Genomic DNA, 57,671 nt, shown 5'->3' on the forward strand with positions numbered 1-57,671 from the left:
GGACCTGGGTAAATGGATAAATGATATTATTGAGAGGAATAAACTTAAATCAATTATATTTATTTGGGATGAATTTACTGAATATTTTACCCAGAATAAAAACTCTATTACTGGGTTTCAAACACTTGCAGAATTAAGTGCGACTATACCTTTTCATTTCATTATCGTAACACACAAAAGTGGTGGTCTATTTAACGATAAGGACAATGATAGAAAAATAGTAGATAGATTCATTACTTGTAATATTACTCTGCCTGAAAATATGGCATTTAAACTTATGGGCAATGCAATGAAGAAAAAGGAAATAGCTAAAAATGATTGGAAAAACATTGCTGATGATTTATATGAGGGGGTGCCATCTTCTAGTAACATGGTAATTAAATCAGCTAAAATTGATGAAGATGATTTGAAAGGAATTCTACCTATTCATCCATACACAGCAATTATTCTAAAGCACTTATCTTCAATGTTTGGATCTAATCAGAGAAGTATGTTCGACTTTATCAAAAATAGAAAAGACGACGAAACAGATAGGAGTTTCCAATGGTTTATAGAAAATTATGGGCCAGATTCTGATCCTAATTTATTAACAATAGATATGCTTTGGGAGTACTTCTATGAAAATGGTAAAGTCAATTTGGAGTCGGCTATAAAAAATTTGCTTTCTGTATTTGAAATGGGTGGTAACAATGACCAGTTAAATGATGATCGAAAAAGAGTACTTAAAACAGTTTTGCTTTTACAAGGTATTTCAGAAAAAACTGGTGATAAGGTAGGTCTCTTTAGACCAATTGCTAAAAATATAGGTAATGCTTATGAAGGTACTGATATAGGAAGTTTGAATGCTGTGCAAATTGCAGAGCGCCTTGTAAAAGAAGGAAGGCTGTTTAAACAGCAAATTGGTAATAATGAGTATCAATTTGTAGCAATGCGATCAGGAAGTAATGAAGTTGATGTAAGTAAGAAAATTGAAAAGTTAAGGGAGACAAAGAAATTAAAAGATATTATTGAAAATTATAATGTTGCAGAATTTATGGGTTTTAATGGAGCATTAAAACTTAGATTTGAGACCAACCTTGCTACTATTGAAAATATAAGTCAAATATCAGGGAAAATAAGAAATAAGTATTATCAAAACACAATACCAGTGGTTATTGTGTTTGCTAAAGATGATACGGAGAGTGCTGCAGTTATCGGAAGGATTAGGGAACTTGTAAAATCTAACGAGCAAGAGATAATTTTTATAGATAATTCCTTGTGTGATTTGACAGATGAAAAATTTGAAGAGTATATAAAGAACGTTGCAGAATGTGATTATTGGATGGGTCCTGATAAGGGTCAAGCAAAGAAATATGATGAAATGGCAAAAGAAGTTATTGAAAGATGGAAAGAAAGCTTACTCACTGCGGAAATAAGAGTAATTACTAAAAACCAAGAGCAAAAGGCATTTGGTGTAACAGAAGTTTTTAATAAATTGAGAGAAATAAATACTGAAAGATTTCCGGATTGTATTGAAAACTTTAGTGTCGTGGGAACAATGTTTGATGCCAATGCATTTAAGTCAGGTTCGATTTGCGGGATAACACAAACAGTGAAGTTTCAGTATCGTTCTTCTAACGAAGCTACAAAACTTGAAAATGTCCTTAAGGGAGTGTGGCTTGTAGATGATTATGTCAATAAAAACAAGCATCATCTAATTTCAAGAATAAAAAACAATTTAGAAGGCTTTATGGCTGACTCATTTGACAAGAAAGGGAAAGTATCGATTAAATCAATATATGACCATTTTAAAATTACACCTTGGGGATTTTTGCCTTGCAATTTAACTGCATTTATTTTAGGCTTTTTACTTAAAGAGTATGCAAATGATACTTATAGTTGGAGTAATGAACAAGTAAGCGAAGTTATGTCGGTGGATAAGATGGCAGAGATGATTGATGAAATAATAAAACTGCAGACCACACCAAGTAACAGATATCTTGATAAATATATAGTAAAAATGTCAAGTGAGGAAAAAGCATTTTTAAAGGGTACAGCCACTATTTTTAAGATAAGTGAAAGTGCATGTGCGACAATAGATAAAACGAGGAACGAAATACGTGCAAAGATTAAAACCTTAGGTTTTCCTCTTTGGGCGATAGGATTACAATTGGATGTATTGCAACCAATTGGCTATGTTGATATGAAAGAAATAGTGGAGTCTTATTGTGATTTTACCAATAACGGGAAATCTGGGAAAAGAGACGTAGATATAGTGACTTATATTGGTAAAACATTTACACAAAATGATCAGATTGTTATTTATTTGAAAGAACTTGTAACCTTTGAAAACTGCAGAATGGGAATGGTTCTGTACCTTGACAAGTATAACAGTGGAGAGCTAAAGGAACTCGCAGATAAGATTAATGATGGGGGATACTATATTAACGCATTGAAAAGTAAAATGAATGATGCATCTTCATGGCTCTGGCATGTTGATACAATAAATGCAGAGATAGATAAACTCATATTAGAATACAAGATTGTTGATATTAGTAATAAATATATAACAAGGACTACGAGTTATAAAGAGATGGTCGATGCTTGGGTTGATAAGATGCAGTTTTTTAAGTTGCCTTTTGATGGTGTTAAAAATGATTTAGGAAACCTAAAAGAACTTTTTGAGTGCTTATATGAAATTAAAATCAGCGGAGATATTAGTGACTTTAACAAACTTAAGTTTCTTTGTTCACTTCAAAATTACGGTGATGATTTTGCTGTCTTTTTTAATAATCAAGTAACTTTGTTTAAGAAAAAATGTGAATTTGAACTTTTCAATTTATCTGATGAAGCTATTGCAAAGATATTTAATGAGATTTCATTGGGTTCATTTACTAAATCTAACTCTGAATATAAAACTTCAGCTGGTAAGATTATAGATCATTATAATAAAAGTTTGAAAATAAATGAATTACACAAACTATGGATTTCTAAAACTGGAAGCTCTTCCCCAATTGAATGGTCTAAAAAGAATAGAACTCCAATTTTATGTCTTGCGGATAAAGATTTTGAAATAGTTAAGAGAACTTTTGATACTTTGAATAGGAAAGCATCAACTGATGCAGAAATTAAGTCAGCATTAGAATATCTAAATTCATCAGATATTTTTGAACGACTAAACGACGAAAAATTGAGGAATGAAGCATTCAAAAATAAAATTCTTGGTGAGAATGTAATCTTGATTAGTGATATAGAACAAGCAAAAAATATACTTAGTGAGCGAATGATGTGTGAGGAATATGAATGGTATCCAAATCCAAGAGCCATTGAATTTTTAAATCAATATGCAGAAAAACTGTATTTAACAACAGAATTTGAAAAAGCACTTACTAAGATTGAGGCGATGGATGATGCAACTCTAAAGAATTATTTAAAGATATTAGTTCGTGAAAACGTTAAAGTGGGAATGGAAATAATGAAAGATAAATAGGGGGGGATAAGCATGATAGTGAAATCTGCAAGTGAAGCAATCTTAAAAATTAGACAACATATGTCTAGTGAGGTATGTCTCAAAATGATGTTGATTGTGAACGTAAATAATCAACATGATTATATGATAATAAAAAATAGCATTGCAGATGAAATTACATGTATAAAATTATCTAGATATGCTACTTCAAAAGATGGAATGCCTGATGTCGAAAATTGTATTTCAGACATCAGAACAGCCACACAAAACAGTTTAGTGCTGGGATTAAGCCAACATTGGAAACTATTGGGAGAGAATACACTTAGCATGGGTATAAGTAATATTTTATCTATAAGGGGGTCAAAGGCTAAGATAATAGTTTTGTGCTATAAACTGGAACATAAATTGAAGCAGTATCTTTGTGAAGACAAAAGACTTGATTCATCAATATGTTTAACTAGAGGTGTTAATGATGAACTTAGCAAATTGTATTTTGTTCAGAATGATATAAGTTTTTTAAAAAAGGGAAATCTAGTTTATGGATATGCTAGCTATTTAGATAGATTTGAAAATTTTTGTGAAAGCAATTTAATAGTATCCTCGTCATTGTACAAAAGTGATTTTGCAAAATCACTTTTTGATGTAAAAGCAATAGAAGGTGGATTTGATTTATTAGGATCAATTTGTGAACTGCCATCTCACTTAATTATATCCATGGGGAATGATGATTATTGGACAAAGTTATGTGATGATATAGGACAAGTTAATATTTATAATTATCTTGAAAATGAATTTGGTGATTTGAATAATTTGCATAATATGTTTTATCTATGGGGTGAATGGAATGATTATCAAAAATGGAAGTTTTATATTGGACTACAGATAGGTACAATTAAAAACACCTATTTATCATATGTAATTGAAAATTCACCTAACTATGAGAATTTTTCCGAAAATATTTTCTCTAAATTACTAGATTTAGATATCGAAAATAAAGATTACAGATCTATGTATGATCAACGCAAACAGATTTTGAGATATATAGTTGATTTAGATGCCATTAATAATTTTGTTAAAAAAGTTAAGATTAAAGGAAATAAAAAAATATTTTACTTAACAGATTTGACTTCTGTTGAAAGGGAAGAAATAATTGAGTGGTTGTCAAATCAGAGTGTTATAGATGATAACATTAAAAAGATCATTTATATAGTTTATGAAGATTTAAGCGCTTATATGAAGTTCTTTGATTTGAAAAATGAGGGCTTAAATAACTATTTTAGTATATATAAACTCCAGAAAATTAATAATAAAATCTATGATGGGTTTATTGATATTGTAAATACATATGCAAAAACTAGGGAGTATAACAAGCTGATCCCTACCCGTAATGAGGTTTTTGAAAAAATAGACAAAACTGATTCCACAATATTCTTTGTCGATGCTTTAGGTGTAGAATTTTTAGGATTTATTAGTGTTTGGTCTAAAAAGATAGGCTTGAATATTGATGTTACAATAGCAAAGGCAAACATTCCAACAACAACGTATAATAACAAAGGATTTTTGGATGAATATAAAAACATTCTTGTTGATATTCCAGATTTAGATAAACTTAAGCACAGTGGCGAAAGTACTTTTAATTATCAAAAAACAAAGTTACCGATTCATATACCTGTTGAACTAGAACTTATAAAAGATATTCTGACAAAAATCAAGTCTGAATTATCAAGAAAGGCTAAGGTTATTCTTGTATCTGATCATGGAGCAAGTAGGCTAGTAGTTATCAATAATAAGAAAATAAGTTTTAATGTTGAATCTAATGGAACAAAGGGTGGACGTTGTTGCAAATTTGTTGAAGGAATGCAAATACCAGAATTTGCTACAATTGAAAATGGGCAACTTACACTCGCAAATTATGAAAGATTTAGTTGTTATGCAAGGGTTGAAACGCATGGCGGAGCTACCTTAGAAGAACTTATTGTTCCAATAATTATACTAACAAATTCAAATGATAAGGTTTCAGTTACACTGATAGAGAATGTTATCGAGTCAAGCTTTAGAAATAAAGCTGAGCTCAAGGTATTTGTTACCCAAAAGAGTGATAGTATACGTATACGAATTAACAATAAAGATTATCATTCCACCAAATTTGATGGCGACTTTTTTATTGTACCTATTCATGACATTACTAAAATTGGAAAGTATTTAGGAGAAGTTTATATAGGTGACAACTATGTTGATAATATCTTTTTTTCTATTAAAAAATCAGAAACTAAGGAACGTGATTTAGGAATATAAGGGGTGAATACAGTGGATAATGATCTTCGAGAATATTTTGATGACATGATAGTTTATAAAAATTTAAGAAAAAGCAATTTTTTCTCAGCACTTAGTTTACCATCATTTTTAAGGGATTGGCTACTAAAACGTTTTGCAGATGATAATGGAGAATTTAATATAGAAGAATTGAGTGAATACATAAAACGGGTTATTCCTAAAAAAGATGATTGGATTAGTATAAAAGATAGAATTATTATTGACCAAGAAAAGGTTAAATTTTTAGCTAAGGTAAGTGTGGATATTGATATAAAAACTTCTATAGTTTCTTTTTCGTTGCCTGATTTTGGGTTAACAAAAAAACAAACAATTATTGAGCAGCATGTCTGGGATAGTTGTAAAGAAGAATTAATCGGTGGTAAAGAAACGTGGGGTATAGTCGAGTTAGGATATCGTCCGTATGAAAGCAATATTGAACCTGGGAAAATAAAATTGACAGACTTTCAAACCTTTTGTCCATATCAGATTGATATTGAATATTATAAGGATGTTAGGAAGAACTTTACAACGAAGGAATGGATAGATGTTTTACTCGGTGCAATAGATTATAATGCAGATGGGTATGAAAGGGAAATAGAAAAAATAACAATGCTTACACGATTATTGCCTTTTATTGAGAAAAGACTGAATCTAATTGAGCTTGCACCAAAAGGAACAGGAAAATCTTATATTTTTGGAAGAGTAAGTAAGTATGGTTGGCTTTCTTCAGGGGGGGTAATGTCTAGAGCTAAGATGTTTTATGACCAGACAAAAAAAGAACAAGGCTTAGTTTGTGGGAACGATTTTGTAGCTCTTGATGAAGTCCAGACAATATCATTTACAAATGTTGATGAAATGAGAGCGGCACTCAAGGGATACATGGAAACAGGAGTATTTACTGTAGGAAGTTACGAAGGTACAGCTGATTCAGGTGTGGTTTTATTAGGAAATATTAAAGAAGAAAATATGAGCGAATATGATAACATGTTGGGTGAACTCCCAAAAATCTTTCAGGAGAGTGCTCTAATTGATAGATTTCATGGATTTATAAAAGGGTGGGACATACCCAGAATGCATGATGATCTAAAAGTGAATGGCTGGGCATTGAATTCGGAGTATTTTTCAGAAATTATGCATTTGCTTAGAGACGATATTAGCTACCGAGCAATAGTCGATGAGCTTGTTATTGTTCCGCCAAAAGCAGACACTAGAGATACTGAAGCTGTGAAGCGAATATGTACTGCATATGTAAAATTACTATTTCCTAATATTAGAAATACGTCTGAAGTTGACTTGGGTGAGTTTAAAAAGTATTGCCTAAGACCTTCTATTACAATGAGAAGTATAATAAAGAATCAACTTGGGATTTTGGACATTGAATTTAGAGGTAAAAATATGCCTCGTTTTGAAATAAAGGGGTTAAATATATAATGAAAACTCAATTAAAAAAATGTTTTGCATGTAATTCAATTATTGTGAAAGATATAGTGGCCTTGAATAAAAAGGTACTTGGACGAAATATTGAGAAGTTTTTTTGCCTTGCCTGTTTGGCTGATTATTTAGAAATAACTCCTGATGAATTGTTGGAAAGTATACAACAATTTAAAGAACAAGGATGTAGCTTGTTTAAATGATTAATGCTTTTTAAAAATCTAATTTATTCATGTTTATTTGTTGGTTGTCAAACTTTCGATTATACAATGTAAGTATCAAAATGTATACAATTCGATACACTATTAGCATTACCATACATCAACACATTTGAAGTGTCATAATGTATGTATATAACATTTAATACGTATCACTAAAAAGTGCTTACATTAAGGAACATATATGATACAATATACTTAGTTAATTATTTAAAGAGAGGTATTAATGATATGAGAGTATATGGTTATCATAGAACATCCACACAAGAACAACATTTAGATAGAGGTATAAATGCAATTAAAGAATACTGTATTATAAACAACATGGAACTAGAATACACATTTACCGACCAAGCTACAGGAAAGAATTTTGATAGACCAGATTATATTCAACTTAAGAAACAAGCTAAGAAAAATGATATTATAATTATAAGTGAAGTTGATAGATTGGGTAGAAATAAACAAAGCACATTAGATGAATTAAGATACTTTAAGGATAATGGCATAAGAATTATGATATTAGAGCTTCCTACTACATTAGTTAATTATAGTATTATGAAAAATGATATGGCTGAAATGATGATGGAAACAATTAATAATATGCTAATAGAAATGTATGCATCATTTGCACACGCTGAAATGATGAAAAGACAAAAGAGACAAACAGAAGGTATTCAAGCCATGAAGGATAGAGGGGAATGGGATAATTACGGTAGACCAACTACAATTAAGATAAACGATAACTTCAAGATTATATATAAACAATGGAAAGATGGAGAAATAACAGCAGTTAAATCAATGGAATTGAACAATATGTCTAAAGCTACATTCTATAGGAAGGTTAAAGAGTATGAAGGTAGATAGGGTATAGTCAAGTTGTGCCTTTTATATTCTTAAAATACATGTTATTTGATGTGCTAATTACAATAATAAACAGGAACGAAACAGTTATAAATTTAGAAAGTATCCCTTGGGTACTTTTTTATTTTGAATTTTACTACAGTTTAGAAAATTCAACATTAGTTGCATAGTCATTATATGTAGAATTAGATTTGATAATATTTATATGACTGCCATTAGCAAATCTAATGAAGTCACCTGCTTTCAATTTTAAATCTGTAAGCAATGCTTCATTAACACCATTTTAAAATATATTGAAACTAATGCGATGACGAAGAGAAAACTATTAAAATTGCATCTGACAAGTTGGATGGTACAAATAATATGGCAAGAGAGGTTACTATTATAAACGAAAGCGAACTGTACAATGAAGTATTATTTATACTAAAAGAAATAAAGTAAGATATGCAATCGCAAAAGGACTTTAAAAGATGAATTACTGTAATACCTGATATAAGGGCCGGTGGTATGTTTGTATCAGGAGTACTTAGTAATTTAATGTAAATAAATAGAAGATGCGTTATAACAAGATAATAGTTTTGCTGTAATTTTTAAATTCAAGAAAATAGTGTACTAATTAAAACAAATAAAGTATATAACAAAAAATTTACATGTCAATACTTCTAAATAGAGGTGGTGGACAGGTTTTTTATAGAACAGTTACAAAAATCAAAAAATAGGATTATATAGAAGAAGTTAATTGCGATATATATTAAATGTAACATATATTATATTTACATTATATTTAGTTAACATAGGTATGTTCTCAGAAATGAATGTTGTTATGCTAAAGACCTAAAAACTGATAAGTTAAGGCATAGTTAATGAAGCTCTGGGGTAATCTCAGAGCTTCATTTTTACCTAATTTTACAAATATTGCAGGAATAGATAGATTTATGTTGAATTAATATGTTTAAGTACGCAATAGAATGTACTATAAGCAAGAAAATAATATACTGCTGATAATGTCTATAATGCACAGTTGAGATTGTTTATGAAAAAAAATTATTACTTAAGGTAAAAAATTATTATGAAGTAATTTTTAGGAGGAATATAATAATGAGATTAGTGGATATACTTGATCACCCCGATATACAGTTGCCAATAATAAAACAAAATACAAATGAGTATTTTCCAAGTTATGTTTCAGATATTTTGAGTTTGAAAATCAATTAATAAATTTTGATATAAACCCCAATATTGTTGGGACGATATCAAATTTTAGAGAACATATTTTGCTAGCTCTTGAAAGCTACTTTTCAGGTGACCAGAGTACTGCATATAATTCGTTTAAGGAAGCAATGTTAGTGATTGATCCTGAGTTAAAGAATTTAGTTTTAGAATTTGAGGAAACTGAATTTTTCAGGGCAAGAGTAAATAATGAAAGTGCTGAAGATTTTAGTAAAGAGCAAATGTTTCATATTCCATTTCAGCTAAGAACTAAAGTTACAACACAAAGGTATAGTTTTCCAGGGCTACCTTGCTTGTATTTAGGTGCATCACCTTATGTATGCTGGTTGGAAATGAATAGACCATCATATGATAGTCTTAATGTTGCAAGGATAGAGAAAGTTAGTAATAAAAATATTAAAGTTCTTGATTTAAATCGCACACCAACAAGTATAAAAGCTGAATATACAAATAACTCCAATGATGAATTTATCATTAATTATTTAAAAATATGGCCACTAATTGCTGTTTGTTCAATTTGTGTTTTCGACGAAGTTGGTTCTTTTAAACCAGAATATATTATACCTCAAATGCTTCTTCAGTGGTTAATAACAGAGGACAACACAAGTAGGATGTCATACAATGTACGTGGTATAAAATATTTTTCAGTAAAGTCTAATAGTGAAGGGAGAACTACTAATCAATTAAGATTGAATTATCCTAGAATGTATACTAATTATGTATTTCCTATTAAAAAAAGTAAAAGATCAGGGTTATGTTCAGATCTGCAAAATTTATTTAATATATCAAGTTCAATTTCTGGACGGACATTACAATTAGTTATTCCTCAACGTGGTATTGGCTTGTTTACTGGAACTAAGCAGCCAGAAGAAAATATGGACTTGGAAAAAATAGTTCTACATGATGGTAGGACAACTTTATATTCTCAATCAGCTTTTTATTGGTTTGAAAAAGTTCTTAGAGAACCATCTCAAATCACAGTGATGGATGGAGATGTCTTTCTTAAATATACATAAAGTTGCAAGCTATCTATTTATCATAAACCGTGGAAAGCTATAGCTGAAAATTAGGTTAATAATAGGAAGTTGATATAGTTACATAATGAACCTAAATATGGAAAATTTAAATATAGAGGCAATGCTATGCTATAGTATTACGTCTATTTCTATGTGACTAAAACAAATAAAGGATAAAAGAACTAAATGTAATCATTTTTTTACTCTTTAGGAAATTATAATGCAGTTAAAGCTAAGGATAATTTTTAAAAGTAGCAAAACACACAGTCTTCAAGGCAGATTTTAATATGGATAAATAATGGCAAGTTTAGTGATATAGGTATCATTAGTAAGAACAAGGTAACAGTTAAAGAAATAATAAAAGATAAATACATTAAATTTAGATATTTTTATATAGAGTATAAAATAGGAAATATTCAAATGAATAGTGTATACTATAATTGAAATATAGAAAAGTTAGAGGAAGTGATAATATGTCTTTAAAGGAAATAATTGCTTATAATGTAGGTTATGGAGATTGTATATTATTACATTTTGAAAATGAATCACATATTAATGAAAAATATTACCTACTAGTGGATTTTGGTATTCGAAAAAATACTTCGAATCAACAGATTTCCAGTATATTAACATCCCACAGGGAAAGTAAAAATGGTGATAAACAAGATTTGATAGAAATAGTTGGGAATCAAATAGCCAGAATTGTAAATGGCAGTAATATGGATATTCTTGTAACTCATTTTCATGAAGATCATTATAATGGAATTAATAGAGCAAGCGCTTTTGAAAATCTAAATATTAAAAAAATATTTGTATCAAGGAAAGATATACCAAATGACTTGATACAATTTATTAATTTTCGAAAGATTACTATAGATTACTTGGAGAAAAAAGATGATTACACAATTTATCAATATCCTAATGGACAATGTGAAAAAATAAATATTCTTTGGCCAAATAAAGTTTTTGATAAGTTATCAAACAAACAAAATTTTTTGGATATACAATTTCCAAATTGGCATCAAATTAATGAAGTTCCTCCATCACCTGGTCTGATTGGTGAACATGATACATGCTTAGTGTTCGAAGTGAAAGGGATAAACGATAAATGGTGTCTTTTTGCTGGGGATGCTAGTGATAAGTTTAATGCTTATATAACTAATTCAATCCTAGTCGATGAGCCCGGATCTTGCTGTGAGTTATTTCCCTTATTATCAAGCAAATATCTCTTTATTAAAGCTCCACATCATGGAACAGAAAGCTGGCCACTAAAGGCAGCGGCGAGTAATTGTGAAGTCCTAATTACGATGGCTGATACTGGCGATAAATCTACAATATCTCCTGAATATTTTAGTAATACATCTATTACTAAAATATATATGATGAATTGTATGAATTGTAATGGAAAAGGAATTAATGGAGCCTGTTCCAAATGCACAGTATCACCTAACCAAGTAAACTTGAGCCAAATAATTAATTTATAAAGCGATTCTTATGTAGGAAGCCTTAGATTTGACCTTAATGAACTTCCTATTATGATTATTACCAGATATGGTTTGCTGAGTTGCAAACACCCATTATCAATATAACATACAGAATTCCCTATAATTTAGAGTTGAAGGAATGACATCTTTTACAATAGGAGGTATATAATGTCGAAAATATTTATAGATACCAATATTTTTCTTGATTTTTATCGAGCTAATAAGGAAACATTAAAAGTTCTAGATGAATTAAAAAAATATGCAAAGCATATAGTTTTTCCTCTGCAAGTATATGGTGAATATAATAGAAATAGGGTTGAGGAACTAGAGAAAATTTTACTTAATTTAAAAAGAATTATGAAAGTTGGATCATACTCAACTTCAATAATAAACGATTTGGATGAATTTAAAGAGTTACAAAAAACAAAAAGATTATATGAAGATAACTTAAAAGCACTTATAGGTAAAGTACAGGAAATGATAGACGACCCAAGTAAAGATTTAATATTTAATAAAGTAAAAGATATATTTGAATCAGATGGAATTATGATAATTAGTGCAGATAACAGCATTATTGAAAAGGCAAAGATTAGACAGTTATTAGGCAATCCACCTGGAAGTAATAAATTTTGTATTGGCGATGAAGTGATATGGGAATGTATATTATTTGGTGTCAAAAGTGATCTTGTTATAATTTCTAGAGATTCTACATATTCCCAAAATGCTTATATTATTAATGAGGAATATAAACAAGTTACAGGTAGAAAGATATTGAAAATTACAGAAAGCATAACAGATGCATTAAAATCAATTGGTGAGCAACCAAATGAGGAGATTGTTAAAATAGAAAAAGAACAAATGGATGCAAGTAAAGTTAATACTATGGGTTCTAAATTATGCGTACCGGATTACTGGAATATCAAGAAAATTGATGGGAATATCGCATTCGTTACTGATGGAAAAAGAGCGGGTTATACAAGTTCTCAACAAAATCCAGATATATCTTTTATGTGTCCATACTGTGGTAATTATGGTCCATGGAATGGAGTTATGTGCCTATCATGTGGGCAAAGATCGGAGCCAGACTAAAAAGCTATATCTCTTATAGATAATAGATGTGTTGCTAACTTTTTAAAAAAACACTAGGAAAACATTAAAACTAACTTCCCATTATTCTTAGCGAATTATACGAAGTTAGGCGCGAAAAAAACTCAAACCCTAGATAAGAGTCTGAGTCTAGTAAAAATATAGAAGTATGCCTAACTTAGGATAATTAAAATAGAACGAAACCGCGGGGCTATAATTAGAATCTATGGGGATTCAATAACCGACCTTTCCCACATTTGATTGATACGATGAAGGAATATTTAAATTCGTAGTGAAAAACATATAAAAATTATATTAGTTATAGTAATATAGGCATAGTTTCCCCTTCCCCATAATCTGATTGTTTTAATACTATGCAGTTTGTAAAGTGGTATGGGGGGATTTAGGAAATAAAGTACAGCGGTTAAGTTTGTTGGAACCGCAGTTTGGGCACTTGGAAAAATCTCTTCCAGTAATCTTTTGGATTAACTGGAGTGTTGATATTTTCTCTTCAAGTAAAATAGGTGTATGTGGATAACTTCTTGAACACCTTGTTATTTTTTGATATTATTATATGAGAGAATAATAAATATTGTATAATATGTATGATAATATAAATACAAAGGAGTTAAAATGACTGAGCTAATAAAAGTAACAAAAATAATGAAGACAACACCAATTCCCATCAGTTCAAAAATATTCACTAAAAAAGATTTGAAAAGAATCAGTAAGATATTTATAGATGAACATAAAAAATGCTGTGATAATGATAACCAAAGGGCAGTTCTTAACTTTAGTTGGACATTAGAAGATGGTAGTTTATTACAGACTGAATCAACAGAAATATTAGAAGAAAATAATGAAACTTTAGATAATGAAAAAACTACAAGATTACGTTTCTCTTTTTATGACCTTAAGGAAAATAGAGATATAACCCTCTCACTTATACAAGCGAGATTTAATGCAAGCGAAATACTAATAAGTAGTGATAATAAAGAATGGTCTTGCTCTATTATTCACTCATTTCATGAAGCTTTAAAATATGTAAAAACACAGAATAACTTCTTTTATAAATACAAATCATCAATTTCTAATATTTTACTTGTAATCAATTCCATTATTAGCTTTTTAATAACTGCCTATTTAGGTATATTAAAGCCTAATGTCCCATTCTATTTGTCTATAATAACACTTTTTACAGTAACCTATTTAGGATATTTATTCATTGTAAAACCAATAAACAACTTATTGTTGTACAAGTTGTGGTCATCTATAGAATTTGATTTTGGACCTGAAGATAAGAAAGTAGAAAAATGTAAAAGAAAAAAAACATTATGGTGGTTAAAATGGATTGGAGGTACATTAATCGGAGGCTCAATCATTGGGGCAATAGGTTCACTTATAGCATGGAAACTAACAAAATAATTTAAATTCAATTAATATGACAATATTTAGTAGTGCTAATACACTATTGTGGTCATCTTCATTGGGTAAATAGGCTCACTTGTTACTATTATGAAATTCTTTAGTATGAAGATACAGTTTGCAGCTAGTAAACCTATATCCTACGAATATATTTCTCACCATGAGAAATCAATTTTAAGCCACTTTTCCTATGTTCTTCATGCAATTGTACCTAAATTGATTTTCAGATTAATTTCATGAGCTTACAAAGTAATTTAATGCCTAAATGTATACTTCTTTTAAAGATAGATAAGTGAATATAATTTTCAAAATTGTCTATAATTTAAATATCCTTTTATTATTTTTCATAGTGAACTGTGAACTAAAGAAAACCATACTGTACTGGATTCCTCCGGTGCAGTATTTTTATTTCTATTTTTTATAATTTACAATCTATTTGTTACTTATCAAGGTTTACAAATTTTGCAAGCAGTGTATCCTTGACTTACTGCGCTGCTTTTCTTAATTGCAATACTACTCTTTTTTAAATATCGACAACCTTTCTTGTGGTATTTCCCCCCTGTATTTGTAATGTATACAGTGTAGCTCTTAGTAGCTTTTGTTGAATAAGAAGACTTGTAGTTTGTTGTATTTACGGTTGCGTTAACCTCTGAAGTTTGTAACCCTGTACCAATTAAGACAAATAATGCAGTTAAAAATGATATGAGTTTAATCTTAAAACCTTTCATTATCCTCACCCCCCCCAATAATTTTAATACACCTAGTAACTTCAACGTAAACCTTATATTTCCTTATCTTCAAAAAAATAAAACTCTGGTCTCCCAGAGCTCCTAACTATTAGTTAAATCTATTATAGATAATCTAAGTTCTAAATCTTAAATAAAATCCACCTACAAGTAGCCAACTCATATAGCTTATCTCATTGAGTAATGTATTGTTATTTTTATTGTTTTCTAAATCAAAAGTTTGAACTAATGTAGAGTCCTTCTCATATCCACAATTCTTAAACTCTCTCTATTTTATTAACAACACTAGTTACTTGTTCTTTTTTAGACATTCCAAACATTAATAATTCCCCCCTTATATTTAAACTCTCTCTAAAAAAATTCTCCTACTAATCTTCTTCTCCAACTCTATTATTATTGTTATACTGTACTATAAAATTTAATCCACTTCCTACCACATTATGTCTTACTGTACAATGATCCACAGAATCCATGCATGTACTTCTATTTGCTCTCTCAAATGCACTAAGTCCATCAATACCATTAGCATCCTTTATAGCTCCACTAAACACACTATCATAATCTATAGAAAAATTCTCATCTCTTGCTAATATAGAAGCTTTTATTTTATCTATTAATCCATAATAAGAATCATTAGGATAACCGTCTCCACCTTCTTGATGTGCTACTTTAAGTCTTAACGCTTCTGTTTTATCTATTACATTCCAATACAAATATGGTCCACTTACCATTGCTCTTGCTGATACAATATCTGTTAAATCTAACTCTTCTATCAACTGTTTTGAAATCGTTTCTGTACCTTGTTGAGTTAAAAATATTTCATTTGGTGTATTTATGTTACGATATTGAACAACAAAATCTACACAACCGTCCTTGAAATAAGGTCTAATCTTTTCCTTCATTGCTTCAAACGATGTGTCTATGTGTATAGGTTTAGGTGCCGTAAGTCCACCCAGCTTTCCCTCATAAGGCTGATATTTTGCACGTACCTGTGCATCAGTAAGAACTATCTTAACTACAGGTTTTGGTCCTATTTTAATATATTGAACACTTACATAAGCAGGTTTATTTAAATAGGTTATTTTATAAAAACTGCCTATCTTTCCTGCAATAACTACATTAGTTCCTTTATTCAGTTTACCAACTATTTTAGATGAAATACTTGCTGTACTTCTTAAAACTAAGTTTGCTATGGTTGTTTTTCCATATTGTATCTTATAAGCTGTAGCCAATACATTTATATTTTTAGTTTGTCCTACACTAATTTGATTGTCTCTAATAAATGGCATACCTACAACCATTCCTGCCAATACTAAACAAGTAACTTTATTTCTCAACTTATTCATTGATAAATCCCCCTTTAATTTTAAACTAATAATAAATCATAGCTAACCCTTTGTTTCGGTAGCTTAACAGTTCCTTGATTTTACTTATTCAACTACCCAAAGAATCTAAATAATTTTAACAATCTTAAGTTCTATGTATAATCAAATCATATAAGTGACTTAAGTTTACTTCTACATATTCTGAAATCGTATAAATAGTAAGTATATTCTTTCATAATTCTTTCTCGGTTTCATAATATTATTACCAATATTTTTCTTTTAATATATTATTAGTAATTCAAATAAATAAATCCTCCCTATATTACTCCATATAACTTACTATAATATAAATAAGTCTCATTATATTGTTATACTAAGTCTCATCCGCAAATCATTAAGTATTATTGCGGTGGACTACATTTAGAGCATGGGCTATAACCACCACTTTTAGCTTCTTCTAATGTAATTTGCCTAGCATTATCTGGGTTCATTCGACCACAATTATTTATTGAATGATATTTAGTTCCTGTGGCAGATAACCACACCATTACACTACTATTTGTTTGCTTAGGTTTTACACTTGGTTTAGGAGTTGGCTTTACAACCGTTTTAGGCACAACGACGACTACACTTTTACTAACTACTGTTGCTTCATTTTTAACAGCAACTTTTTCTTCAAATCCATTATAACTAGCAGGCTTTACATTAAAACTAATATCTTCACCATTTGATGTAGCAATTACAGTACCATTTTCATCTGTTCTATATACTTCTATATTTTTAGCCTTAAGTCTATCCATTACTAACTGTGTTGGGTGTCCATAACTATTCCCTTTTCCTACACTTATTACTGCATACTTTGGATTAACTGCATCTAAGAATTCTTGTGTTGTTGATGTATCACTTCCGTGATGACCTATTTTTATTACATCTGCTGAAATATCTAATTGTTTAGCAAGTATTTGCCCTTCTGATATGTCTTCAGCATCTCCCATAAATATAAAACTTTTATTTCCAAACTTGAGTTTAGTAATTATAGAATAATTATTATCATTACCGTATGTTAACGCATTAGGTGCTATTATTGTACATTCTGAATTTCCTATTTTAAATATTTCTCCTACTTTCGGTACAGATATTTTCATATTTTTAGCCTTAATTGCTAATATTACATCTTTGAATGTATCAGTTGTTGACACTGCTTTAGGCATATAAATTTTACCTATATCAAATGTTTTAATTACAGTGTCAAGTCCACCTATGTGGTCTTCATCTGTGTGAGTCCCTATTAGTACGTCAATCTTTTTAACACCTTGTTTATTTAGATAATCCACTACTAATTTATCATCAGCATTATTTCCCGCATCTATAAGCATGTTTTGAGTGCCTTGTTGAACCAATATTGAATCGGCTTGACCAACATCAATATAATGTACTTTTAGCTCTCCTAATGCTAATGTGGCTTCTTTTTTAACTGTAGTAGGTTTCGCTACCACTGGAAGTATAGCTGCTTTCTTTTCTTCAACTTTTGAAGCTACTTGTTTATTTGTAGTATTTACCGTTTTATCATTCCCACCATCTAAAAAAGCAAAAGTACAAAACATTATAAATGTTAAGGGTAAAGCAACATACAATTTTTTATTTCGTAGCTTCGGTCTAAAAATAGATTTAATACTCATTCCTGTAAATACTAAAAATGCCAATACAGAGATAATTCCTAAAAACATAAACATTTCGAAACATCCTTTCATTATCTTCCTTGATTATTTATATTAATTTACTTTCTAAAACTATAATGATTTTATAGTATGTAATATATAATTGGTCTTGCTAGTAATGCTAAAGAGTCTAATACTATTCCCATACCTAATATATTGCTATTAAAATCCATTCATATTATCTTATAGTCCCATTTCAATCATTATATCTGATATTTTACCTTGTATATCCAATAATTGTTCATCTGAACCATTCATCTGACTTTTAATATCTTCTAATTGTTCACTTAAGTTATCGAAATTAAGTTTTAATGATGCCTTCCCTGTATCCTCTGTATCATCCTTTATTTCTAACTCTTCTTTATGAAAAACAAAGTTCCCATATTTTTTATAATAAACATTTTCATCCTCTCTAATCAAACTTTCTTGTGGTAATTTTACATTATAGCTATAATTATTTTTTAATTTAAAACATCTAACAGTATGGTCATTGCGACACTCTACAACAACAGAAGGTGTTGTACCAACATTAGTTATTTTTAGAATTGTATAAATTTTATCTTCAATTAATTTATTTTTATTGTAATTTAATAAAAACACTAGAACTATTAAAATAGAAGTAATAAATCCAATACTTATTATAATTATTTTCTTACTCTTCACAATATTTCTCCCCTCTTACATTATGGCTTACATACCTTACATGGTTGATATCCTTTGCTATCAGCATCTTCCTTGCTTGTAAATTCAACTAAATTACTTGATTTAATCTTTTCAGCCCATGTGCAAGATGGTAAATGATATTTGTCCGACTTCGAAGACCCAACATATATATAAGATGTTGATGTATTAGTGGTGTTTGTTGTTGAAGTTGATGGTATTGATGTAGAATTATCATTATTTGTACTACCACAAGCAATTAAACCAATAGATATAATAGCTAAAATAAACAATATTAATAATTTAGATTTAATAATCTTTTTCATTGTACGCCTTCCCCTTTATATATAGATTAATTTAAACTCAATATTATTTGTTCAAGAAATTAAATGGTTTTACTTTCTCATTTAAATATTGTAATTCAACTTCTTTTTTATCAATATTATATTGGAGAGTACTTGCCCTATCCTTGTCTATTATTTTTGCATCAATCATTTCAAGATGTTCTTGTTTTAATGTATTCTCAAGCACTTCAATCTTGTTATAGTCACTACTATAACTAATTCTATTGATACCTATATATATTGGCATCATCAGTATTAATGTAAGTATCAGTGCCAATAATATTTTTAAATAATTATCTATTGTTATTGTTATCTTTCTCATTGCGTCCCTCCTATATCTTATATATATTCCATATTCTACATATTCTAATTAAATCCTTCCATTAACTTATAAATATTACACATTGACTTTTTGACATAACAAAATAATAATATTTTCGCTTATACTCTAATATAATTATTTTTAATACACATAATAAGCACCTATAAATACTAAAATAGGTGCTTTACAATATATATTATAATTCCTTTAAAAGTTGTTAAAACATTAGATAAACGTTAGCTGTGTATTTATAACAATGATTAGCATGATATGATGCTGGCATATTAAACTTCAACTGAACATTACTATTTTTTAAAACTTATAACTTTATGAAGCTTATCAATTTATAAAGGAATTTATTTTTTAATATAGAATATGTATTATATAAATTTAAATGGAGGTATATTATGGATATAAGCAATTTAGATATTATTAATTTTAATAAAATAAGCCCGAAGATAGAAAACTACTTTAATATTGATTTAAAAGTAAAAACCTCTTTAAAATACTTAAAGGATAGGGACGTTTTCTTTTGGGATTGCATTAATTCATTATATCTAATTAGTGATTTAGCTTCTGATTCCACAAAAGATTCACTACAATCCCCTATTACCATTCTACGCAATAAATATATAAACTGTGTTGTTTCTAGTTATAATCTACTATGCGCTAATATGCAAAGTGAATTTGTACTTTATATAGACAAAGTTATGAGATTATATGGCTACTAAACTATTTCAAGAAAAATTCAAGTGAAATTGTACCATGGTTAACTGGCAAAAAAAATAAAGACTTTATTCCTGTAAGCAAAACACGATACGCAATGGACCATAATCAAGATTCAGGTACATTATATTCAATGCTAAGTGGCTATACGCATCTTAAAACAAAATCAATTTCACAGAGTGATTTAGGTGGACTTTTCTTACCTGAATTTACTGATGAAGCCTTTTTAAAGCTTGTTATATCTATAATTGACATGACAAACGTGTTATACGAAATTATATCTATGCCATTCCTCGTTAAATATAGAGATTTTTGCTGAAGAAGGAGTAGCTACTAGCGAATTTGAAAAAAAGCTTAAAATATCTTTAAAAATGAATGAATTTATTAATACAAATATAGTTATTTTGTCATATCAACAAAATCCTGAAATGATTTTACAATCTTTGAAAGAATATGGAAATACAGAATATATAGAGTTTTTAAAAAATGTTGTTCCGAACTAAATCTCTTTCCTTTCTTGTTATATTTAAGTTCATTTTTCTTCAAAAATATTAAAGACCTGAAGCTATATTTATTAGCCTCAGGTCTAAAAATATTATGATACATTTGACATTCTACATCTTTATGCTTTATTTATTTTCAGTCTAATCTTTAAATTCTTTTTATTCAGCACATCCAAAGGATTTCATGCCTTTCATTGCAACTAGAACCTCATTTGGGTTTGCAAACTTTTGCTCATTAATATAATCTCTTAAAATATTCTTAGAAATTTCCGACATAAAAATACTCCTTACAATTTTGGGATAAATAGCTCATCTCAATTATTGCCAAGAAAGAGTACTTCTTATTCTGTTTACACAAAATTATTTACAGGCTCCAGTTTTCATAAGATGCTTATTAACCCAAGAACCAAAGAGCCAATTGGCTCTTTGGTGGGGGTTATTTATCGTAAAAATCATATTCACCATCAAATTCAATTTTTTCAGTATGACAACTAGGGTACTCGTTTATATCTTCTATTTGATTTTCCAAATTAGTAATCTTATCCGCCATATTTACGTTGATGTTGATATTATTAGCAAGCTTATCTTTTAAATAATCAATTTCGTTTGTTTGACTATCTATAAGAGCTAGCATTTCTGAAAGTCCATATATAGCATCATTCGAAAACTCTTTAGCTTCTTTCTTATCCATAATAGCCACTCCTTATAATTTTACGATACATTCCTTAGGGGCTTTATCATTTCTCAAACCTTTGAATATTGGTTGTCGCAAACCACCGCTAGCTGTTTTCATCATAAATTTTACCACACATACAAGACTAAGCTCTATCCACGCAGCAGTATCATTTCCTGTAGGTAAATCATTAAAAGGATGGGAATTTAATTTAGGGGTTGATTCAATTACTTGAAAATCTTCTGATGATATTCCCATAGTAACATGTCCTTTGTATATTAGTTGATTACCCGAATATTGTCCAAGGACAATGCTAATTACACCTTTTCCTTTAAGGATATATCCACATACCACAAAATCATCATCCAATAAATATTTAATTTTTATCCAGTCTTTAGTTTTCTTGTCCTGATAATATTTACTATCCTTTTGTTTAGCAACTATTCCTTCTAGATCATTTTGTTTAGCGAGTTGATAAAATTGTATTCCCTGTTCCTCTATATATCTAGAAATAGCAATACGTTCATTTTCTTTAATAACCTTTTCAAGTAACTTTTTACGTTGCATTAATGGTAAATCCATAACTTGATGATCGTCATAGTAGAGAATATCAAAGGCCGTGAAAGTGGCTGGAAGTTTAGCTGCAGCAAGTTGAATTTTAAATGTATTTGCCAATACAGACCTCCTTTGAATCTCAAAAAAATCTGGTTTTCCATCCTTAATGACTATTAATTCACCATCTAAAATACAACGTTTTTTAACTTGTTTATGTATATTGGACAGTTCTGGAACCTTAGAAATCATTTTAACATCTCGTTTGTTACGTATATCTGTCGAATCATTATTAAGATAAGCAATACATCTGTGACCGTCTAATTTTAGCTCATAGATATAACTAGGGCTATCAAATGCGTCTTGCATTTCACCGATTAACATTGGCTTAATTCCTTTAATATCGAACATATCCATTATGCGCCTTTTGGAACTTTACGTTTTGTCTTAGACTTTGGTGTCTTAGGTATTTCTTTAGCTTTATTTTGTTCAATGCTAGCCTTTAATGCATCCATAAGGTTAATAATATTATCTGGAGTTTCAGATTTAGAAGCAACAATTTCTTTACCAGCTATTTTTGTTTCAAGTAGTTCACGCAGCTTTATCTGGTATTCATCCTTGTATGTTGCTGGCTCAAAAGGAGTTATCATAGAGTTAACTAGAGCTTTTGCCATCGTAAGTTCAGCATCTACTATAGCTGGTTTATTATAAGATTTTACAACATCTTTTATTTCGTCTTCGTAATACATAGTAGAAATTAATATCCCGTCTTCACGTGGAATTATAGCAAGTAAAGTCTCTTTTGTTCCCATAACAGTTTTACCTATTGCAATTTTTTGTTCGGACATAAGTGCAGCACGTAGAAGCTCAAATGCTTTATCTCCACCAGCTTCAGGAGTAGCCTGATATGTTTTATCATAATAAATAGGTGATATTTGATTTAGTTGTGCAAAGTGCAGTATTTGTATAGATCTTTCTTTTTCAGTTTTAATTTTATCTAAGTCCTCATCTGTTACGACAACATAATGATTTTTATCATATTCATATCCTTTAATAATATCTTTTGTTGTAATTTCCTGTCCGCAATGACTACAAGATTTTTTGTATTTTATTCTCGAATTATCTTCCTTGTGTAGTTGATTAAAATGTATGTCGTTATCTTGAGTAGCGGTATACATTGATATTGGAATAGCAACAAGACCAAATGATATTACCGTTTTATGAGCTACAGCCATTTAAAAACACCTCACTTTTTTAGTTAGTATAACCATAGTGTCACCTTTTTAATATTAATCATTTAATTGTTGTTAAATTTATGAAAGTGCTAAAATAATGTCCTAATTTGGCAAATGAAAATACTTCTAAAAATTAAGAAAGTAGTATATAATAAATACGAACTGATGTTCTAATAATTATAATGAGCTGCAAAAAGGAGGATGCTTATGAGCAGACTGATATTTCATATAGATGCAAATAGTGCTTACCTCTCATGGGAAGCATCATATAGACTTCAACAAGGAGAGAAATTGGATCTTAGAACGGTACCTTCTGTAATAGGTGGAGATGAAGAGAGTAGACATGGTATTGTATTAACTAAATCAATACCTGCTAAAAAATTTAATATTAAAACGGGAGAAACTTTATATAATGCTAGGGCAAAGTGTCCAGGGCTAGTAGTAGTACCACCAAGGTATTGGCTGTATATGAAATGCAGTTCAGCTATGAATAAAATATTTCAGGAATATACTCCACAGATTCAAAGATTTAGTGTAGATGAAAGTTTTTTAGACTTTTCAAATATGGAGCATTTATATCCTGACTATATGGTACTCGCTGAAACTATAAGCGAAAGAATAAAAAAGGAACTTGGATTTACAGTAAATATAGGGATTTCAAATAATAAGTTGCTTGCTAAAATAGCATCAGATTTTAAGAAACCGGATAAGATTCACACCTTATTTCCACATGAAATAAAAAAAAAGATGTGGCCACTTCCTGTGGAGGATTTATTTATGGTAGGTAGAGCTACAGCTCCCAAACTACATAATTTAAACATTAATACTATTGGTGATTTAGCAAACTATGATTTAGAAACTTTAAAATATAAATTAAAAAGTCATGGTCAAGTAATTTGGAATTTCGCCAATGGGATAGAATTTTCAGAAGTGCGAAAAAGTAATTATATTCAAATGAAGGGTATAGGTAATTCAACAACTATAAGATTTGATGTTGAAGATAAAGATACAGCTCATAAAGTGTTACTCTCCCTATGTGAAACTGTAGCTATGCGTTTAAGAGATTCACAGAACTGTTGTACAGTAGTGAGCATAAGTGTTAGAGGCAGTGACTTAATCTTTTATTCTCGCCAAAAGAAATTAGAAGTAGCAACTGATTCTACTCGTAGAATATACGAAATAGCATGTTATCTATTTGACAATGTGTGGAAGGGTAATGCAATAAGGCAACTAGGTATACACATAACAGGGTTTTGTGGGAATGATTTTTATCAGTGTTCTTTACTTGATACATTTAATTATGAGAAAGATAGAGAAATTAATAAAACTATAGATGAGTTAAGAGTTAAATTCGGTTCAGCAATTATAGTTAAGTCATGTTTTCTACATTCAGGGCTAAGTGCAATGTGTGGTGGAATGGCAGATGGAGAAGATGATTACCCATTAATGAGTGCCATGCTATAGAGGAAGGAGATATTAATAGTAGATGAAGGTTATAGCATTACCAATAGAAATGGTTTCTTATACAGATAACAAAGGAAATATAAAACCTATAAGGTTTAGAATGCAAGTAGGCGAGGAGCCTATGCAAGTTATAAAAATAGATAAAGTAATAGTAAAAGAGACTGAAAGACTTGCAGGTAACATTATGCTTGTGTATAAGTGTCAAAGCTTAATTGAAAATACAACAAAACTATTTGAGATTAAGTATGAGTTAGGTACCTGTAGGTGGATATTATTTAAAATCTGATAGGATGAGGGATATATGATGAAATTAATGTGTAAGTGTGGGAATATAGAAGATATTAAAACTGACATAAATGTTGAAAAGTTTATATTTAGAAGCAGTGAAGGTGGTATTTTAGTAATGGCCTGTAAGAAATGTAATGAAGAAGTATCTATCGTGTTAAAGAATAATTAGGAGTTCCAGGAGACTGGAGCTTTATTTTTATGTTTAGCAGGAAATGGAATATTTATGTAGAAATTATTAGGTGCATTAATGAGTAAAAAGGGGGGTGAACATATGAGGAATAAGCTAAAAGACTTGAGTGTCGTTTTAATTTGTATCTTCTCATTTTATTTATTAACCAATTTTGCAGTACCAGTAGAAGCAACTACATCCAAACAAGTACAGGCTGCTGTAAAAGTTACTGCAAGTGTAAATAACAAGACACCTAAACAAAATTCAACAGTTAATGTTACAGTAAATGGCCCTGCAAAAGGTTCTGTTAAAATAGTTTGCCATTATAAGTCTACCAATACTACATATAATGCAACTATAGGTACGAATGGTAAAGCAATAATACCAGTTAAGATAAGCCGGGCCACTAAGGGATATGCAGTAGTTACTAATGTATCTGTAACTTACAAAGGCAAGGTATATACTACTAAAACCTCATTTACACCTAAATAAGTATAGCAAAGATTGAAGTTGAAAAAATCTAACTTCAAATTTTTTATTTTGTATAATATATAAGCTTATTGATAGGTCATACGTGTACATTATCTATTGAAGGTTGCTCATGTTAGGTAAGTAATTTGCTAGGTTTAAAATATTGAGACATTGCCAATACTTCTAAATAGAGGTGATGGACATGTCTTTTATTATTGCTGTATTAAAAACAAGAGATTTAGGTTCAATAAAGAGAAAATTAATTACTATGTACATATTAAATGTAACAGATATTATATTTACGATTTTACTAGTCAACACAGGTATGTTCTTAGAAGTTAATGCTGTTATGGCGCCATTTGTAAACAATAGGCAATTATTAAGTATAATACTTAAGGTAGTAATTCCATTTGTATTATTGCTGGGGGTATACAAAAGAATCAAAGAAGCTACAGAAAAACAACTATACCAATCAAGCATTATTGTTAATGGGTGTTTAATATTTTATGGACTTATAAATGTATTCCATATTGTTTGGAGCATATTGTATATTGTGATGAAAATTTAGAAAAGGTAAGGGTAAGGGTAAAATTTCATTATGAATCAATAAATCGAAGCGACATAAGATAAAATTTTTTTTAGCTTGAATATTTATAAGGAAAGTGGACAAATTATTTAATATATTTAACCAATTAATTATATATCTTCCCTTAAGAGCCTATTGATACAAGGCTCTTTATTTTTTTGTTTTTAATACTGATTGATATTTAAAAGGTTTGTCAATAATTTAGAAAGTTAAGGGGGTTATTGGTATGCTTAACAATTTAAAAGTTGATTTTACTAGTTTAGAGGATTTAGAGATATACGAATGTTTATTACAAGGTAGAATTTCGAACTTCCCATCGGGTTTTTGGGCTAATAGAAGTACAGAAGAAGCAAAAGATGTTGCTATTAAGTTATTGAAATATTTAATTGATGAAAGACTTAAATTCAACAAAGAGGCGGTAGAGAGAGAAGTTTGCAAGAAGTTCTTAACTAGGTACAAGCTTCATACTGCTTCAAAGTTATTTGGACGTTCAGCTATTCGTTACATAATATGTACGTATCCAGAGATGAATTATCAACCTTGGAAGTTTAAGCAAGATAAAGTACCACAGAGTTACTGGACAATTGAAAAAAATAGAGTTGATGCTTTACAATACTTATTTGAGGTAGAATTGCAATGGAATATAAAGAATGTAAGAGAAAAATTATCTTGGAGTGTTCTTGAAGAAAATAGGTTAGGTACGTTACACAGATATTATCCTAGTTTATTTAAAATATTTAAAGCTGTATATCATTTTGATGTATGTCCCTGGGAAATAATAAATGGTGAAGTTCCTAATGGTACATGGGAAAGTGAAAATAATAGAATTAGTGCTGTGAAATGGTTGATTATTAGAATGAAAGAACAAGATGAAGAAATTGACAGAAAAGCTTTTGAAAAGTATGGATTAAGCATGCTGTTAAGTAAGTATTATGGTGATAATGTAGGAAGAGCTATAGGAGAAGCAATCGATGTTGAAACAACATATCTATTGTAATAATATCACCATAAAGTAAAAGTTCATAGTTTTTGTTTTGGAATAATTATATAACCATATTTTTCTATCAACAACAACATAATACTTTTAATTGATTGAATTAAAATATATCTATAATAATATTTCCTAAGGTGATTAATATGGGAAATAAGAAAAAGTATCTAAGTTTTGTTTTGGGATTGGACATAGATATTTAAGATGTATTATAATTGTAGTATCTAAATTTAACAGGGGGCAGCATTATGAATAGAGAAATAGTTTTATTTGTTTTGGGAGAAGAAATTTAAGGTAATTTACAAACGTATATAAACAATTTGACAAACATTTCTATGGAAATAAGAAATACAACTAATATTCAACAGCTTTTAAGTGAAATTGAGACAATAAGTATTTTGATTAAAGATATTAAGACAATAATAGATATTAGTGAAAAGACAATAACTTACACTATTGAGACAGATAGGCATAGGGACGAGGTTAGAAACTATTTTATAGAATTATTTCAATTACTTGATAGAATAAATTGTGCTATTAGGGATGAAAATGATGAATTATTACAAAATTACAATGAATCTCTTAGACAGACAATATCAGAATACAATTAAGCTCCAATTGATTTCTTAAAATACCGGATTATTCAAAAGAATTTTATATTACATGATTTAAGTATATTTAAAGATAGCCTCTTATTGATTTATATGAATTTAAGTTGTGAAATTTTTAATCATAGCAATTCGTACTTTTTTAACATATAATATCATCTATTAATGGTATATAATAAAAAAGAGGTGACTAAATGAAATATTCATCGAAAAAGGAATTCTTTGCTGTTCAAGATAAATTGTATGATGCAATCGAAAATATATTTAAAGAAGAGATCATATCGAATATAGACTATAAATTAATTGAGCAAGGACTTTTTTATACACCAGACAGAGATATAATAATTAGTAGGAAATTTACTGCTAATATTTATGTGTGGTTAAAAGAAATACAACAGTTAAAGGGCAATATAATTGATGAAATATCATTATGCTTGGCATATGACAGGATATATTCTGAATTTAATAGTCCAATAAGGGGTTCATTAAAATTCATCGAGAGAGAGCGGTTTTTAAAATTATCAATCTACGATTTATTTACATTTAGAGAGAAACTGGCACTTTTAATTTACCAAATATTTAACAGGCAAATTAAAATTTTTAAAAACAATTACATATGCATTAACAATAAAATAGAGAAAGTAAAAAAATTAAAGAAATTAGAAAAAAATGAAATTAGTTTTGAAAAAATCAATATTGGATTACAAAACATTGATATTTATGAGGAAAACATTACTTGGATTAATAATGATGAGTTTGAATTAATAAAAGATGTTATTAATCAACTTAGTACCAGTGAACATGTGAAAATATTCAAGGAAATTAGGCACCCGTTTACACATAGAAGTAATCCAGGAATAGATTGTCTTGGATTGAGAAGCTTTGAATTTAAAAAAGTAGATGATTTAACACGTAAAATGCAAATACATTTTGATACTGAGCAAGGAATAAAAAATGCTAAGGAATTAAACTATGTAATCAAATCGGCAATTCCATTAGAAAAAGAAATAAAGTTTGATGAAGCTATTGGCGATGTATTAGCTACTTGGAAATTATTTATTGATGGTTTGGAAATGCTACTTAAATCTGTGGAAATATTAAAGGCAGAGGTAAGTAAAGTTAATTAACATATTTATAAAACTGAATAATTCATAATAATACCGTATTATTTGAAAGAATTTTACGGTATTATTATGCCGTAATTAAAAAATGCACCTTGCATCTCACAATGACCGCAAGTATTTTTATATTTTATCCTTGAATTATCATCTTTGTGGAGTTGGTTAAAATGAATGTCATTATCTTGTGTAGCAGAGTACAGCGAAATTGGAATAGCAACAAGGCCAAAAGAAATAAATGTTTTATGCGCAATAGCCATCAAAAACACCCCACTTAACTTTGACGGACATACAATTATAATTAAAGGTGTACCAGCTAATATTTGTAAACAATGTGGTGGGTATTATGTAGAAAACAATATAGCCTTAAAGCTTGAAATAATAATTGAAGATGCAAAAAAGAATAAATCAGAAACATTAGTTATTAATTATTCGTAAATCGCAACTTAGGGAGTTAAATTTTAAGTAATGGTTACTTATTATTTAAGGCACAGATAATGAATCTGAAGGAGATTAAACAAATTTAGACTGATGAACGAACTTACCAACAGAAACAATACTTGAAATAAAAAAGGAAATGATGAAGTAGAAAAACAAAACGACTGTTGATTCCAATAAATGGTTGCGGTGAAAAATTAGCTATAAACCATTTTATTTTATTACAAAGCTATAAATTGGCTAAAAACACAAAAGGATATGTGATTTTAATGTCACATACCTTTTGGATCAATCTAGAATAGAATAGTTGTACCTCTGGCAGAGTTTAACTATGGCCAGTGCTAAGCTAATACAATATGTTTGGACAAGGCTTATATTATCTATCCAGGGTGTTATTCAATTGAAGAAATTTGTTCATCAGATATAGTTGTTAGTTGTACATTGAGTTTTTTCATGTGTAATTCTTGAATGCAGTATTGGATGTATAATTTTTGCGAATATAGGCACACAACATTATAAATCTGATTTGTTGTACTATTGGTTTTTATTGCCTGAATATCCAAACTACGTAACATATCTAAAGCGCTTAAATTATTTAGTACTAAGTTAATGTAAGTATTATCTTTAACTATATATTGTGTTTGTTTTTTATTAAATATTTGATTTTCTAATAATTCTGGAAATGCTACACCTATTATTTTTCTATCGAAATCACCTGTTCCCATTAGATTTAGAAGATTAATAAAACAGTCTTTTTGTGGTATTAGAAGAAGTTCATTTACATAAATATTGCTTGTAGATAACATTAGTACAAAGTCTTTATTCTTTGTAAAAATTATAACCCTATTAATAACATTTCTTTTGTTTTTTAGTTCTCTTATTATTTGTGTTTTTGCCTCACAAGTTAAAATTTTTGGAACATCATATATTAGATAAGCTATCTTATCAGCAGTTGTGGCTGCAGCTACAAATTGCATTCCTCTATTTAAATTGTTTTCCTTTTTATACTCAGCGGAAGTAAAAACTTTCATATTTGGAAGGAGGTATTTTAGTTCCGATGCCCTAGCTAATCTTCTTTGAGCAGGTATTGGCTTAGTAGCTACTATTATGGGAACCACACCTATACTCTCTAAGTATGCTTTACCCTTTATACCTAGTGTTATCAAATCATATTTTCTGATTATTATCTTTTCTTTTTCCATTTTTTCTAGTTTGGTTCTACAGTACCTTTTAGGGTAAATAGTTAAAGGTAGCTTAGCATTGCAAGCTCCGGTTTCATTCAGAGCTAATAGAAACTTCATATCTCTTTCGGTTAGTTTTATCATTTTTTATCTCCTTTTGTATCTATATTTTTAAGCATAATACATATAAAACATTTAATAATTTCTTTGTTTACTTTCTTCTATTTATTATTATTACATTATAATTTACTTTGATAATTTTCCTAAAGACCTCACTACTTTTTACTACATTTACTTTGTAAATCTTGCCTCAATTTTTCTTTTGATTTTTTATCTTTTTCATTTCTTATTACCTTCTTTCTTAAAGAAAAGAATCTCTTTTTTCTTTATATATCTATATAGTCATCTTTCTTTTTTTATATAAAAAATAGAAATATTTATTTTTAATGTTTATTTTTTGTAAGCAAAAAGTTCTATAGGTAACAGGGGTTCGCGTTGTTGGGGTTTTGTGGTAGGAATTTATTGTGGTGCAACGCTTATTATATAAATGCCCCTATTTCTTTTCTTAAAAATGACAATTTTATATTATTAAGCAATAAATTGTATTGGACAAAGCTTAAATATAGGGTATTAGTAAGGTAAGCCTACATTTGAATTTTTACTAGGTGCAGTGCTTATTAATAAAATGTTATTTATAGACATATTCATTATTCCAAATATTAGCACTTATGCACTGTTATAGTATGCATTTTATATCACTTTTTTTAATAATTGTAACAGTCATAAGACCCTGTCCTTTTGTTTCTTTTCCCTCGACTAAATAAGATACATAGTTATAACTATCATCATAAAAAAAATGTGAATATCTAAAAGAATCTATGATGTATTTAATCTCTATGTTGTCCACATCAAAGAACCTAGATTTGGCTATAGTGAATATAATAAGAACTGGTTCTTTATTGTAATTTGGTTTCTCTTCCATTCGATTTATGCCTTCAATAATTAAATACATAAGTGCATTTTTGATTTTAACAAACTTTTTCAAATAGTCTATTTTTAAAAATGGGACAAAGTTAAAATCCATAGTAAATATCTCAGTTTTACTATCATAGAAACATTTAGGAATTATAGGGTCTAAGGCTGTTTGGAATACTACATCTGTTATAATTTGTAACTCATGTAAATGTATCATTTCTTCAATGTAATCTGTTTTAATTGTTTCAAATTTTTCACAAAGATTATGATAATATTGTATATTTACATCTTGATATGTTTTAATAGGATGCTTATTTAACTCATCTAGCAAGGTACGGTACAGAGTATATTTACCTAATTCATCGTAAAATTCTTCTTCATTTTCATTTATCATTTTTAATAGCTCCTTTAGAATTTTTGTACAAGGTATTTAGCCCCTTTGTCACGGCTGGTTTGTTTAAAAATACGAAAATTCAAACCTTCTTTAATCTTATATAGCCAAACGGTATAAATAATATAAAAAAGTAGTAAATATTATTAGAAGGCCACTATTGAGTATAAAACATTTTCAATACTTGTTTCATTTTTGCGCCTTTTGTTATACTAAATGTTATCTGAATAGTGAAACTATTTAATCAAAGTTTTACAAATGGCGCTTTTGTTATACTGGTACTCTAATAAATGTTAAATAATGGTTTGTAATAAGCTTTATTAAAGTATAATAATTTATATTGATAAGTAAAAGTTTCATTTTAGGTCCTAAAATGAAACTTTTACATTTAACTGGTAAATTTGATCTGGAAGCAGTCTCGTTTTTGAGACTTGTTTATATAGGACAAATATTATAATACATTCAAAGTAAAGAATTAGCACGTTATGTTACATTCAAAATGAAATTTTTAAGGTATAGTCAATAGCAATGGTTACCGCTACTTTTAAAACTATCTAATTCTATCATAAGTTATTTAAAATCTATCTAAATAATCATTGACACTTTGATTTCGTTAGCATATAATAAGTTTAAAGATAAATAATGAATAAGTTTAAAGTAACCATTTAATTTATCTAAGATTATGCGAGGAGTGATTGCTATGGAACATAAAAATTTAATTTTGGACCTCTTGGAGGATGTTTCCACATTGAAGAAGATCATTGGTCAACATGAAATGGAAATAACCTCTTTAAAAAACTCTATTAATTACCTTAGTGTTGGACTTGAACAATCAAATTTAAATGAGCATTCTGAAGAAAATGATGGGTCTGGGAAAACTCGGGTGTCAACATTGAAATCAATTATATATTGTATCGAAAAATTTAATTTGATTTTAAAAGATGTACCTAATGCTAAAGTAAGAAAAACAAGGAGAGCTGAAAATTGCGATGTAATAATTAATACTCCTAATAATGTAATACAAATTAGGGTATTCACATCCAAGTCATATTCTAATGACCATGCGGGTGGATGGCACAGGATATCTAAATCTAAGGTATCGGATATAAATGTATTTATAATTGAATTTAAAGATAATTACTCTGCATTTATATTGACTAAGGACGAACTAATAGACTTGATGAGCCATAAACTCAAAGATTCATTAGATTTATACCACTTCTACTTCAACATTAAAAATGATGCAAATGGTAAGTTATTGCTCACAGAAGAAAGAGATGGTATCGTTTCAGCAAGTGATTTCTTTGAGAACTGGACTTTAATTAATAATTTCATTAATTAAAACGGTCTTATTTTTTGTTTAAGAGACAGACAAAAATACCATATTAGCTCTATTATTAATATAAACAAAATATATTGAGGAGTGATAATAATGGAACTTTACCTATAGTCCATGAAGTGATATATCCAGATGAGTTACTTCATATTCTTAAAGATACTATTGATAAAAATAATCAAATTTATGAGGATTACAGTAAAAATAAAATTCAATTAGATTATTTGATTAAAGCATTAGACCCTTTATTAAAAATCCGGGAGGAGGGTTTGACATTCCCCAATATTGACATCACACAAATTCCAGATGGAAATACCGTAAAAGAAGTAAAACTTGATATTAGAGATGAAAAGTTGATTTTTAAATGCATTGACATTCAACAAAAACTGCTTGCTAAAGTGTTTGGATAATTTAAAATTATTAAAAATAAGCAATGTCGTGAAATTAAACTTTCGCGACATTGCTTGTTTTTCAATTTCTATTATAATTAACTCATTAAAATAAACTGTATTTTTTAAAATTATTAGTAATTCAACAATATTCAACGATATATAGAATTATAGTGAGCTTAACTTACATAATAGCTATAAAACGCAATAATTGGTTATTGTTAATTCATATTTATTGTGGTAAATTTATATTATCAAATATGTAAAATACATTAAATTATAAAATACATCAAATATATAAAATTTTTAAGGGGGTTTGTATTTTGAAAATTCAAACTTTATTTAACAGATGCTTAGAAGAGGAGGAACGTAAAAGTGGTCACAGCATTACACTTCAGGAAATATCTGATGTGACTTTATTAAAAGTAGATGTCCTAAAATTAATAAAGACATCGCATTATCATGATATTAGTATTTTAGCCATTGGGGACCTTCTTACTATAGCAAATTACTTTAAAATTAAATTTCATGATTTTATAATAATTGAAGAAGATATTCAAATTTCCACTGAAGCTAATGAAGACAATAATGAACTAACTAAACAAATATTATCACCTTCATATTGTCGCACAGGTGATGAATTTAAAAGATCATTAAGCAATAGTAAAAATTACAATATTTATGAAGCTGTGCCTACATTGATAGACTCACTCTCAGATTTAATTGATAGAAATAATGGCATAATATTAGCTGGAGTTAGTTCAAATATAAATATAAAATATAGGACAAACGATGTACTAGTTCGCTTCTTCGCAAAAGATAATCAAATAATTATTAAGGATATACTTTTTGGTAAATCTATTGCGCTTGATCATAGAGAATTGTTTAAAGAAATATATAAAAAATATTTCTTTAAAACAAATAAATATTCAGTACAAACAGCAGCAGATGTAGCTATATTAATTTCACTTATTGAAGGTATGTCAATAGTATAACTGACCTTATGAAAGATGTATATTACATGAGAATATATAAACCAAAAAAAGAAATGGGGGTATTAATATGAAAACAACATCATTTCAGGAGTGGCTAGATGGAGTTAAACTAAGACACAATATATGTGAGCAAGACTTTGTATTTAATATATTGTGTACTTATGGACATAAATTATGGGCTAGTAACACTGAGCAAGCAAGTTATAGCAAAGACAGAGTTAATATTAAATCAGCTGTTGATGGTGCTAAGTTTGCAAAAATAGAATATATTAATGATAGATTTATACTATCAGGTAATACAGATGCACATCAGTACAAAGGGATGATAGAACAGGATATAACATTGAATAGAAACAAATGGGAACGAATAAAAGAAAAGATAAAGCATTACAATAGATACAAAGGTAAAGAAGGATCAATGGAAATTGATAGTACTAATGTAGAAGAAGTGATGGGTTTATTTGTAGTAAGATAAAATATGAAAATTGTTACTATCCTTTCGGTTTGTAATTTATTATGAGGATTGGGAGGATTTTTTAAAATTATAAAGTAAACGAATGTTTTATTATACTAGTGGCAGTAAATATGAAGGTGAATGGTCACTAGGAGAACGACATATTTTAACCTAGTTAAGTGTCTACCTATCTATCTCTATTGCGTTTACTATCAATAATTAAAGAAAGCACCTATAAATTAATATAGATGCTCTTACTGAATAATATTTTTTTATATAGTATTTATTAGTAAGAGGATTAATAGTAAATCCATATTTACAACCAACTTTAACCATTGCTAACCCTCCACTAAAAATATTTACCTTATCAAATTGAGGTTTAATAATGATTTTACTAGTAGTGATTTGAGAATACTAATTATTTAATATGAACGTTCTATATATAGTTTATAAAAGTAGACTTTTATGAACTATATTTTTATCAATTTGGCAAGTGTTGAAAAGGCACTAGTTAAAATGTCTGTTTTATATAGTGAATGTATCTATTGTTATTTTATTATTAATTTAGCATTAGCAATGTCTATGTATATTATTGTTATTTTTACTGCATAATAATTTTATAACCTTTTACTTTAAAGCTAAAAAAAGGAACTTTAAATAATTGAAAATTGTAATTAATCGGAACATTTAGATATATTATGGTGATTATTTGATGTTTTCAAGCCTAAATGAGTGTAGTAAATTGAAAAATTTATAGCATGATGAATTACGATTATATAGAAAGTTAAAGACTTACCATCGGATTTCTCTAGTCCTATGCTCTAAGAATGTGGCAGGATGACCGACTACTAATGTTCTGTAGTCAAACACCTAAACATATGAACTCTATATTGTCATTGGCAAAGGGGAAAATTCTCTGAAAAGATGGGTGGTTAGAAATGACCGAAATTATTAAAAATAAAGAATATGCCTTTGTATTAGATATAAACGACAAGAAATTATCTCCTACAAATATTAAAAATGCTTGGTTTCTTATTAGAAAGCAAAAAGCAACTATTATTATTAAATATCCTATGGTTATTAAATTAAAAAGGGAAATACTCAATTGTGAGTTAGACAATTCAGAACACATTTTTGGTCATGATGATGGTTCAAAATATGTTGGTATATCAATTGTACAAAAATGTAAAACTAAAAACAAACCTACGTTGAAAGGTACTATTATACTACGTCAAAATGTTAGTGCTTTAATGAGAGTTAGAAGACATCGTCGTGCTTATCGAAGGTCTAATAAAAGATATAGACCTAGGAGAGTTAATAACAGATTTAACAGTAATAAAAAAGAAAGAATATCTCCGACTATTAAACAAAAACGTGAAACTATCCTTAGAATGATACATATACTTAGCAAATATATCAATATAAGAGAATATCATTTGGAAGATGTAGTAATAGATATAAAACTATTAACCGAAGGGAACAAGTTAGACATAGGTCAATATCAAAAACCTAACAGAATGAATAAAAATTTAAGAAAAGCAACAATTATAAGGGATAATTATAAGTGCATGGAATGTGGTAAAACTAATTGCAAGCTACAAGCTCATCATATTGTTCCAGTGAGATTAAAAGGTGCTGATACATTAGAAAATTCAATTACTTTATGTATTAGTTGCCATAAAAAAGTAACCGGTACAGAGGAATTATATATAGATAAATTCCAAAAAATTATTGGTGGTAAAAATACAAGATATGATTATGCACAACATGTAATGCAAGGGAAAACTTATTTGAGAAATGAATTAAGTAAACTAGGGAAATTGGTTTTAACAACTGGCAAAGATACTGCCAATAAACGTATAAAATGGAACATTAAAAAGTCTCACTCTAATGATGCTATTGTAATAACTAATTTAACAATTAATAATGATGATTGCAACATAAAAGATTGGGCAATTAAACCTATTAGAAAAAAATCTAAAGCAATTATTAAAGAAATGAATGGATTTAGACATAGAGATTTAGTAAAGTACACAAAAAAAGATGGTTCATACTACATTGGTTATATTATAGCATTTCGATTTAAGAAAAAAGAATGTAATATAACTACTTGCGAAGGTGAAATATTAAGAGGATATAGTGTTAATCGTTTAAAGTTAATTTGGAGCTTTAATAAAATGTATTGGCTATAAAATTATGTCTACTGATTAAATGAAATGAGTTTGCAGCTAATGTTGAAAATCTGAATTCTAGTATAGATATATTGATAGAAAATACCGGTAGATCAAGTGGGTTTAAGTTAAGCGCAACATAGATAATATCGTTGTCGAATGAAATCTAAATAAATTATACATTCGATATTTAAAGAGGGTCTAGCAGACATTTGGGGATACTATCACTTGGATAGTATCCCTAAATACTTATGTTTTCTAGTAATATTTATCAAAACATTGTTGACTCAATGGTTATTGTTTATTACCTTTGACTGCTTTTTATAATAAATTTAAATATATAAATCAATTGATAAAAACAACTTCATCCATAGGGGCATTTTATATATTATATGCATTATTAAATGATTATTTTGAGACATGCATCCACAAATCGGAAAATAGAACTTCATTATTTTTTATTTACATTTAATAAGATTAGAAATGTCCTGTGTTTGCTTTAATCTTCTTTTATCCTTACTTAAAAAGAAATGAATAATTTGTCCTGCTAAATAATAAAACTCGGACGCATCCTCTACAGAGTTAACACTTTTTGTCGTTAATTTTTCTTTTTTAAATTTCTCTTATTTGATATATTGATTTCATGGATATCTAGCACCTTTTCTAATATTTGATATACTCATATATAGCACTTTATTTTAGTTGTTTGTAGCAAAAGCTTAAGTTAAACAATTTCAATAAATTTCTTGTTTTCATTTAGCAATAATAATATACAATTTCATATTGCATGGTATTGATGGTTATATTACTCATAATTAGATTTATTGAAAATACAAAAAAACGAACAAAAAAAGAATGATAAGAAAGTACCAGCAATCTTATCATCATACTCAAACTCACAATTAGTTTAAATTATTAATCTCATAAATAGATCTCACAACTATTACTTATTTAAATTATACCACATTAAATATATAATATTCATTCTTAAATATACAATACAAAAAAAACGGTGCTAGTTTCAATTTAATTAACTTAATATATTAAGTCGGACATGATAACATCTCGATAGATAGCCTACATTTAACATAAGGACTGCATATAAAACAATTGAAGTGTCTTTGTTAAATTAATTATGACAGAAATAAAAGGGGTATATAAAGTTTACCCCTTTTTTTACCACGTATAGACTGTATTTAATAGGGATTGCTTAAACTTAGTTAAAAAGTTAAATGACTATATGGAAGGGATAGAAGGCTTTTGGGATTTAATTAAACTTGCTTCATACGAACAAGTTGGTCGTAGGTTCGACTCCTGTCCGAATCCTAAAATATATGCTATTTTATAGGCTAATTATTATGTAGGTTTATACATAAAAAAAATTGAATTATATGCAAGACAACACAAATGCAACGGTATATTTAAGAACTTATCTTAAATATGCCGTTGTTAATTAAAAATCCCATCATATAGTTATATTGACATAAATAATAAAACGTTGCATATTTTGTAATAAAATAGTAGTATAACTTATGGTATAATCAAAATTATTGGGGGCTTAATATGGGATTTTGGGACAAAGTTGGGAAATTTGCAGCAACAATTATAGAGGAAGGACCTGAATTACTGTCTGCACTTGCTGAAAAAGGTGCAAAACAACAAGGACAAGCATTAAAAAATGCAGAGCATAGAATTAATGAATATGAGAGGAAAGTATCAAATTCTCAGCAATCAAAGGAAATGAATAATCCAGAATATGCAAGAAGAATAAATGATGCGAAACAAAAATTAGAAAATGTTAAAATAGAAATCAACAAAAAAACTGGAACAGGTAGTTGTGGAACTGCAACATTAAAAAGCGCAGCTAATTCTAGTAATCTAGAAAATAGCCCAGGAGTGTACATTTTGAGATTAGATGGCGAATTAATGAAAGTAGGAAGTGCTGTGATTGGAGTGCAGAAAAGAATGCAGCAATATTATGGTTTAAACACAGCTTGTGGATTAAATAAACATATCAATAATGAAAATAGAGATAGAATAACTATAGCATGGCAACATTGTTCGACAGATAAATGCAACGAGTTGGAATCAAAGCTTTTTAATAAATACGGTGGAGTTCAAAATATGCCTTGGGCTGAAAGAAGGCCAAATTGTAGCAATGATTCAGTGTCATTAAAAATATAATCTCGTTATAATTAAAAGTACTTAAGGTGATTAAATATGAAATATGAGGAGATTAGAGTATGATTAAACTAACGGTAGAGCAAATAAAGCTTGCAGAACAGCTTTTGATTACAGTTATGAAAAAAGAACCTTGTGTAGAATATAAAGAATTAGGGGATAGAGTTGAACCGATAATTCATCATAGGCAAGTTCCACGAAACATTGGAGTTATTTCAGAACTGTGCTTTGAATTGGGATTGCCATTTCTTTCAGCAAAAGTTATTACTAAAGGTAGAGATGTAGCTGGATCAGGATTTTATAAGCTTTATGTTGAATATTTTCCTGAAGCTAAAAAATTAACCCCTAGAGAGGTATTTAAGGAAGAATGTAAGAAAATTAGAGAATTTACTGAATGGTATAAGCTTGCAGATTATTTGAAAATAGATATTGACTTGCCTAGACCGACAACAAAAGTAGATAATGATGTTAAATTATCAATAAGAATACTGCCAATGAGCAAAGCAGAATTTCCGAGATGGAGTATAGAGGATGTTCAGAATAACTATTTTTTAGGAAGACTTATAAATAATCAAAATGGTATGTATTATTTCAAGAAATATGGAATGGACGTAAATGAAGGTTCTCTAGTACTCTTCCAATTTGATAATTTGATTATAGCCACGGCAGAGCTTTTGAGTATTGATAGGTTTGATACACCTGTGGATGGTGAAAATTATGGGGTATATAGGTTTGATGTGAATTCGGTTAAGGTATTTCAATCAATTACGTTAGCTGAAATAAATAGAATAGATAATAATATAACTGTTTTTTCACAGTCTAAACAAAAAATAGATTCTCAATTTTTGGATAAAATTAGTAACTTAATTAAATCAAAGCAAATTCCGATTTTACCTGATGAACTTCCAAGGCAATACAACGGGAAAATTATTGAAGGAGCAAAAAGACAGATTGTTGTTAATGCCTATGAAAGAAGCTACAAAGCAAGAAAAGCATGTATAGAACATTATGGATTTATATGTGTAGTTTGTGGCTTTGATTTTGCAAAGGTTTATGGTGAGGAATTTGAAGGGATAATACATGTTCATCATGTAAAGCCACTTTCTGAAATTCATGAATCTTATGAAGTTAATCCTATAAAGGATTTGAGACCAGTTTGTCCTAATTGCCATTCAGCCTTGCACTCTAAAATTGATGGAAGGTTTTATGATATAGATGAATTGAAATCTAAAATTGTAGGAGGGCTACAAAAGGGATGAAGATATTTATATAACCGTCTTGTTGATTTTATTTTTATTTTATATTCGATATTAAAGGGGCGTATTGAGGAAAATAAACTCAGTAAAATGACGATAAACAAAGAGAAGATAATGATAATAAATTTTATGACTATATAAACCGTATAAAAAGATTTTATATAAAAGGAGAAATTATAACTTTATAATAAAACAAGTCTATGTTACGAAAGAAATCTTATGGACAGTGCAATGAACGATTGGTACATAACAAATTGTAAATAGAGGTGAAGTTATATGTCTGTAGATATAAATAAAAATGAATATGAATTTGTCTCATCTGCCATTGATAAGATATTATCTGATCCGATAGAGAATATTGAATTAACTGATGGGATTCCACCATTATCCGATGTATCCGATTCTAACAAAGTATTTAAAGGTAAACTATCAATACTTTTTGTGGATATGCGTAAATCGTCTGAATTGACTGATGAGTTAAAATCAAAGAAGATGGTTAAAATTTATCGTTCATTTATTAGGTTAATAATTCAAGCAATTAGATATTCAGGGGGGTATAGCAGACAATTCGCTGGCGATGGAATAATGGGTGTGTTTCAGGATTCTATTGATAATGACATAAATAAATTGTCATCCCAAAAAGCTATAAAGGCTGGAAGGTATATAACAACACTTATAGATTATTGTTTAAATCCATTACTTAAAAAGCATATTAAAGGGATAAATATTGGGTGTGGCATTGGAATATGTACTGGACCAATTATGATTGCAAAAGCAGGTATGCGCGGCAAGGAAGCCGATGAAAGCTGCGAAAATGAACTTGGAATTGTATGGGTAGGCTCAACAACCAATAATGCTAGTAGATATTGCAGCTTAGCCTATGGCGGTGAGATATTCATAGATGCGGACACATTTAATGAATTTGAAATAGATGATAGTAAATGGGTGGAGGTATCAAGAGTTAAAGGAACGCGAACGTATAAGGGTTATATAGCTACAGACTATTACTTGGAACTGGATGAAAGTATACAAGTAGACCATGTAAAAGCAATATTGGCAACAGATAGTAAAAATTCGTTTGTTAAGGATATATTTGATCAGATGACGAAAGAAGCTGTGACTCTCATTGACGAGATTGCGAAAAAATCTGCAGAAGGTGCGATCAAACTCGATGAATTAAAAAAGAGAGAGGAACAGATTAAAGTAAAGGAGGCCATTAATTTACAAAATGAAACAAAATTAAATCAATTCCAATCGCAATTAAATGCAAAGCAGTCTTCAGTAAACAGTATTGATGCGAAAAATAAAAGAGATGAATATGAACTTAATTTTAAAATATTCTCAATTGTACATTGTAAAAAGAATTTACAGGTTGAAATGGGAAAAGATTTTTGGGAAAAGCATTTGAAACTTTTAATAGAGCTAGGGTCAAGAATTGATAAAAATGAAACAATTGTAAAAGCTGAAATATGCTATGCTTTAGTAGATATATATCAAAATCTTAATATGAATACAGAGGCATACTTCGCATTATGCATTCAGGCTGAATACAATTCATGGATTTTAGACACTACCGTAGAAAACATTGTAAGAAAGACAGGTTGTCATTCTCAGATAAAAGGTGTTATCGAAAGGCGTTTATTGAAACCATTGACCGCTGAAACTCGAGATTATTTGGTGAAATGTATAGACAAACTTAAATTAATGGGCTATTAGGGGGCTATTCATGGATGAAGAGAGTTTTGCATATGAAAAAGATGATCTATACCAGACACTTGACCGCATAAATCTATGGATTGAAAATAGTGATACAAAAACTTCGATTGCAATTGGTGCAATCGGAGTTGTTTTTGCGATTTTATTATCTAAAGACTATGCTGTTAAATTTAAAAATATAATAATCAGTATGATTAATAGTAAAAATTTTTTTTCGTTCTTATATCTTGCTGTTCTTGGTATTTCTATATACGTTATTTGTAAAGGATGTCACTATTTATTTAAAGTATTAGTGCCTCGAACAGATATGAATTTATATAAAGAATCAGGAATAAAAGTGGATTCATCGATTTTCTTTTCAACAATAGCAAACACTAGATCATACAAGGATTTTAAGAAAATCATTGGGAAAAGCACTAAAGCTGTACAAAGGAATGACTTAATCTCACAAATTTACATATGCTCAAAAATATGTGATCTAAAATTCAAAAACTACAAAAGGGGAATAACTCTAGTTTCCGTAGGATTTATAATTTTTGTAATTGTAATAATTATTGGTTTAATAATAACTTAACTTCAAGATATTTAATTATAATTAGGATTGGACAGTGCATTAAAGTCCTTAAAAAAAAGCTCAATAATACAAAAGCATAGGTGACTAAATGTAATGTAATTGTAAATAATACCAGGTTCTTGCTACTTATTTATTTAATATCAATAGTTAGTGAGTATGCACAGTTTTAAAGGAGATATCTTAAGTGATATCTCCTTTAAAACTGTACTATCGAATACAACTCATATTTTTGCTCTTGATTAATACCAATGTATCTAAGTGAAATGCTAGGAGAAGATTGACTAAAAGTATCCATGATTAATCCAATGTTATACTTGGAAAGGTTATATGTCCAATATACCCAGGTCTTACGCGTGTAACTAATGCATAAGAATAAAGAATACAAAGCAACTATAAATGCAAACGGAGCAGAGATTTCTGTTGTTTCAAAGGGAAATGAAGATGATTATATTAGTTTAACTGATATTGCGAAATATAAAAGTGATGAACCAAATGATGTTATCCGTAATTGGCTTAGAAATAAAGATACTATAGAATTTTTAGGATTATGGGAGAAGAGGAATAATCTAAATTCTAAACCCGCCGAATTCGATGGGTTTAGAAATGAAGCAGGTAAAAATGGATTTGTATTATCTCCACAAAAATGGGTATCAACAACAGATGCAATTGGTATTATTTTAAAATCTGGTAGGTATGGTGGTAAATAAAAAATCTTAAAGAAACTAAAACCTGTCATTGGGAGTCTTGAGAGTTCAGGTTGGGAATTTTGTGGATGTTACTTATATAATTCACTTCTTATAATGGACAGTGATATAGTTAGGTACGGTTCGCCTCCACCATACATAAACAACAAGTTTGATACAATGGAAAACCCTTGAATTCAGGGGTTTTTGTTGTTTTTTGGAGTATTTGTAGTAGTGATCAAAAAGAGTTCTGAGGCTAGGGATACGGAAATATAATAAGAAAAATGCACAACTCCTATAGAATTAAGATAACAGGAAACATCACATATGGAAGTCCTGTTTCACAATGAAACTACTGCTTTTATTCAAGATATGAGCAAGCTGTTATCGGAGACTGTAAAGCAGCATCATATTGTAGATAGTGGTCATAATATTTTAGATGAGCTCAATGACAAAGTAAAAATTCATATGAATGAAATTTCTAAGTCAACAAAAAATACTAACGACTTAACAGACAATTTATACTCAGAAGGAAAAGATTTTGCAGTAGATTTAATACATTTGGCTTTAGCAAAGAAGAGGAAGAATTAAATTTACCTGATGCAGCAGTTTGGTTTTCTAATGACTTAAAAGCATTTGATGAAAAAGCCGCAACTGTTGGCATACTATCAACGCAAAATGAAGATATAAGATCTTTAAGAGAACTTCTAATTTATGGGCTTAAAGGAATGGCTGCATATGCTAAGCATGCCAATAACCTTGGATATGACGATGAAGGACTTCATGCATTTACTCAAAAGGGATTAGCTTCAACTTTGGACGATACTCTAGGAGTTGATGAACTTGTAGCTTTAGTACTTGAATGTGGTAAATACGGTGTGGATGCCATGGCACTACTTGATAAAGCAAATACCACAAGTTACGGAAACCCTGAAATAACAAAAGTTAATATAGGAGTTAAAACTAATACTGCTAACTATTATCCTGCATTTAAAAAGTACAAGCACTTGGTAGGTAATTACGGAAATGCATGGTGGAAACAAAACCAGGAATTTGATAGCTTTAACGGTCCAATACTTAGGACTACAAACTGCATTGTGATTCCAAAACCATCTTATAAAGATAGAATATACACTACCGGAGTAACAGGTTTTCCAGAGGTTAAGCATATAGAAGACGGAGTAAATGGAAAAGCGAAAGATTTTTCTCAAATAATTAAAAAAGCTAAAAAATGTGCAGCACCTAAAGAAATTGAAAAAGGTGAAATAGTAGGAGGCTTTGCTCATAATCAAGTAATAACTCTTGCAGACAAAATTGTGGATGCTGTTAAAAGCGGAGCAATAAAGAGATTCTTTGTAATGGCAGGCTGAGATGGACGTATGAAGAGCCGTGATTATTATACAGAATTTGCTCAGAAGCTCCCAAAGGATGCAGTTATACTTACAGCTGGTTGTGCAAAATATAAATATAACAAATTGAATTTAGGTGATATTGGCGGTATTCCAAGAGTACTAGATGCTGGTCAATGTAATGATTCATATTCATTAGTTGTAATTGCGCTTAAACTTAAAGAAGTATTTGGACTCGATGATATAAATGAACTTCCTATTTCTTATAATATTGCATGGTATGAACAAAAAGCAGTTATAGTATTACTAGCATTATTACACTTAGGAGTTAAGAATATTCATTTAGGGCCAACCCTTCCTGCATTCCTATCGCCAAACGTGGTAAAAGTATTAGTTGATAGCTTTGGCATTGGTGGAATAAGTAATGTAGATGATGATATTGATATGTTCATGGGTAAATAACAATTAGAACTTAAAGATGGTGTTTATTATTATAAATAAGTAATCTAAAAAATGTTAAAGCTTAAGAAGCTTTAGCATTTTTTATTTCTATATTATCCAATTAAAATAAAAGCTCTCATATGAAAAGTATGCAGAATTTAGTATATTAAATACAAATGTATTTAATACAAATATATGTTAATAAGAAAATAATACCAATTTGCTACAATACATTTTTAGGTAACATTATTAAAAGTGACGAATAAGTTAAAAGTTGGAGAAATAAAACAACAGGAGGTAGTTTAATGGAACAACAAAATATAACAGATTGTGGAGCCAAAAAGTTCCTATAATGTAGGGTGTAGGGACTTTTTTGAGGTTAGTTACTACATCGACTTAAAATACTCAGCAAAAGGCTTTTAATACATCCAAATTTGATGATCTTGCCGGGTCGAAAAATGTTGGAATATAGCTAAAAGTGTGATATAATGAAATGAAAGAATATTCAAAACAATGTGAAAAAAATAAAAAATTGAAAAATTAAAAATAAATTATTTTAGAATAATAAATAAAAAGGAGATAAATCAATGGTAGGATCATTACAAAAGATGGTACGTAGATTTATTATAAGGACTGGTGAACCGGCCAACATTCATGGTGACAATGACCAAATTGTTCCAATTGGTGTGGCGGCTCTTAAATCATTCAAGTTCATAAAAAACTCAATACTAAAAGTATATAAGTGCTATTCGTATATTACATTATTAAGGATAAAATTTTATATCTTAGGTAAACGAGAAAAGGCAGATTACTACTGATCTTAGAGGAGGTAATTACAATTGAAAATTTAAGAAGCTCCCTTTTATTTAGATATATGGAACAACTAATATTTAGGTATAAGGATGATGATTTACCATCGATGAGTGCTCAAATGACATATTACTTAATACTAGCTTTTTTTCCTTTTTTACTTTTCCTAATTAATTTGTTAAGTTTTACTCCTCTTTCAAGTGAAATACTTATTACAAATTTTAATAAATTTCTTCCCAATGAGACTGGTGCTTTAGTAAAAAGCGTTGTGGTAGAGACTTTACAATCTAAAAGTGAAACTCTTTTGATTGTAGGTATGATAGGAAGTCTTTGGGCAGCCTCTAAAGGAATATCCGCTATTATTAAATGTCTCAATAAAGCCTATGACATAGAGGAAAATCGTAATTTTATTAAACTTAATTTGATAGCCATTGTTTCTACTATTGGGATAATAATTATGATAATACTGTCATTTTTTATGATAGTATTCGGACAAATTATAGGAAACTATGTTTTTGGTTTAATAGGAGCGACTCTATTGTTTAATATTATTTGGTCATTTTTAAGATACTGTATTCCTCTTTTAACAATGTTTACTACATTCTCTTTAATATATAGGTATGTACCAAATAGAAAGTTGAAATTTAATACTGTTATAAAAGGTACTATTTTTACGACTGTTGGGTGGGTCGCTACTTCTTTGTTATTTTCTTTTTACGTAAATAATTTTGCCAATTATCAAAAAGTTTATGGAAGTTTAGGTGGTATTATAGCTTTAATCAGCTGGTTATATGTTAGTACCTTAATTATCCTATTAGGGGGGGAATTAAATGCAATTAATAGATATTTTCAAAGCAAAGAAAAAATTAAAAAATATGACTCTTATAAGTTAATTATTCCTTTGATAGATAAATTTAATAAAAATAAATTATAACAGCCATATAGGTTTGAAACCAAAGCTTCAAAATACAAAGGAAAACATTGAAAAAATCTAAGAGGATAGAAGATGGGGCATATGGTAGTTTCAATATCACTTAGTGAAGTCTTAATATTTGTACTTTCTGTTGTGGGTATTATTATATTAATTTATTTAGGATTTGCATTAAAAAATATAAATAGCATACTAAAGGATATTAAGTATATAGTTGATAGAAATAAAAATAACTTAGATAATACGATTGCCTCATTACCAGCTATAGCCTCTAATGTTAAGGCTATAACGGGAGAAGTAAGCGAAGGAATTACAAATATAGCAGCCACAGCTGAAACTATAGAAAAAAACATAGCTGACTCCTCAGGCTCAATAGTAAAAAAGACTGAAATAGCCGTTGATTATGTACAAGTTATAAGTGAAATAATTAAAGCAGGAATAAATTATTTAGAAAAACGAAAGCGAAAGCGTAAATAGCTTGGAAAAAATCAAGAATAAAAAAAGTGTGAATTACAGGTAGCAATAATTGGTGGAGTTGTTGTATTTGAATTTAAGAGAAAGATGACCTTAAAATTAATTAGAATATTATAATTAGATTTAAGTTATCATAATATATATTACGAAAGGTGTTGATTTACATGGTATTCTTACGCTGGATAGGCGGTATAATAGTATTCTTTTGGGTACTAGGATTAATACTTAGAATTGGCGGTAGTATGATTCATTTGTTACTTATAATTGCTGTTATTGTGTTCATTATAGATTTAATTTTAGGAAAAGGTAAAAGAACCTAAACACATATAATTTATTTGCAGTTTGTTATTAGTTCTGTGATAATATACATTTAATAACTTTAGTTTATTTGAATGAGCCTGGTTATATACAGGCTTTATTTATTTTTTTTGTGATCTTTTTTTGTAATGCAACAAAGCTTTTTAAAATATGCATTGATCAAAAAAACCATACCCACCTATCATTTGTTTGGAAATAAGTTCGTGTTTTATCCATTTAAAGTTATGATGGGTAGCTTTGTTCGAGTTTTTTCAGCGGTAGGTAGAATCTTATTGTTTTTTACAACGGGACTTACTACTACTTTTGGATTTCAGAGAATGCTTGATACGCTGGTGTCAAAGCATTTAGAGGTTTTTAACTGAAAATTGAAGTGTGTTTTAGGTTCCCTCAGACTGATGCTTGGGGGGCGACCACCTTTATTAAAGTTAAGGGTATTTCTCGTTAGATAGGGGGATAAGAGCATACCATACTAGTGAGGCAATTATTATTATTATTATTATTATTATCAACTTATCATCTAAAATTGTATAATATTGTTCATAGTGCATCGCTTTGATTACTACCGTCACCTTGTCAACAAAAATAGCTGACCATTTCCATTTTTTAGTTGGTTTTCCTAAAAAGATGTTTCACAAATAAAAATGTGGTAATAAATCATATCAAAATATAGTACTTATATCATACATAAAAGTAACAACTATCACCATTTGTGCCTTATTTGAATATATATATACTAGTGTAATAATCTTTGGAGTAACTATTAAATGTATGAAGCAGTGATAATAAGAAAATCATGAATTTACAAATATCAGAATATATACAGATATAAAAAGGTAAATTGATGGTTAAAATGGGGGGGAGCATGAATACATTAAAGCACTTATCTAAAGTTTTTAAGTCATCGGAGGAAATTCTTATTGACGATTCATCCAAGATTGTTTTAATGAGTGACTGCCATAGAGGAGATGGAAGATGGTCAGATGATTTTTCAAACAATCAAAACATTTATTTTGCCGCCTTAACTCATTACTATGATGAACATTACACTTATATAGAGATTGGGGACGGAGATGAGCTTTGGGAGAATAAAAAACTTTCTGATATTAAGAGGATACATAGCGATATTTTTTGGCTTCTGTCTAAATTCTATAAAGAAGATAGGCTCTATTTTATTTATGGAAATCATGATATGGTAAAAAAGAATGATAGATTTGTGAAAGAAAATTTATACACATATTTTGATGAGCCGGAGGAAAGATATATTCCTTTGTTCGAAAATATTAAACTCCACGAGGGATTAATATTAAGGAATACGGTTACTAACGATAAGATTTTTTTAACACACGGACATCAAGTTGATTGTTTAAATTACAAAGTGTGGAGATTGACCAGATTTTTGGTCAGGTATTTATGGAGACCTCTTAACTCCTTTGGAGTAAAGGATCCAACCAGAACAGCAGAGAATTATCATAAAAAACTAGCAGTAGAAAAAAAACTAATTAAATGGGTAATAAAAGAAAACCAGATGCTAGTTGCAGGGCATACACATAGGCCTATGTTCCCGGAAGTAGGTGAGCCTCCATATTTCAACGATGGAAGCTGTGTTCATCCTAGATGCATAACATCAATGGAAATTTGTTTTAGTAATATCAAACTCGTAAAATGGTATATTAACACAAAGGAGGATGGAACTTTGTTCGTAGATAGAGAGGTACTTGCAGGCCCAAGAAAATTAAAAGATTACTTTTAGTACTTAAGGATAATATAAGTATAGTAAAGTAAAATCGTAATATGCGGAACGGATTTTCTTATAGATATGGTACAAAAAAAGGATTATGCAACTAAAACTTATTTAATACAATCAAACTATCGAGAATAATTTTTTATTAAAAAAAGGGTTTTATTTAATAGGAAGGATACTTTTAAGCTGTGGAATTTTAATTTTTCACGACATTAGTCTATTACCATTCCTATTATAAATAATATTTAGGAAACTGGTTCTAATTTCTATACCCAATTGGTTACACGCATAACTAAACTGTGTAAATGTATCCTCTTCAACTGAAGGGGATTTTTTCTGTTTATATTCAAATACAGTACGTCTATCAGTGAATAACATGTCGTAAATCAATCATAGGGTTTACTTCTTAAAAAAAATATAATTGACAATTAGTCTAATTAGACTATAATATATAAGCGAGAGTAGTCTAATTAGACTATGTGTCTAATGAGTAAAAAATTAAATAAATCAGCAATGGCGTAACATTTATTGAGAACTGAAACATATCTTTATAAATGTTAAACAAAAGGGAAGGATGAGAAAAATGGTTAAATCGTTTTTAATCCTAGGACAGTCGAATATGGCTGGACGAGGGTTTATTCATGAAGTAACCCCGATTTATAATGAAAGAATACAAATGTTGCGTAATGGTAGATGGCAAATGATGACTGAACCCATCAATTATGACCGTCCTGTTTCAGGAATAAGTCTGGTCGGTTCATTTGCAGATGCGTGGTGTCGTCAAAATGAAGAAGATACTATTGGGTTAATTCCTTGTGCTGAGGGTGGAAGCACTCTGGATGAATGGGCTGTAGATCAAATACTTTTTAGACATGCAATAACTGAAGCTAAATTTGCTATGCAAAGTAGTAAGTTAACAGGAATTCTATGGCATCAAGGAGAAACTGATAGTATGAATGGTAACTACAAAGTCTATTACAAAAAATTACTTATAATTATTGAAGCTCTTAGAAAGGAGTTGAATGCTCCAGATATTCCTGTCATTATTGGTGGGTTAGGAGATTTTTTAGGCAAAAATGGATTTGGAAAAGGCTGCACGGAATATAACCTTATTAATCAAGAGTTACAGAAATTTACTGTCGAACAAGATAATTGTTGCTTTGTCACAGCATTAGGTTTAACTTCTAATCCTGATGGTATTCATATTGATGCAATTTCTCAAAGAAAATTTGGGATGCGCTATTTTGAGGACTTTTCTAATAAACAACATGTGTTGAAGCCATTGATTAATGAAAATGAGTTGATAAAAATTAATAATGCTAGAACACATACAAAAGCAGAAAAGATATATATAAAAAGTATGGATTTTGCGTTAGAGAAAATATCGTATGATGAATTTGAATCTCAGTTTATACAAATCAACAATGGTTAAACTTTACAATTGCGGAACAACTATCAGCACAATTTTGATGATGAATATAAAGAAGGTGTTTCTTTGATACCATTACTAATTTTAGGTTTATTAAAACAAAGCTCAGGTTCCTACGGATACGAATTATTAGCCTTAATGGAGGAGCGACAGTATAAATATATAGTAAATTTCACTAAAGGGTCATTCTATTATAATCTTCAACAATTAGAAGAAAAACGATATATTAAAAAAATTGACCAATTAGATAATACTAGAGATACTCATAATTATATTATCACTGAACTAGGGGATAAAGAATTTGAAAAATTGATGTATAAGTATGGCTCTAAGACAGATTATATAAACTTATCTTTTTATGCGGCAATGCTATTTGCTAATGAATATAAAAGCGAGGAGTTAACAAAACTAATAAAAATACAAATCGAACAAACTAAAAAGAAAATTTATTTATTAGAACAATCTCTTGAACATTGCGAAACTATGCCTACTTATTTTAAAAAAATGTTGGAAAATTCACTTTCTCATCATATAGTAAATTTTCAGTGGTTTGAAGGATTGTTAGAAGATATAAGAAAAAAAAATCAATAAAACCTTCATAATTTACTCCAAAGATACTGGATATGATCCATTGATTAGGCACCTTAAGAAAAAAAGAATTAAGATAAAGAGAATTGTAAGTTTTAATGAACTGAATAATAACAAAGAAATAAATATAGATGAAACTTATAAAAAAAGGTTAAAGATAGTTTAATTAAAGTAGCAGCAAATTGAAGATCTAAAAAGAGAAAAAGCTTGACCAGGACATAAATATGTTATACTAAAAGAAAAGCCAAGACGCATAAAAGAAAGGGAAATAACCAAAATGGATACAAAAGAATTCCAAAAAAGATCTCTAGTTTCAATATTCTTCTCATATTTTAAACCACACAAAAAACTATTTATATTAGATATGTCATGTGCATTCTTAATTGCAGTTATTGACTTATCATTTCCAGCAATAACTCGTTATTCTCTAAATGAGCTATTACCTATTAATGCTTATAAAACTTTTATAACTATTATGGTGATTATGCTAATTGCTTATACATTAAGAGCTTTTTTCTACTATATAATAACGTACTATGGTCACACTTTTGGTGTATTAGTAGAAGCGGATATAAGAAGCGATTTATTTCAACATATGCAGGAATTGTCTTATGGATACTTTGATAAAAACCGTACAGGTCAACTACTGAGTAGACTTACAGCAGATTTATTTGATATAACTGAGCTTGCTCATCATGGTCCTGAGGATGTTTTTATATCCACCTTGACAATAATAGGATCACTAGGTATCTTATTTACTATTCAGTGGAAATTAACTTTGGTTATTGCTTTAATCTTACCTATATTTTTATTAGTTGTATGGTATAGACGTTCTGAAATGTCAAAAGCTTCTCTTGAAGTGAAAGAAAAAACTGCTTCTATAAATGTAAATATTGAATCAGGAATTTCAGGAATGAAAACAGCAAAAGCATTTGCAAATGAGAATTCAGAATTTGATAAGTTTAGTGAATCAAATGATGCTTTCAAAACATCTAAAACCAAATTTTATAAGGCTATGGGATATTTCAATGCTACAATGGAATTTTTCCTTTGTATTTTGCCAGCAACAGTTATCTTAGTAGGTGGTATATTAATTATGAAAGGACAGATGAATCAAATTGATTTAATCACTTTTACTTTATATATTGCTACTTTTATAACTCCAATTAGAAAACTTTCAAACTTTGCTGAACTATTTGCAACAGGTGGAGCTGGGCTTGTACGTTTTGTAGATATGATGCGTACTGAAACTGAAATGAAAGATGATCCGAGTGCTATAGAGATAGGCAGAGTAAAAGGCGAATTAGATATTAAAAATATTAGTTTTTCTTACAAAAAAGGGATTCAAGTATTACACAATATTTCTCTCCACGTGGATCCTGGCGAAACAATTGCAGTGGTAGGTCAATCAGGTGGAGGAAAATCAACACTATGTAAATTGATTCCCAGGTTCTATGATGTTGATGAAGGAAAAATTTTGCTTGACCATGTAGATATACGTAATGTCACACAAGAATCTTTGCATAAAAACATTGGAGTTGTAGAACAAGATGTATTCCTTTTTGCTGATAGTATTTTAGAAAATATCAGATACGGTAGACCTGATGCTACTTCTAAGGAAGTTGCAATAGCAGCAAAACAGGCTGAGATTTATGATGATATTATTGCTATGTCTGATGGATTTAATACTTTTGTTGGAGAACGTGGTGCAATGCTTTCTGGTGGACAGAAACAACGTATTTCTATAGCCCGTATATTTCTAAAAAATCCACCATTCCTAATTTTAGATGAAGCAACTTCTGCCCTTGATAGTGTTACTGAAGCTAAAATACAAAAAACTTTTGATAACCTAATAATAGGCAGAACAACTTTTGTTATTGCTCATAGATTATCTACTGTTAGAAATGCAGATAGAATTCTTGTATTTGATAGTGGAAATATTATTGAAGATGGAAATCACGAATGTTTAATGGAAGAAAATGGTGTATATGCTGAGCTTTATAAAACTCAGCATATAAGTAAATAGATGATTTCTGAATTTTAGAATAAAACACTCTAGTTATGAGGTTTATTATACAATGTTTTTATATTTGGGACAAAATCAAATGTGGTATAGTAAGACATTATCATAAATCAATCATAAATATGAGATTTTTTCTATTGAATTGATTGACAATGCTTTAAAAATATCAAGGCATTTGTTTGTAAATACAGGAACTATCAAAGTTACTTGTTAATGTAGACGGTGAATGCTAAATCGCATATCCTAATCATAAAAGGGGACTGTGCTTCGCCTCCACCAGTAAAACCCGCAACTAATTAATTAGTTGTGGGTTTTCTTATGATTTGCAATAAAAAAATCAAAAGTAATTAGTAATAACATGGTATAATCATAATTATTTTGATTTAGATTATAAACTTAATTAAAAATGTGAAAGAAATAAGAGCTAAGGAATAAGAGGGAAATGTAATATGGTAAAAGACGATTTAACGAGGAAAACTTTATAAAACTAGAAGAAGTAATTCAAAAGAACAAGCCACTAGAGGCGCGCTTAAATTAAATTACAATAGTAGGATTTGCAAGGAGAAAGAGAATGAATAACTATACGCATGAGCAGAGAATTATTTTTTAAAATACTTAAGATGATATAGAACTTATAATTATTGTTGGTTTTATAAGTATATATTACAAAATAATGTAAATGGAGATGTAAAAATATGAGTGAATTTTTGACACCAAAGGAAATTGCAACGTATACAGAGCAGGCGGGAATTAAAAAAACAAGTATGCCAACTTCTACCTCATTCATTTTAGGTATTTTAGCGGGAGCTTTTATTGCATTTGCTTCCGAAGGGTCAAATATGGCAGCTTTTAATTTATTTGCAAAACCTGAAACTTATGGTTTAGGGAAATGCATTGCGGGTGCAATTTTTGGAACAGGATTAATGCTAGTTGTTATAGCTGGTGGAGAACTGTTTACGGGAAATACATTAATTATTATAAGTGTACTAAAAGGTAAAGTTAAATGGAGCAAAATGCTTAAAAATTGGTCCATTGTATATTTAGGAAATTTTATTGGTTCAGTATTTATTGCTTTTATGATGGTACAATCAGGACTATTTAATAGTGGGGCAAATGGACTCGGAGGAGCTACCATTAAAATTGCAGCTTATAAAGTAGGGTTGTCCTTTATGCCTGCACTATACCTTGGAATTATGTGTAATTGGCTTGTGTGTTTAGCTGTTTGGATGTCATATGGATCAAAAACTATGATAGGAAAAATATTTGCTGTTTTCTTTCCGATATGGTTATTTATAACATCAGGATTTGAGCATAGTGTTGCAAATATGTACTATATTACAGCAGGAATAATGGCAAAAACAAACGCAGCTTGGGTGGCAGCATCTCATGTAACACCAGATAAATTAGCTGGGCTTAATTGGGGAACTTTTGTTACTAAAAACTTAATTCCAGTAACAATTGGTAATATAATTGGGGGAGCTGTTTTTGTAGGAACTGTATACTGGTTTGCTTACCTGAAAGATTCTGCAGAGACAAGCGTTAATTCTAACATTGTTTCAAAAGATATATAAGTTTTATTGATGAAAAATTGATGTAGGAGTTATTCTGCATGATATAAGAACTAAGATAAAGTACATTCTTAGTTCTTGTTATTTTTTAAATGCATATATTGTTATTTAGATTGATTTATGGATTGATTTGAACTTTAAAACTTAGGAAATATATGAAAGGTGTGTTTTATGGATAAAAAGAGATGTTTTATTGTGGTTGAAGGAATAGTACAAGGTGTAGGTTTCCGTCCATTTGTATATAATCTAGCAAAAGCATTTGGGTTAAATGGTTGGGTGAATAATAACTCTGAAGGAGTTTATATAGACGTTGAGGGGTTTGCGGAAGATATACATAAATTAATAAAATGTCTTGAAAATAACCCTCCACTTCTTGCTCGAATAGAAAAAATAACTATAAAAGCAGATAAAGTATTAAATTATTCTAATTTCGAAATTAAAGAAAGTGAAGTGAATTTAGATAAGATTACTTTAATATCACCAGATATAGCTATTTGTAGTGAATGCGAGGAAGATATATTAAATATTAATAATAGAAGACTAGGATATGTGTTTACTAATTGTACAAATTGTGGCCCTAGGTTTTCTATAATAAAAGAACTACCTTATGATAGAGAAAAAACCACAATGAACAATTTTAAAATGTGCAACCAGTGTAATGGTGAATATTTAGATCCTACAAATAGAAGATTCCATGCACAACCAAATGCGTGCAAGGCATGTGGTCCAGAACTTTGGGTAGAAGATTCAAAAGGTAATAGATTAGAAATAGAGAATCTCATAAGTTTTGTTCAAACCATGCTCAAGGAAGGAAAAATATTTGCAATAAAAGGGCTAGGAGGTTTTCACCTTGCCTGTGATGGAATGAATGAGACTTCCGTGAGTAACTTAAGGGAGCGAAAAAAAAGATCCTTTAAGCCTCTAGCGGTTATGATGAAAAATATAGAAACGGTAAAGAAATATTGTAAGGTTAACCAATTAGAAGAGAAGATTCTAACTGGAATTAAAAAACCGATAGTTATTTTGCAGCAAAGAAAAAGCTACGATTTACCTAAAACAATCACACCGAATCAAAAGACCATAGGAGTAATGCTTCCATATACACCTATTCATATTTTATTGTTTTCAGAAAAACTTAAGGTTCTTATTATGACCAGTGCGAATATTAATGGTCTACCTATAGAGTATAAAGATAGTTCCGCAAGAAAGGCCCTTTCCGGTATTGCAGATTATTTTCTCATGAATAACCGTGAAATATATGAACCAGTTGATGATTCTGTATTAAAAGTTATAAATAAAGAGCAAACAATTATAAGGAGGTCTCGTGGCTTTGTGCCTGAACCTTTTAAATGGACCAGTACACGTAATATTTTGGCTTGTGGACCCAATATGAAAAATACTTTTTGTATTAGTAAAGAAGGATTTTTGTTCTTAAGTCAATTTAATGGTGATTTAGAGAATTTAGAAACTTATGATAATTATAACAAAAATGTTGAACATTTTAAAAATATATTTTCTTTTTCACCAAAATTTATAGCTCATGATTTGCATCCAGGGTATATGTCAACTAAATATGCGCTAGAATATGATTTGCCTAAGATAGCAGTTCAGCATCATCATGCTCACATAGTTAGTAATATGTTCGAAAACAATTTAAAAGAAAAAGTTATTGGAATTTGTTTTGATGGAACTGGTTATGGCAGCGATGGGAAAATATGGGGTGGGGAATTCATGATTTGTGATTACCATAAGTTTACTAGAGTAGCTCATCTTGATTATATTAAGATGCCTGGAGGAGAAAAAGCCATTAAAGAACCATATCGAATGGCAGTTTCCTACATTTATAAGGCTTTAGGTGCTTTGGTAAATAAAATAGAAGTTAATGATATAATTTTTGAGCTATATGGTAGCAAAGGAATTAGCTTAATTAATATTTTAAATTCTAATATTAATTGTATCGAGACTTCAAGTATGGGTAGGCTTTTTGATGCTATGTCAAATATGATTGGAATTACAGATACAGTTACTTATGAAGGACAGGCATCCGTTGAACTTGAAGCTATATCAGAAATGGATATTGAAGAATCATATACTTATAAAATAATAAAACAAGGTATGTATATTATTGAACCCTATGAAATAATTATTGAGGCTTTAAAAGATAAAAGAAAAGGGTTATCTGCTAAAATCATTGCATCAAAATTTCAAAACACTATAGTAAATTTAACTGTTAGTATGTGTAAATTAA

55 protein-coding genes and 3 pseudogenes (2 of these 58 running past the window's edge) are annotated in these 57,671 nt (G+C 29.3%); 43 read left to right on the plus strand and 15 right to left on the minus strand.

The window, feature by feature from the left end:
* From KPL51_RS04035 to KPL51_RS04070, 8 genes are all read left to right on the plus strand, one after another.
* Positions 1-3,469, plus strand: partial view of a hypothetical protein gene (locus KPL51_RS04035; protein WP_216157725.1) — the 3' portion only. The gene continues 689 nt to the left of window position 1, outside the view; only the last 3,469 of its 4,158 coding nucleotides appear in the window; its start codon lies off the left edge, out of view; it ends in the stop codon at positions 3,467-3,469.
* A 12-nt stretch (positions 3,470-3,481) separates the two neighbouring features.
* Positions 3,482-5,743: a BREX-4 system phosphatase PglZ gene (gene pglZ / locus KPL51_RS04040; protein WP_216157728.1), complete on the plus strand. Its 2,262-nt coding sequence runs from the start codon at positions 3,482-3,484 to the stop codon at positions 5,741-5,743.
* A gap of 12 nt (positions 5,744-5,755) precedes the next feature.
* A complete protein-coding gene (gene brxL, locus KPL51_RS04045; RefSeq protein ID WP_216157731.1) occupies positions 5,756-7,192 on the plus strand; it encodes a BREX system Lon protease-like protein BrxL in 1,437 nt (478 codons plus the stop codon).
* Positions 7,192-7,395 (plus strand): hypothetical protein, encoded by a 204-nt coding sequence (locus KPL51_RS04050; RefSeq protein WP_216157734.1) that lies wholly within the window; start codon positions 7,192-7,194, stop codon positions 7,393-7,395. Before brxL ends, KPL51_RS04050 begins: the two co-directional genes overlap by 1 nt.
* A gap of 246 nt (positions 7,396-7,641) precedes the next feature.
* Positions 7,642-8,274 (plus strand): recombinase family protein, encoded by a 633-nt coding sequence (locus tag KPL51_RS04055; protein ID WP_216157737.1) that lies wholly within the window; start codon positions 7,642-7,644, stop codon positions 8,272-8,274.
* A gap of 1,271 nt (positions 8,275-9,545) precedes the next feature.
* A complete protein-coding gene (locus KPL51_RS04060) occupies positions 9,546-10,517 on the plus strand; it encodes a hypothetical protein (RefSeq protein ID WP_216157740.1) in 972 nt (323 codons plus the stop codon).
* A 473-nt stretch (positions 10,518-10,990) separates the two neighbouring features.
* The gene (locus KPL51_RS04065) at positions 10,991-12,001 is read left to right on the plus strand and encodes a ComEC/Rec2 family competence protein (RefSeq protein WP_216157743.1); all 1,011 of its coding nucleotides are present in this window, start codon (positions 10,991-10,993) and stop codon (positions 11,999-12,001) included.
* A gap of 168 nt (positions 12,002-12,169) precedes the next feature.
* Positions 12,170-13,090: a PIN domain-containing protein gene (locus KPL51_RS04070; RefSeq protein ID WP_216157745.1), complete on the plus strand. Its 921-nt coding sequence runs from the start codon at positions 12,170-12,172 to the stop codon at positions 13,088-13,090.
* A gap of 369 nt (positions 13,091-13,459) precedes the next feature.
* Here KPL51_RS04070 and KPL51_RS24630 read toward each other — a convergent pair.
* Positions 13,460-13,618: pseudogene (locus tag KPL51_RS24630) on the minus strand (IS91 family transposase); the annotation flags it as partial.
* Between the two features lie 102 nt (positions 13,619-13,720).
* Between KPL51_RS24630 and KPL51_RS04075 the strand changes: the two are divergent.
* Positions 13,721-14,512 (plus strand): hypothetical protein, encoded by a 792-nt coding sequence (locus KPL51_RS04075; RefSeq protein ID WP_216157747.1) that lies wholly within the window; start codon positions 13,721-13,723, stop codon positions 14,510-14,512.
* Positions 14,513-14,958: 446 nt separating this feature from the next.
* On the opposite strand, the gene KPL51_RS04080 is transcribed toward KPL51_RS04075, so the two are convergent.
* The 6 genes from KPL51_RS04080 to KPL51_RS04105 all read right to left on the minus strand — a co-directional run bounded on the left by KPL51_RS04080 (position 14,959) and on the right by KPL51_RS04105 (position 19,627).
* Entirely contained in the window at positions 14,959-15,240 is a 282-nt protein-coding gene (locus KPL51_RS04080; protein WP_216157750.1) for a hypothetical protein, read from the minus strand.
* A 386-nt stretch (positions 15,241-15,626) separates the two neighbouring features.
* The gene (locus tag KPL51_RS04085) at positions 15,627-16,604 is read right to left on the minus strand and encodes an SH3 domain-containing protein (RefSeq protein WP_216157753.1); all 978 of its coding nucleotides are present in this window, start codon (positions 16,602-16,604) and stop codon (positions 15,627-15,629) included.
* Positions 16,605-16,984: 380 nt separating this feature from the next.
* Entirely contained in the window at positions 16,985-18,316 is a 1,332-nt protein-coding gene (locus KPL51_RS04090) for a ComEC/Rec2 family competence protein (RefSeq protein ID WP_224853709.1), read from the minus strand.
* Positions 18,317-18,484: 168 nt separating this feature from the next.
* Positions 18,485-18,964 (minus strand): hypothetical protein, encoded by a 480-nt coding sequence (locus KPL51_RS04095; protein WP_216157757.1) that lies wholly within the window; start codon positions 18,962-18,964, stop codon positions 18,485-18,487.
* A 20-nt stretch (positions 18,965-18,984) separates the two neighbouring features.
* Positions 18,985-19,287, minus strand: a complete 303-nt coding sequence (locus KPL51_RS04100) for an Ada metal-binding domain-containing protein (protein ID WP_216157760.1) — start codon at positions 19,285-19,287, stop codon at positions 18,985-18,987.
* Positions 19,288-19,330: 43 nt separating this feature from the next.
* Positions 19,331-19,627 carry a hypothetical protein gene (locus KPL51_RS04105; protein WP_216157763.1) on the minus strand — a complete coding sequence of 99 codons (297 nt, stop codon included), beginning with the start codon at positions 19,625-19,627 and terminating at the stop codon, positions 19,331-19,333.
* 407 nt (positions 19,628-20,034) lie between these two features.
* Between KPL51_RS04105 and KPL51_RS04110 the strand changes: the two genes are divergently transcribed.
* Positions 20,035-20,358 carry a hypothetical protein gene (locus tag KPL51_RS04110; protein ID WP_216157766.1) on the plus strand — a complete coding sequence of 108 codons (324 nt, stop codon included), beginning with the start codon at positions 20,035-20,037 and terminating at the stop codon, positions 20,356-20,358.
* 92 nt (positions 20,359-20,450) lie between these two features.
* Complete coding sequence (locus tag KPL51_RS04115) at positions 20,451-20,672, plus strand: hypothetical protein (protein WP_216157769.1); 222 nt, start codon at positions 20,451-20,453, stop codon at positions 20,670-20,672.
* A gap of 620 nt (positions 20,673-21,292) precedes the next feature.
* On the opposite strand, the gene KPL51_RS04120 is transcribed toward KPL51_RS04115, so the two are convergent.
* From KPL51_RS04120 to ku, 3 genes are read right to left on the minus strand one after another with little or no spacing between them, the layout of a single operon-like run.
* Entirely contained in the window at positions 21,293-21,547 is a 255-nt protein-coding gene (locus KPL51_RS04120; protein WP_216157772.1) for a hypothetical protein, read from the minus strand.
* A 12-nt stretch (positions 21,548-21,559) separates the two neighbouring features.
* On the minus strand, positions 21,560-22,492 hold the full coding sequence (locus KPL51_RS04125; RefSeq protein ID WP_312888378.1) for an ATP-dependent DNA ligase: 933 nt from the start codon (positions 22,490-22,492) through the stop codon (positions 21,560-21,562).
* 5 nt (positions 22,493-22,497) lie between these two features.
* Positions 22,498-23,316, minus strand: coding sequence for a non-homologous end joining protein Ku (gene ku / locus KPL51_RS04130; RefSeq protein ID WP_216157776.1), 819 nt, complete (start codon positions 23,314-23,316; stop codon positions 22,498-22,500).
* Between the two features lie 207 nt (positions 23,317-23,523).
* Here ku and KPL51_RS04135 point away from each other — a divergent pair, with 207 nt between their 5' ends.
* From KPL51_RS04135 to KPL51_RS04170, 8 genes are all read left to right on the plus strand, one after another.
* Entirely contained in the window at positions 23,524-24,780 is a 1,257-nt protein-coding gene (locus KPL51_RS04135) for a DNA polymerase Y family protein (RefSeq protein WP_376770071.1), read from the plus strand.
* A gap of 22 nt (positions 24,781-24,802) precedes the next feature.
* Positions 24,803-25,066: a hypothetical protein gene (locus KPL51_RS04140; RefSeq protein ID WP_216157780.1), complete on the plus strand. Its 264-nt coding sequence runs from the start codon at positions 24,803-24,805 to the stop codon at positions 25,064-25,066.
* A gap of 15 nt (positions 25,067-25,081) precedes the next feature.
* Positions 25,082-25,237, plus strand: a complete 156-nt coding sequence (locus tag KPL51_RS04145; protein ID WP_216157782.1) for a hypothetical protein — start codon at positions 25,082-25,084, stop codon at positions 25,235-25,237.
* Between the two features lie 102 nt (positions 25,238-25,339).
* Positions 25,340-25,729: a hypothetical protein gene (locus KPL51_RS04150; protein WP_216157785.1), complete on the plus strand. Its 390-nt coding sequence runs from the start codon at positions 25,340-25,342 to the stop codon at positions 25,727-25,729.
* Between the two features lie 181 nt (positions 25,730-25,910).
* Positions 25,911-26,276 (plus strand): DUF5658 family protein, encoded by a 366-nt coding sequence (locus tag KPL51_RS04155; RefSeq protein WP_216157787.1) that lies wholly within the window; start codon positions 25,911-25,913, stop codon positions 26,274-26,276.
* A 244-nt stretch (positions 26,277-26,520) separates the two neighbouring features.
* Complete coding sequence (locus KPL51_RS04160) at positions 26,521-27,291, plus strand: DUF4046 domain-containing protein (protein WP_216157789.1); 771 nt, start codon at positions 26,521-26,523, stop codon at positions 27,289-27,291.
* A 329-nt stretch (positions 27,292-27,620) separates the two neighbouring features.
* Entirely contained in the window at positions 27,621-27,896 is a 276-nt protein-coding gene (locus KPL51_RS04165) for a hypothetical protein (RefSeq protein WP_216157791.1), read from the plus strand.
* Between the two features lie 191 nt (positions 27,897-28,087).
* Entirely contained in the window at positions 28,088-29,020 is a 933-nt protein-coding gene (locus KPL51_RS04170) for a hypothetical protein (RefSeq protein ID WP_216157793.1), read from the plus strand.
* 53 nt (positions 29,021-29,073) lie between these two features.
* Here KPL51_RS04170 and KPL51_RS24250 read toward each other — a convergent pair whose 3' ends face one another.
* Complete coding sequence (locus KPL51_RS24250) at positions 29,074-29,271, minus strand: Ku protein (RefSeq protein WP_216157795.1); 198 nt, start codon at positions 29,269-29,271, stop codon at positions 29,074-29,076.
* Here KPL51_RS24250 and KPL51_RS04180 point away from each other — a divergent pair.
* The gene (locus KPL51_RS04180; RefSeq protein WP_216157797.1) at positions 29,186-29,449 is read left to right on the plus strand and encodes a YgiT-type zinc finger protein; all 264 of its coding nucleotides are present in this window, start codon (positions 29,186-29,188) and stop codon (positions 29,447-29,449) included. The two genes, KPL51_RS24250 and KPL51_RS04180, sit on opposite strands and share 86 nt — an antisense overlap.
* 392 nt (positions 29,450-29,841) lie before the next feature.
* Here KPL51_RS04180 and KPL51_RS04185 read toward each other — a convergent pair whose 3' ends face one another.
* Both KPL51_RS04185 and KPL51_RS04190 read right to left on the minus strand, forming a co-directional pair.
* Positions 29,842-30,774, minus strand: a complete 933-nt coding sequence (locus tag KPL51_RS04185; RefSeq protein WP_216157799.1) for a hypothetical protein — start codon at positions 30,772-30,774, stop codon at positions 29,842-29,844.
* 592 nt (positions 30,775-31,366) lie between these two features.
* Positions 31,367-31,999 carry a hypothetical protein gene (locus KPL51_RS04190; RefSeq protein WP_216157801.1) on the minus strand — a complete coding sequence of 211 codons (633 nt, stop codon included), beginning with the start codon at positions 31,997-31,999 and terminating at the stop codon, positions 31,367-31,369.
* 697 nt (positions 32,000-32,696) lie between these two features.
* Between KPL51_RS04190 and KPL51_RS04195 the strand changes: the two genes are divergently transcribed.
* From KPL51_RS04195 to KPL51_RS04210, 4 genes are all read left to right on the plus strand, one after another.
* The gene (locus KPL51_RS04195) at positions 32,697-33,338 is read left to right on the plus strand and encodes a hypothetical protein (protein ID WP_216157803.1); all 642 of its coding nucleotides are present in this window, start codon (positions 32,697-32,699) and stop codon (positions 33,336-33,338) included.
* A gap of 74 nt (positions 33,339-33,412) precedes the next feature.
* Positions 33,413-33,742 (plus strand): hypothetical protein, encoded by a 330-nt coding sequence (locus tag KPL51_RS04200; protein ID WP_216157805.1) that lies wholly within the window; start codon positions 33,413-33,415, stop codon positions 33,740-33,742.
* A 302-nt stretch (positions 33,743-34,044) separates the two neighbouring features.
* Positions 34,045-34,716 (plus strand): hypothetical protein, encoded by a 672-nt coding sequence (locus KPL51_RS04205; protein ID WP_216157807.1) that lies wholly within the window; start codon positions 34,045-34,047, stop codon positions 34,714-34,716.
* A gap of 67 nt (positions 34,717-34,783) precedes the next feature.
* The gene (locus KPL51_RS04210) at positions 34,784-35,191 is read left to right on the plus strand and encodes a hypothetical protein (protein WP_216157809.1); all 408 of its coding nucleotides are present in this window, start codon (positions 34,784-34,786) and stop codon (positions 35,189-35,191) included.
* Positions 35,192-35,389: 198 nt separating this feature from the next.
* Here KPL51_RS04210 and KPL51_RS24460 read toward each other — a convergent pair whose 3' ends face one another.
* Positions 35,390-35,575 carry a WG repeat-containing protein gene (locus tag KPL51_RS24460; protein ID WP_376770073.1) on the minus strand — a complete coding sequence of 62 codons (186 nt, stop codon included), beginning with the start codon at positions 35,573-35,575 and terminating at the stop codon, positions 35,390-35,392.
* Between the two features lie 533 nt (positions 35,576-36,108).
* Between KPL51_RS24460 and iscB the strand changes: the two genes are divergently transcribed.
* The 5 genes from iscB to KPL51_RS04235 all read left to right on the plus strand — a co-directional run bounded on the left by iscB (position 36,109) and on the right by KPL51_RS04235 (position 43,068).
* Positions 36,109-37,362: an RNA-guided endonuclease IscB gene (iscB, locus tag KPL51_RS04215; protein ID WP_216157811.1), complete on the plus strand. Its 1,254-nt coding sequence runs from the start codon at positions 36,109-36,111 to the stop codon at positions 37,360-37,362.
* A 1,542-nt stretch (positions 37,363-38,904) separates the two neighbouring features.
* Positions 38,905-39,525, plus strand: a complete 621-nt coding sequence (locus KPL51_RS04220) for a hypothetical protein (protein ID WP_216157813.1) — start codon at positions 38,905-38,907, stop codon at positions 39,523-39,525.
* A 59-nt stretch (positions 39,526-39,584) separates the two neighbouring features.
* On the plus strand, positions 39,585-40,781 hold the full coding sequence (locus tag KPL51_RS23340; RefSeq protein WP_224853713.1) for an HNH endonuclease: 1,197 nt from the start codon (positions 39,585-39,587) through the stop codon (positions 40,779-40,781).
* A 273-nt stretch (positions 40,782-41,054) separates the two neighbouring features.
* Positions 41,055-42,494 (plus strand): adenylate/guanylate cyclase domain-containing protein, encoded by a 1,440-nt coding sequence (locus KPL51_RS04230; RefSeq protein ID WP_216157814.1) that lies wholly within the window; start codon positions 41,055-41,057, stop codon positions 42,492-42,494.
* Between the two features lie 10 nt (positions 42,495-42,504).
* Positions 42,505-43,068: a Pycsar system effector family protein gene (locus KPL51_RS04235; protein ID WP_216157816.1), complete on the plus strand. Its 564-nt coding sequence runs from the start codon at positions 42,505-42,507 to the stop codon at positions 43,066-43,068.
* 196 nt (positions 43,069-43,264) lie between these two features.
* Here the strand turns inward: KPL51_RS04235 and KPL51_RS23345 are convergent.
* Positions 43,265-43,420 (minus strand): annotated as a pseudogene (locus tag KPL51_RS23345) (tyrosine-type recombinase/integrase); the annotation flags it as partial.
* A gap of 10 nt (positions 43,421-43,430) precedes the next feature.
* Here KPL51_RS23345 and KPL51_RS04240 point away from each other — a divergent pair.
* From KPL51_RS04240 to hypF, 14 genes and pseudogenes are all read left to right on the plus strand, one after another.
* Positions 43,431-43,775 carry a KilA-N domain-containing protein gene (locus KPL51_RS04240; RefSeq protein WP_216157818.1) on the plus strand — a complete coding sequence of 115 codons (345 nt, stop codon included), beginning with the start codon at positions 43,431-43,433 and terminating at the stop codon, positions 43,773-43,775.
* Positions 43,776-44,078: 303 nt separating this feature from the next.
* On the plus strand, positions 44,079-44,342 hold the full coding sequence (locus KPL51_RS04245; protein WP_216157820.1) for a hypothetical protein: 264 nt from the start codon (positions 44,079-44,081) through the stop codon (positions 44,340-44,342).
* A pseudogene (gene hcp, locus KPL51_RS04250) lies at positions 44,324-45,562 on the plus strand (hydroxylamine reductase); the annotation flags it as partial. The gene KPL51_RS04245 and the pseudogene hcp, both read left to right, overlap by 19 nt.
* A gap of 566 nt (positions 45,563-46,128) precedes the next feature.
* Positions 46,129-46,359 (plus strand): hypothetical protein, encoded by a 231-nt coding sequence (locus KPL51_RS04255; RefSeq protein ID WP_216157822.1) that lies wholly within the window; start codon positions 46,129-46,131, stop codon positions 46,357-46,359.
* 56 nt (positions 46,360-46,415) lie between these two features.
* A complete protein-coding gene (locus KPL51_RS04260; RefSeq protein WP_216157824.1) occupies positions 46,416-47,285 on the plus strand; it encodes a YihY/virulence factor BrkB family protein in 870 nt (289 codons plus the stop codon).
* 72 nt (positions 47,286-47,357) lie between these two features.
* Positions 47,358-47,759 carry a hypothetical protein gene (locus tag KPL51_RS04265; RefSeq protein WP_216157826.1) on the plus strand — a complete coding sequence of 134 codons (402 nt, stop codon included), beginning with the start codon at positions 47,358-47,360 and terminating at the stop codon, positions 47,757-47,759.
* Between the two features lie 161 nt (positions 47,760-47,920).
* A complete protein-coding gene (locus KPL51_RS04270) occupies positions 47,921-48,076 on the plus strand; it encodes a lmo0937 family membrane protein (RefSeq protein ID WP_216157828.1) in 156 nt (51 codons plus the stop codon).
* Between the two features lie 201 nt (positions 48,077-48,277).
* Positions 48,278-48,436 carry a hypothetical protein gene (locus tag KPL51_RS04275; protein ID WP_216157830.1) on the plus strand — a complete coding sequence of 53 codons (159 nt, stop codon included), beginning with the start codon at positions 48,278-48,280 and terminating at the stop codon, positions 48,434-48,436.
* Positions 48,437-48,936: 500 nt separating this feature from the next.
* Complete coding sequence (locus KPL51_RS04280; protein ID WP_216157832.1) at positions 48,937-49,824, plus strand: metallophosphoesterase; 888 nt, start codon at positions 48,937-48,939, stop codon at positions 49,822-49,824.
* Between the two features lie 574 nt (positions 49,825-50,398).
* Entirely contained in the window at positions 50,399-51,247 is an 849-nt protein-coding gene (locus KPL51_RS04285; protein ID WP_216157833.1) for a sialate O-acetylesterase, read from the plus strand.
* A 63-nt stretch (positions 51,248-51,310) separates the two neighbouring features.
* On the plus strand, positions 51,311-51,835 hold the full coding sequence (locus KPL51_RS04290; RefSeq protein ID WP_216157835.1) for a PadR family transcriptional regulator: 525 nt from the start codon (positions 51,311-51,313) through the stop codon (positions 51,833-51,835).
* A 274-nt stretch (positions 51,836-52,109) separates the two neighbouring features.
* Positions 52,110-53,858 carry an ABC transporter ATP-binding protein gene (locus tag KPL51_RS04295; protein WP_216157837.1) on the plus strand — a complete coding sequence of 583 codons (1,749 nt, stop codon included), beginning with the start codon at positions 52,110-52,112 and terminating at the stop codon, positions 53,856-53,858.
* Between the two features lie 692 nt (positions 53,859-54,550).
* A complete protein-coding gene (locus KPL51_RS04300) occupies positions 54,551-55,426 on the plus strand; it encodes a formate/nitrite transporter family protein (protein ID WP_216157839.1) in 876 nt (291 codons plus the stop codon).
* A 168-nt stretch (positions 55,427-55,594) separates the two neighbouring features.
* Positions 55,595-57,671: the 5' portion of a carbamoyltransferase HypF gene (gene hypF, locus KPL51_RS04305; protein WP_216157841.1), read on the plus strand. The gene runs 209 nt beyond the window's last position; the window shows 2,077 of its 2,286 coding nt (coding positions 1-2,077); it begins with the start codon at positions 55,595-55,597; its stop codon lies off the right edge, out of view.

This window comes from Clostridium bowmanii, from assembly GCF_018861315.1.
Lineage (GTDB): Bacteria > Bacillota > Clostridia > Clostridiales > Clostridiaceae > Clostridium_AD > Clostridium_AD bowmanii.

What these genes read in the sequence shown, in the direction of transcription:
- KPL51_RS04165 (WP_216157791.1), top strand. Translation starts at nt 27,621, where the DNA reads ATGGAAATAAGAAATACAACTAATATTCAACAGCTTTTAAGTGAAATT.
- KPL51_RS04080 (WP_216157750.1), bottom strand. Translation starts at nt 15,240, where the DNA reads ATGAAAGGTTTTAAGATTAAACTCATATCATTTTTAACTGCATTATTT.
- KPL51_RS04090 (WP_224853709.1), bottom strand. Translation starts at nt 18,316, where the DNA reads ATGTTTATGTTTTTAGGAATTATCTCTGTATTGGCATTTTTAGTATTT.
- KPL51_RS04170 (WP_216157793.1), top strand. Translation starts at nt 28,088, where the DNA reads ATGAAATATTCATCGAAAAAGGAATTCTTTGCTGTTCAAGATAAATTG.
- KPL51_RS04075 (WP_216157747.1), top strand. Translation starts at nt 13,721, where the DNA reads ATGACTGAGCTAATAAAAGTAACAAAAATAATGAAGACAACACCAATT.
- KPL51_RS04140 (WP_216157780.1), top strand. Translation starts at nt 24,803, where the DNA reads ATGAAGGTTATAGCATTACCAATAGAAATGGTTTCTTATACAGATAAC.
- KPL51_RS04125 (WP_312888378.1), bottom strand. Translation starts at nt 22,492, where the DNA reads ATGTTCGATATTAAAGGAATTAAGCCAATGTTAATCGGTGAAATGCAA.
- KPL51_RS04300 (WP_216157839.1), top strand. Translation starts at nt 54,551, where the DNA reads ATGAGTGAATTTTTGACACCAAAGGAAATTGCAACGTATACAGAGCAG.
- KPL51_RS04065 (WP_216157743.1), top strand. Translation starts at nt 10,991, where the DNA reads ATGTCTTTAAAGGAAATAATTGCTTATAATGTAGGTTATGGAGATTGT.
- KPL51_RS04055 (WP_216157737.1), top strand. Translation starts at nt 7,642, where the DNA reads ATGAGAGTATATGGTTATCATAGAACATCCACACAAGAACAACATTTA.
- KPL51_RS04085 (WP_216157753.1), bottom strand. Translation starts at nt 16,604, where the DNA reads ATGAATAAGTTGAGAAATAAAGTTACTTGTTTAGTATTGGCAGGAATG.
- KPL51_RS04160 (WP_216157789.1), top strand. Translation starts at nt 26,521, where the DNA reads ATGCTTAACAATTTAAAAGTTGATTTTACTAGTTTAGAGGATTTAGAG.
- KPL51_RS04255 (WP_216157822.1), top strand. Translation starts at nt 46,129, where the DNA reads ATGGTAGGATCATTACAAAAGATGGTACGTAGATTTATTATAAGGACT.
- KPL51_RS04220 (WP_216157813.1), top strand. Translation starts at nt 38,905, where the DNA reads ATGGGATTTTGGGACAAAGTTGGGAAATTTGCAGCAACAATTATAGAG.
- KPL51_RS04120 (WP_216157772.1), bottom strand. Translation starts at nt 21,547, where the DNA reads ATGGATAAGAAAGAAGCTAAAGAGTTTTCGAATGATGCTATATATGGA.
- KPL51_RS04295 (WP_216157837.1), top strand. Translation starts at nt 52,110, where the DNA reads ATGGATACAAAAGAATTCCAAAAAAGATCTCTAGTTTCAATATTCTTC.
- KPL51_RS04195 (WP_216157803.1), top strand. Translation starts at nt 32,697, where the DNA reads ATGGAACATAAAAATTTAATTTTGGACCTCTTGGAGGATGTTTCCACA.
- KPL51_RS04135 (WP_376770071.1), top strand. Translation starts at nt 23,524, where the DNA reads ATGAGCAGACTGATATTTCATATAGATGCAAATAGTGCTTACCTCTCA.
- KPL51_RS04100 (WP_216157760.1), bottom strand. Translation starts at nt 19,287, where the DNA reads ATGAAAAAGATTATTAAATCTAAATTATTAATATTGTTTATTTTAGCT.
- KPL51_RS04285 (WP_216157833.1), top strand. Translation starts at nt 50,399, where the DNA reads ATGGTTAAATCGTTTTTAATCCTAGGACAGTCGAATATGGCTGGACGA.
- KPL51_RS04260 (WP_216157824.1), top strand. Translation starts at nt 46,416, where the DNA reads ATGGAACAACTAATATTTAGGTATAAGGATGATGATTTACCATCGATG.
- KPL51_RS04155 (WP_216157787.1), top strand. Translation starts at nt 25,911, where the DNA reads ATGTCTTTTATTATTGCTGTATTAAAAACAAGAGATTTAGGTTCAATA.
- KPL51_RS04210 (WP_216157809.1), top strand. Translation starts at nt 34,784, where the DNA reads ATGAAAACAACATCATTTCAGGAGTGGCTAGATGGAGTTAAACTAAGA.
- KPL51_RS04235 (WP_216157816.1), top strand. Translation starts at nt 42,505, where the DNA reads ATGGATGAAGAGAGTTTTGCATATGAAAAAGATGATCTATACCAGACA.
- KPL51_RS04050 (WP_216157734.1), top strand. Translation starts at nt 7,192, where the DNA reads ATGAAAACTCAATTAAAAAAATGTTTTGCATGTAATTCAATTATTGTG.
- KPL51_RS04145 (WP_216157782.1), top strand. Translation starts at nt 25,082, where the DNA reads ATGATGAAATTAATGTGTAAGTGTGGGAATATAGAAGATATTAAAACT.
- KPL51_RS04240 (WP_216157818.1), top strand. Translation starts at nt 43,431, where the DNA reads ATGCATAAGAATAAAGAATACAAAGCAACTATAAATGCAAACGGAGCA.
- KPL51_RS23340 (WP_224853713.1), top strand. Translation starts at nt 39,585, where the DNA reads ATGATTAAACTAACGGTAGAGCAAATAAAGCTTGCAGAACAGCTTTTG.
- KPL51_RS04185 (WP_216157799.1), bottom strand. Translation starts at nt 30,774, where the DNA reads ATGATAAAACTAACCGAAAGAGATATGAAGTTTCTATTAGCTCTGAAT.
- KPL51_RS04110 (WP_216157766.1), top strand. Translation starts at nt 20,035, where the DNA reads ATGGATATAAGCAATTTAGATATTATTAATTTTAATAAAATAAGCCCG.
- KPL51_RS04180 (WP_216157797.1), top strand. Translation starts at nt 29,186, where the DNA reads ATGTCATTATCTTGTGTAGCAGAGTACAGCGAAATTGGAATAGCAACA.
- KPL51_RS04280 (WP_216157832.1), top strand. Translation starts at nt 48,937, where the DNA reads ATGAATACATTAAAGCACTTATCTAAAGTTTTTAAGTCATCGGAGGAA.
- KPL51_RS04270 (WP_216157828.1), top strand. Translation starts at nt 47,921, where the DNA reads ATGGTATTCTTACGCTGGATAGGCGGTATAATAGTATTCTTTTGGGTA.
- KPL51_RS04190 (WP_216157801.1), bottom strand. Translation starts at nt 31,999, where the DNA reads ATGATAAATGAAAATGAAGAAGAATTTTACGATGAATTAGGTAAATAT.
- KPL51_RS04150 (WP_216157785.1), top strand. Translation starts at nt 25,340, where the DNA reads ATGAGGAATAAGCTAAAAGACTTGAGTGTCGTTTTAATTTGTATCTTC.
- KPL51_RS24250 (WP_216157795.1), bottom strand. Translation starts at nt 29,271, where the DNA reads ATGGCTATTGCGCATAAAACATTTATTTCTTTTGGCCTTGTTGCTATT.
- KPL51_RS04265 (WP_216157826.1), top strand. Translation starts at nt 47,358, where the DNA reads ATGGGGCATATGGTAGTTTCAATATCACTTAGTGAAGTCTTAATATTT.
- KPL51_RS04230 (WP_216157814.1), top strand. Translation starts at nt 41,055, where the DNA reads ATGTCTGTAGATATAAATAAAAATGAATATGAATTTGTCTCATCTGCC.
- KPL51_RS04115 (WP_216157769.1), top strand. Translation starts at nt 20,451, where the DNA reads ATGGACCATAATCAAGATTCAGGTACATTATATTCAATGCTAAGTGGC.
- KPL51_RS04070 (WP_216157745.1), top strand. Translation starts at nt 12,170, where the DNA reads ATGTCGAAAATATTTATAGATACCAATATTTTTCTTGATTTTTATCGA.
- pglZ (WP_216157728.1), top strand. Translation starts at nt 3,482, where the DNA reads ATGATAGTGAAATCTGCAAGTGAAGCAATCTTAAAAATTAGACAACAT.
- iscB (WP_216157811.1), top strand. Translation starts at nt 36,109, where the DNA reads ATGACCGAAATTATTAAAAATAAAGAATATGCCTTTGTATTAGATATA.
- ku (WP_216157776.1), bottom strand. Translation starts at nt 23,316, where the DNA reads ATGGCTGTAGCTCATAAAACGGTAATATCATTTGGTCTTGTTGCTATT.
- KPL51_RS04245 (WP_216157820.1), top strand. Translation starts at nt 44,079, where the DNA reads ATGGAAGTCCTGTTTCACAATGAAACTACTGCTTTTATTCAAGATATG.
- KPL51_RS04105 (WP_216157763.1), bottom strand. Translation starts at nt 19,627, where the DNA reads ATGAGAAAGATAACAATAACAATAGATAATTATTTAAAAATATTATTG.